The organism is Streptomyces sp. NBC_00663, assembly GCF_036226885.1.
Taxonomy (GTDB): Bacteria; Actinomycetota; Actinomycetes; order Streptomycetales; family Streptomycetaceae; genus Streptomyces.
In genome coordinates, this window is record NZ_CP109027.1 from 8049195 (window position 1) to 8106865 (window position 57671).

The 57671-nt window shown below is 69.2% G+C and carries 37 protein-coding genes, 3 rRNA genes, 2 pseudogenes and 2 riboswitches (2 of these 44 cut by a window edge); of the genes and pseudogenes, 29 read left to right on the forward strand and 13 right to left on the reverse strand.

The genetic code is table 11. The features are described from left to right. Positions 1-867, reverse strand: partial view of an MFS transporter gene (locus OG866_RS36545; RefSeq protein WP_329341468.1) — the 5' portion only. It extends 429 nt beyond the left edge of the window; only the first 867 of its 1296 coding nucleotides appear in the window; its start codon is at positions 865-867; its stop codon lies beyond the left edge, outside the window. 137 nt (positions 868-1004) lie between these two features. Here OG866_RS36545 and OG866_RS36550 point away from each other — a divergent pair, with 137 nt between their 5' ends. The 4 genes from OG866_RS36550 to OG866_RS36565 all read left to right on the forward strand — a co-directional run bounded on the left by OG866_RS36550 (position 1005) and on the right by OG866_RS36565 (position 8891). Next, positions 1005-1700: a GntR family transcriptional regulator gene (locus tag OG866_RS36550; RefSeq protein WP_329341470.1), complete on the forward strand. Its 696-nt coding sequence runs from the start codon at positions 1005-1007 to the stop codon at positions 1698-1700. An 82-nt stretch (positions 1701-1782) separates the two neighbouring features. After that, a complete protein-coding gene (locus OG866_RS36555) occupies positions 1783-3309 on the forward strand; it encodes a hypothetical protein (RefSeq protein ID WP_329341472.1) in 1527 nt (508 codons plus the stop codon). A 31-nt stretch (positions 3310-3340) separates the two neighbouring features. Then, entirely contained in the window at positions 3341-4231 is an 891-nt protein-coding gene (locus OG866_RS36560) for a hypothetical protein (protein ID WP_329341473.1), read from the forward strand. Between the two features lie 37 nt (positions 4232-4268). Next, a complete protein-coding gene (locus tag OG866_RS36565; protein WP_329341474.1) occupies positions 4269-8891 on the forward strand; it encodes a hypothetical protein in 4623 nt (1540 codons plus the stop codon). 85 nt (positions 8892-8976) lie between these two features. Here OG866_RS36565 and OG866_RS36570 read toward each other — a convergent pair whose 3' ends face one another. Beyond that, positions 8977-9519 (reverse strand): hypothetical protein, encoded by a 543-nt coding sequence (locus tag OG866_RS36570; RefSeq protein ID WP_329341476.1) that lies wholly within the window; start codon positions 9517-9519, stop codon positions 8977-8979. A 418-nt stretch (positions 9520-9937) separates the two neighbouring features. Here OG866_RS36570 and OG866_RS36575 point away from each other — a divergent pair, with 418 nt between their 5' ends. The 5 genes from OG866_RS36575 to OG866_RS36595 all read left to right on the forward strand — a co-directional run bounded on the left by OG866_RS36575 (position 9938) and on the right by OG866_RS36595 (position 18433). Beyond that, entirely contained in the window at positions 9938-13225 is a 3288-nt protein-coding gene (locus OG866_RS36575; protein ID WP_329341477.1) for a sensor histidine kinase, read from the forward strand. Beyond that, positions 13222-13659, forward strand: coding sequence for a roadblock/LC7 domain-containing protein (locus OG866_RS36580; protein ID WP_329341479.1), 438 nt, complete (start codon positions 13222-13224; stop codon positions 13657-13659). The genes OG866_RS36575 and OG866_RS36580 overlap by 4 nt, the downstream gene beginning before the upstream one ends. A gap of 9 nt (positions 13660-13668) precedes the next feature. After that, a complete protein-coding gene (locus tag OG866_RS36585) occupies positions 13669-14064 on the forward strand; it encodes a DUF742 domain-containing protein (protein ID WP_329341481.1) in 396 nt (131 codons plus the stop codon). A gap of 138 nt (positions 14065-14202) precedes the next feature. Beyond that, positions 14203-17844, forward strand: coding sequence for a hydantoinase B/oxoprolinase family protein (locus OG866_RS36590; RefSeq protein ID WP_329341483.1), 3642 nt, complete (start codon positions 14203-14205; stop codon positions 17842-17844). Beyond that, the gene (locus OG866_RS36595; protein ID WP_329341484.1) at positions 17825-18433 is read left to right on the forward strand and encodes a GTP-binding protein; all 609 of its coding nucleotides are present in this window, start codon (positions 17825-17827) and stop codon (positions 18431-18433) included. Before OG866_RS36590 ends, OG866_RS36595 begins: the two co-directional genes overlap by 20 nt. A gap of 120 nt (positions 18434-18553) precedes the next feature. On the opposite strand, the gene glpK is transcribed toward OG866_RS36595, so the two are convergent. From glpK to OG866_RS36620, 5 genes are all read right to left on the reverse strand, one after another. Then, positions 18554-20065 (reverse strand): glycerol kinase GlpK, encoded by a 1512-nt coding sequence (gene glpK, locus OG866_RS36600; protein WP_329341485.1) that lies wholly within the window; start codon positions 20063-20065, stop codon positions 18554-18556. A 22-nt stretch (positions 20066-20087) separates the two neighbouring features. Beyond that, positions 20088-20813, reverse strand: coding sequence for an MIP/aquaporin family protein (locus tag OG866_RS36605; RefSeq protein ID WP_329341487.1), 726 nt, complete (start codon positions 20811-20813; stop codon positions 20088-20090). A gap of 645 nt (positions 20814-21458) precedes the next feature. Continuing rightward, entirely contained in the window at positions 21459-23084 is a 1626-nt protein-coding gene (locus OG866_RS36610; protein ID WP_329341488.1) for a GGDEF domain-containing protein, read from the reverse strand. A 121-nt stretch (positions 23085-23205) separates the two neighbouring features. Continuing rightward, complete coding sequence (locus OG866_RS36615; protein ID WP_329341490.1) at positions 23206-24396, reverse strand: lipid-transfer protein; 1191 nt, start codon at positions 24394-24396, stop codon at positions 23206-23208. Beyond that, positions 24393-24821 carry a Zn-ribbon domain-containing OB-fold protein gene (locus tag OG866_RS36620; protein ID WP_329344462.1) on the reverse strand — a complete coding sequence of 143 codons (429 nt, stop codon included), beginning with the start codon at positions 24819-24821 and terminating at the stop codon, positions 24393-24395. The genes OG866_RS36615 and OG866_RS36620 overlap by 4 nt, the downstream gene beginning before the upstream one ends. Before the next feature lie 98 nt (positions 24822-24919). Between OG866_RS36620 and OG866_RS36625 the strand changes: the two genes are divergently transcribed. Together OG866_RS36625 and OG866_RS36630 are read left to right on the forward strand one after the other, a co-directional pair. Then, on the forward strand, positions 24920-25729 hold the full coding sequence (locus tag OG866_RS36625) for a M15 family metallopeptidase (RefSeq protein WP_329341492.1): 810 nt from the start codon (positions 24920-24922) through the stop codon (positions 25727-25729). A 47-nt stretch (positions 25730-25776) separates the two neighbouring features. After that, positions 25777-26313, forward strand: coding sequence for an NUDIX domain-containing protein (locus tag OG866_RS36630; protein ID WP_329341494.1), 537 nt, complete (start codon positions 25777-25779; stop codon positions 26311-26313). A 3-nt stretch (positions 26314-26316) separates the two neighbouring features. Here OG866_RS36630 and OG866_RS36635 read toward each other — a convergent pair whose 3' ends face one another. Beyond that, complete coding sequence (locus tag OG866_RS36635) at positions 26317-28683, reverse strand: glycoside hydrolase family 31 protein (RefSeq protein WP_329341495.1); 2367 nt, start codon at positions 28681-28683, stop codon at positions 26317-26319. A gap of 213 nt (positions 28684-28896) precedes the next feature. Between OG866_RS36635 and OG866_RS36640 the strand changes: the two genes are divergently transcribed. Continuing rightward, positions 28897-30864, forward strand: a complete 1968-nt coding sequence (locus OG866_RS36640; RefSeq protein ID WP_329341496.1) for an acetoacetate--CoA ligase — start codon at positions 28897-28899, stop codon at positions 30862-30864. A gap of 113 nt (positions 30865-30977) precedes the next feature. Beyond that, positions 30978-31871, forward strand: coding sequence for a hypothetical protein (locus tag OG866_RS36645; RefSeq protein WP_329341498.1), 894 nt, complete (start codon positions 30978-30980; stop codon positions 31869-31871). Between the two features lie 93 nt (positions 31872-31964). Here the strand turns inward: OG866_RS36645 and ptsP are convergent, their stop codons facing one another. Both ptsP and OG866_RS36655 read right to left on the reverse strand, forming a co-directional pair. Beyond that, the gene (gene ptsP / locus OG866_RS36650) at positions 31965-33635 is read right to left on the reverse strand and encodes a phosphoenolpyruvate--protein phosphotransferase (RefSeq protein ID WP_329341500.1); all 1671 of its coding nucleotides are present in this window, start codon (positions 33633-33635) and stop codon (positions 31965-31967) included. Positions 33636-33714: 79 nt separating this feature from the next. Further along, positions 33715-34164, reverse strand: coding sequence for a PTS sugar transporter subunit IIA (locus OG866_RS36655; protein ID WP_329341501.1), 450 nt, complete (start codon positions 34162-34164; stop codon positions 33715-33717). A 588-nt stretch (positions 34165-34752) separates the two neighbouring features. On the opposite strand from OG866_RS36655, the gene OG866_RS36660 reads away from it, so the two are divergent. The 13 genes and pseudogenes from OG866_RS36660 to OG866_RS36720 all read left to right on the forward strand — a co-directional run bounded on the left by OG866_RS36660 (position 34753) and on the right by OG866_RS36720 (position 50181). After that, a 16S ribosomal RNA gene (locus OG866_RS36660) occupies positions 34753-36278 on the forward strand. Positions 36279-36578: 300 nt separating this feature from the next. Then, positions 36579-39699: ribosomal RNA gene (locus tag OG866_RS36665) — 23S ribosomal RNA — on the forward strand. A gap of 96 nt (positions 39700-39795) precedes the next feature. Beyond that, positions 39796-39912 (forward strand): 5S ribosomal RNA (gene rrf / locus OG866_RS36670). The 16S, 23S and 5S rRNA genes sit together here, the layout of an rRNA operon. Before the next feature lie 109 nt (positions 39913-40021). Then, the gene (locus OG866_RS36675; protein ID WP_329341502.1) at positions 40022-40630 is read left to right on the forward strand and encodes a CDP-alcohol phosphatidyltransferase family protein; all 609 of its coding nucleotides are present in this window, start codon (positions 40022-40024) and stop codon (positions 40628-40630) included. Positions 40631-40746: 116 nt separating this feature from the next. Then, entirely contained in the window at positions 40747-43242 is a 2496-nt protein-coding gene (locus OG866_RS36680) for a mannose-1-phosphate guanyltransferase (protein ID WP_329341503.1), read from the forward strand. A 167-nt stretch (positions 43243-43409) separates the two neighbouring features. Then, positions 43410-44246: a DUF881 domain-containing protein gene (locus OG866_RS36685; protein WP_329341505.1), complete on the forward strand. Its 837-nt coding sequence runs from the start codon at positions 43410-43412 to the stop codon at positions 44244-44246. Further along, positions 44243-44575 (forward strand): small basic family protein, encoded by a 333-nt coding sequence (locus OG866_RS36690; RefSeq protein WP_003988855.1) that lies wholly within the window; start codon positions 44243-44245, stop codon positions 44573-44575. The genes OG866_RS36685 and OG866_RS36690 overlap by 4 nt, the downstream gene beginning before the upstream one ends. Before the next feature lie 5 nt (positions 44576-44580). Beyond that, complete coding sequence (locus tag OG866_RS36695; RefSeq protein WP_329341507.1) at positions 44581-45414, forward strand: DUF881 domain-containing protein; 834 nt, start codon at positions 44581-44583, stop codon at positions 45412-45414. Between the two features lie 61 nt (positions 45415-45475). After that, positions 45476-46366 carry an FHA domain-containing protein gene (locus tag OG866_RS36700; protein WP_329341509.1) on the forward strand — a complete coding sequence of 297 codons (891 nt, stop codon included), beginning with the start codon at positions 45476-45478 and terminating at the stop codon, positions 46364-46366. Between the two features lie 18 nt (positions 46367-46384). Next, the gene (gene ftsR, locus OG866_RS36705) at positions 46385-47125 is read left to right on the forward strand and encodes a transcriptional regulator FtsR (protein ID WP_329341511.1); all 741 of its coding nucleotides are present in this window, start codon (positions 46385-46387) and stop codon (positions 47123-47125) included. Positions 47126-47202: 77 nt separating this feature from the next. Next, positions 47203-47676, forward strand: coding sequence for a bifunctional nuclease family protein (locus OG866_RS36710; protein WP_004002801.1), 474 nt, complete (start codon positions 47203-47205; stop codon positions 47674-47676). A 273-nt stretch (positions 47677-47949) separates the two neighbouring features. After that, on the forward strand, positions 47950-48600 hold the full coding sequence (locus OG866_RS36715; RefSeq protein WP_329341512.1) for a MerR family transcriptional regulator: 651 nt from the start codon (positions 47950-47952) through the stop codon (positions 48598-48600). 58 nt (positions 48601-48658) lie between these two features. Next, positions 48659-50181, forward strand: a pseudogene (locus OG866_RS36720) (DNA polymerase IV). On the opposite strand, the pseudogene OG866_RS36725 reads toward OG866_RS36720, so the two are convergent. Then, positions 50106-50474 (reverse strand): annotated as a pseudogene (locus OG866_RS36725) (PRC-barrel domain-containing protein); the annotation flags it as partial. The pseudogenes OG866_RS36720 and OG866_RS36725 sit on opposite strands and share 76 nt — an antisense overlap. Positions 50475-50605: 131 nt before the next feature. Beyond that, a riboswitch (glycine riboswitch) is annotated at positions 50606-50702 on the forward strand. Positions 50703-50708: 6 nt separating this feature from the next. After that, positions 50709-50806, forward strand: a riboswitch (glycine riboswitch). Positions 50807-50876: 70 nt separating this feature from the next. Here OG866_RS36725 and gcvP point away from each other — a divergent pair. Further along, on the forward strand, positions 50877-53762 hold the full coding sequence (gene gcvP / locus OG866_RS36730) for an aminomethyl-transferring glycine dehydrogenase (RefSeq protein WP_329341516.1): 2886 nt from the start codon (positions 50877-50879) through the stop codon (positions 53760-53762). 67 nt (positions 53763-53829) lie between these two features. Here the strand turns inward: gcvP and OG866_RS36735 are convergent, their stop codons facing one another. Both OG866_RS36735 and OG866_RS36740 read right to left on the reverse strand, forming a co-directional pair. Beyond that, positions 53830-54249: a TOBE domain-containing protein gene (locus tag OG866_RS36735; RefSeq protein ID WP_329341518.1), complete on the reverse strand. Its 420-nt coding sequence runs from the start codon at positions 54247-54249 to the stop codon at positions 53830-53832. A 78-nt stretch (positions 54250-54327) separates the two neighbouring features. Continuing rightward, the gene (locus OG866_RS36740) at positions 54328-56316 is read right to left on the reverse strand and encodes an APC family permease (protein ID WP_329341520.1); all 1989 of its coding nucleotides are present in this window, start codon (positions 56314-56316) and stop codon (positions 54328-54330) included. Between the two features lie 614 nt (positions 56317-56930). On the opposite strand from OG866_RS36740, the gene kdpF reads away from it, so the two are divergent. Both kdpF and kdpA read left to right on the forward strand, forming a co-directional pair. After that, the gene (kdpF, locus tag OG866_RS36745) at positions 56931-57008 is read left to right on the forward strand and encodes a K(+)-transporting ATPase subunit F (RefSeq protein WP_443063672.1); all 78 of its coding nucleotides are present in this window, start codon (positions 56931-56933) and stop codon (positions 57006-57008) included. Between the two features lie 8 nt (positions 57009-57016). Further along, positions 57017-57671 carry the 5' end (the start) of a potassium-transporting ATPase subunit KdpA gene (gene kdpA, locus OG866_RS36750; protein WP_329341524.1) on the forward strand. It continues 1010 nt past the right edge of the window, so the window shows 655 of its 1665 coding nt (coding positions 1-655); the start codon lies at positions 57017-57019; its stop codon lies off the right edge, out of view.

Genomic DNA, 57671 nt, shown 5'->3' on the forward strand with positions numbered 1-57671 from the left:
GAAGGTGAGATAGCCGCCCGTACCGACGACCGACAGTCCACGGTCGCTCTTCAGGTACGTCGGCACCCAGGTGGCGAGCGTGTAGTAGCCGCCCTGGACACCGGTCGACAGCAGCCCCGCGAAGATCGTCGTACGCAGCAGCCCCGGCTTGAAGATCGCCGTGAAGGAGGTCGTGCCGCGGCTCTTCTCCCGTACCGCGATCGCCTCGGGCGCGTCCTGCACACGGCGGCGCAGCCAGACGACGAGCAGTGCGGGCAGCGCGCCCGTCCAGAACATCACGCGCCAGGCCAGGTCGTCGTCGAGGAACGAGAAGACCAGCGTGTAGACGACGGCGGCCAGCGCCCAGCCCACCGCCCACGAGCTCTGGACGGCGCCGAGGGTGCGACCCCGGTGCTTCGCGCTCGCGTACTCGGCGACCAGGATCGCGCCGACCGCCCACTCGCCGCCGAAGCCGAGCCCCTGGAGGGCGCGGAAGACCAGCAGGGACTCGAAGTTGGGCGCGAAACCGCAGGCCACGGTGAAGACCGCGTAGGTGATCACGGTGATCATCAGGGCCCGGACCCGCCCGGCCCGGTCGGCCAGCACTCCGGCCAGGGCCCCGCCGACCCCGGAGGTCAGCAGCGTGACGGTGGTGAAGAGGCCGGTCTGGCCGCTGTCCAGGCCGAAGTAGGCGGCCAGCGCGACCATGCTCAGCGGCAGCGTGAAGTAGTCGTAGGAGTCCAGGGCATAGCCGCCGAACGCGCCGGCGAAGGCACGCCGGCCGCGCGGACCGAGGGCGCGGAACCAGCCCAACGCCCCGTCTTCAGCGGGGCGTTCGGTCGTCGTGGGGTGAGAGGTCAGGGCCTGCGGTGGAGGAGTCGTGCTCATGTGCACCTCGCAGTGGGAGGACGGAGGGTGCTTGAGGACGGGCCGTGTGGTGCGGTTTCGAAGAAGGTAGAGGATCGTTGAACGATCCTTCAATACCCCTGTTGTTTCGTTCTCGGGTCTGCGGTTGAATTCCGGGCATGGCAGAGCAGCTGAGCGGACTGGCCGACGACCGCGCCCTCCTGGGCCGTACCAGCACGGCGGAGCGGGTCTCGGACATCCTCAGGAGCCGCATCGCCGAGGGCTATTTCCCGCCCGGTACGCGGCTGTCGGAGGACAGCATCGGCGGCGCCCTGGGGGTGTCCCGCAACACGCTGCGCGAGTCGTTCCGACTGCTCACCCATGAACGCCTGCTCGTCCACGAGCTGAACCGGGGGGTGTTCGTCAGGGTCCTGACCGTCGAGGACGTCGAGGACATCTACCGCACCCGCCGGCTCGTGGAGTGCGCGGTGGTGCGGGGGCTTGGCGAGCCGCCGTACGCGCTCGACGGACCCGCCGAAGCCGTCGAGGAGGGCCTGCGTGCGGTACGCGAAGGTGACTGGAAAGAGTTGGGTACCTCCAACATCCACTTTCACCGGGAGCTCGTCGCCCTGGCGGGCAGCGAGCGCACCGACGAACTCATGCGCAGCGTCTTCGCCGAGCTGCGGCTCGCGTTCCATGTCGTGGACGACCCGCGGCGGCTGCACGAGCCCTACCTCGCGCGGAACCAGCAGATCCTTGGAGCGTTGGAGACGGGCGACAAGGACGAGGCGGAGAAACTGCTCGCGGTCTATCTGGAGGACTCGTTGGAGCGGGTGGTGGAGGTCTACCGGCGGCGGGTGGGGGAGGACACCTAGCGTCCGGATCTTGTCGGTGGCGGGCGGGGTCTGTTCTGCGTCGTTTTAGTCGTTGTCAGACCGAGGACCTAGTCTGTGCACCGTGACTTCGCCTGCACCGACGGACCGTGTTCCGCCCCAGCTCAGCGCAGCGTCCCGCCCCGCTCCGGGGCCGGCCGCCGACGAGGGGCTGGCGCGGCGGCTGCGCGCGCTCGCGTGCACCGCGCCGCTGCACGACCTGGACGCCCGCAAGGCGAACCTCGCGGGTGAGTACTCGGTGTACGGCATGGCGGAGGTCGCCCTCGCCGCCATCGACCTGGTCACGCTGAACATGGACTTCGACACGGGCGCCGACCACGACCAGATCGTCGCCCGCCTCATCCCGCGCATCGCCGCCCAGGCCCCCCAGCGGCCCGTCGCCGAGCACGAGCGCGTGGCCCGCTGGGTCCTCGAGAACCTGATCAACGTCGGCAGCGTCGACCGCGGCTTCCGGGCCGTGTACGGCACGTTCGCGCAGGACGGCACCTATGTGCGCCGCGACTACGACTTCAAGCTGATCGAGGAGGTCCCCGGGCCCGGCGGCGCGGTGTACCTCCGTACGACGGACGAAGCGGTCAACGTCCTGGTCGGCGCCCTCGACACCGACGTCACCAGCGCCCAGATCGCCGCCGAGGTCAAGCTGGAGGTGCTGATCAGCCGCGGTCGGCTCGCCGACGCCCAGCTCGCCGCCGAGCAGGCCCGGTACCGGACCGTGCAGTACTCGGAAACTCTGCGCCGGGCCCTGGACGCGACGCGGCGCAACGTCCGCGCGGTGGACTGGCTCAACGCCGTCCCCGACATGATCACCGAGGCGCTGGACCACGTAGCCGACCGCTACCGCCACGAGAACGCGATCCTCACCAACATCCGCAAGGCACGCGACGAGTCCGAGGACCCGGAGCAGAAGCGGCGGGCCGCCGAACTGGTCGACATCGTCAAGGACTGCATCCGGCGCCACACCCAGCTCCAGTCCCGGCTGTTGGAGGCCGGACCGCTGTTCCGCGCGGAGCAGGACCGGCAGGCCTTCGCGACGCCGATGACGACGTCGGGGACAGACCTGTACGGGCAGCTGTTCGCGCCCGTGCTGCCGCTGCCGCTGGAGCAGGCGGTCCGGGTCACCGACGCCTTCTTCGCGCGGGGGACCGGGCTGCGCACGCCGGTGTCGGTGCGGGTCGGCGACCTCGTCGACATACTGCTGACGCCGCCGGTGGAACGGGAGCATCTCGGCGCGGAGATGCCCGAGCCGGACCTCATCGCCACGCCCGACGACAGCCGGTTCAGCGAGGAGCAGCTGGCCTCGGCGATGGAGCTCCTTGATCTGCCGGCTGACGCGCCGCGTCGGTTGTCGGGGCTGCTGACCGAGGCGCGGCGACAGGACCCCGAACTGCCGTACCTCGTCGCCCTGTTGGCCGTGCACGCGGCCAGCCCGGCGGTCGGCACCGCCTACCGGCAGGGCGAGGAGAAGCTGCTGTTCGCCGTGGACGACGGGACCGAGCTGGACGACCCCGAGTTCGGCGGGGCGGATCTCATCGTCGGGACGGCCCTGCTGGACGCGGTGGGCATGCCGGCTGACAGGACAGAAGCAGCATGAGTCGAGGAACAGTGGACCGAGGAGACCGACCGTGACAGAGCACGTCGAGTGGAGTGAGCCGGAAGCCGGGCCCGTCCCCGTCTCCGCCGCCGTCACGCCCGCCGACGCCGCCGACGCGGCTCGGCTCGTCGCCTTCGGCCTTCAGCCCAAGCTACAGCCGGCCCGCGACCAGGAGTACACCGAGCTGCTGCGGCGCTACCGGGAGGACGGGGCGTTCGCGCGGCTCGCCGACGCCGTGGCCGCCGGGCTCGGGCTCGTCGTGCTGGAGGTGTCCCCGCGCGCAGGGATGGCGGTGACCGCCGCCGAGGACTCCGTGTTCGCCGTGCGGATGGGCGACTACGCGCGCCGGACCTCCGCCGACGGCAGCGACCGGTTCCTGCACGGCCTGGCCCATCTCGCCGTCGCCGCCATGGCCTTCCCGCGCCCCGAGGACCTCGCCGACGACGGCTACATCGGGCGCGTCAGCGTCAACGGCGTCGACGCGTTCGTCCGGCAGGCGTGCCGACGCTTGGAGGAGCGCGCCGAGGAGGTGGGCGAGAACACCGACCCCGCCACCGAGGCGCCCGGCCTGGAGGCCGCCTGGCGGATCTGGGCACGACGCAGCGCCACCGGCGCCACCAAGGACGCCCGCCGCCTCGCCGGTTCGACCACCGGCATCGTCGGCAAGGCCGCCGCGTTCCTCACCGACTCCGGCTTCCTCCAGCGCACCGGCGACGACAACGGCGGTACGTACCGCACCACGGCCCGCTATCAGCTCCAGGTGCGGGACATGGCCGGCAGCGCCGCCATGGCCGAGCTGCTGGAGCTGGGCATCGTCCCGGTCACCGACGGCACGCCGACACTGCTGCCCGCGGAGAACACCGAGGACCTGGAGCTGGTGGCCGACGCCGGGCTGCCGTTCCACACGCCTTCCCAGTCCTGAACTCCCCCCACCTGCCGAAGACTTACGAGAGTCCGCCATGTACGAGCTGTCCCGGGTCCGCCTCTACTCCATCGGTCCCGCCGGTGCGCGCTACGCCGACACCGTGCTTGACCTGCGGGGCGTGGGCGACGTCGTGCCCGACCCCGCGCCCGCCCAGGCGGAGTTCTTCGAGGAGGAGCCGGTCGGCCCGCCGCGCCGCCCGGCACCCGCCGGCGTGCTCTTCCTGGAGAACGGCGGCGGCAAGTCCGTACTGCTCAAGCTGATCTTCTCGGTGATGCTGCCCGGTCACCGCAACACGCTCGGCGGCGCCAGCTCCGGCGTGCTGCGCAAGTTCCTGCTCGCCGACGACTGCGGGCACGTCGCGCTGGAATGGCAGCACACGCTGACCGGTGAGTGCGTGGTCGTCGGTAAGGCCAGCGAGTGGCGGGGACGGCAAGTCTCCAACGACCCGCGGAAGTTCGCCGAGGCCTGGTACTCCTTCCGGCCCGGACCAGGGCTCTCGCTGGACAATCTGCCGGTCGCCGAGTCCACCGCCGTACGGCCGCCCGTCGAGGGCGCGTCCGGGGCGCAGGGGCGCCGCCGCACCATGAAGGGCTTCCGGGACGCCCTCACCGAGGCGGGCAAGGCGTATCCGCACCTGGAGGTGCACTGGGAGGAGATCCACGACCGCTGGATCGAGCACCTCGGCGACCTCGGCCTCGACCCCGAACTCTTCCGCTACCAGCGGGAGATGAACGCCGACGAGGGTGAGGCCGCCGGTCTCTTCGCGGTCAAGAAGGACTCCGACTTCACCGACCTGCTGCTGCGGGCCGTGACCGACACCCGGGACACCGACGGACTCGCCGACCTGGTCAGCGGCTTCGGCAACAAGCTGGGCCGACGCGCCGAACTCATCGCCGAACGGGACTTCACGGCCGGATCGGTCGATCTGCTCGGGCGGATCGTCGAGGCGGCCGACGCCCGGGCACGCGCCCGAGACATCCACGCCGGAGCCGAGCGCCGTACGCGCACACTGGCCCGGCGGCTCTCCGCGCGCGGCGCCCAGGAGCGGGTGCGGGCCGCCGACCTCGCCCAGCGGGTCACCGCGGCGGCCTACGCCGTCACACATGCCGAGGGGGCGCGTGAGCGCAGCGCGCTGATCGCCGCCGAACTCGCCTACCGGCACGCCTCCTTGGCACTCGCCGGGGCCGAGAAGTCCGCCGCCGCGCAAAAGCGCGAGCTCGCCGACGCGCGGACGCTGCACTCGGCCTGGCAGGCCGCCGAGGCAGTCCTGCGCCACCGTGCCGCCGCCGACCGGGTCGCGCGCGTGTCCGCCGCCATCCAGGAGGCCGAGCGGGACGCGGCCCCCGCGCTGGCCGCCCGTGCCAAGGCCGCCGTGGACCTCGTCCGGGCCCTGCACGCGGCCGCCGAGAGCGCCGAGACCCTCGCCAACGAGGAGGAGGAGCGCTCCGCCGCCCTTCAGGAGGTCGGCGAGTCCGCGCACCGGGACTCCACCGCCGCCGCCACCGAGGCCCAGCGCGCCCGCAGCGAGATCGGGCATCTGCGGCAGCGCCTCACCGAGGTAGAGCAGGAGACCACCGAGGCCGTGCGGGCCGGCTGGCTCGACGACAGCGCACCCGACGCCGACCCGGCGCGCGCGGCCCTCGCGGCCAGCGACGCCGAGAAGACCGCCGTCGCCGCCTGGGACACCGCCCGGGAGACGGCCCGCCGGGCCACCGAGCACGCGCGCGAGACGGGCGCCGCCGAGTCGCGCGCCGAGCTGACGGCGGCCCGCGCGGCCGACGCCGCCACGGCGGCGGAGCGGTCCTACGACGCGGAGCGGCGGCTCGCCGAGGCACTGGCCGCGGAACCGCGGCTGGCGGAGCTGCTGGGCCTGACGGGCGGCGAGGCGCGCTCGGTCGTCCCGCAGCCCCGGCAGGACGGCGACGACGAGGACCGCACCGGCCTCACCCCCGAGGACCTCGACCGCTTCGCCGACGAGTTGCGTGAGCTGCTCGACGACGCCGTGTCCTCCGCCGAACGCCAGCTCTTCGAGCTGCGCACCGCCGCCGCCGACGACTCCCGGATCCTCGGCGCGCTCGGTGACGGCGGGCTGCTGCCGCCCGGCCCGGATGTGCTGGCCACCGTGGAGTTCCTGGGTGAGCACGGCATCCCGGCGCTGCCCGGCTGGCGCTATCTCGCCCAGGCCGTCGACCCCACCGACCACGCGCGCGTGCTGGCCGCCCGGCCCGAACTGGTCGACGGCGTGATCATCACCGACCCGGACACCCACGCGCGTGCCCGCGAGGCGCTCAGCGAGGCGGCTCTCCTGCCGCGGTCCGCCGTCGCCGTCGGTACGGCCGCCGCCCTGCTCGCCCCGACCCCGGCCGCCGACTCGGCGGGCAGCGAGGCCGTCTTCCTCGTACCGCCGAACCCGGCCATGCACGACGAGCACGCCGCCGACGAGGAGCGGCAGACGCTGCGCGCGCGGGCGACCGAGCGCGACGAGGAGATCCGCTCGCTCGCCGCCCGGCTTGGCAAGGACCGGGAACTCGCGGCGCGACTCGCCTCCTGGCGCACCGGCTGCCCGGCCGGCCGCCTCGTCGAGCTCGCACGGACGGCGCACGAGGCACGCGCCTTCGCCGAGGAGTCCGAGGCCGAGCTGGCCGAGGCTCGGACCGTGCGGGCCGAGGCCGACGAAGCCGCCGCCGAGGCCACGCAGGTGCGCGACGAGCGGCAGGAGGCCGCGCAGAAGGCGCGGCGGGCCGCCGACGCCCTCGCCGGGCTCGCCTTCCGGCTGCGCGAGCGGGCCGGCTGGCAGGTCAAACTCCGTGAACTGGCCGACGAGGCCACCGAGTCGGAGGCCCGCGCCCAGACCTGCCTGGAGCGGGCCCGCGCCGCCGACGAGGACCGGCGCGCCGCCCAGCGGGCCGCCGACGACGCCCGCCGCACCGCACGTGCGCTGCGCGCCGAGCGCTCCGAGATCTCGGGCGCCCCCGACGACGTACCGGACAGCGACTCGGACGCGCCGAAGACGTCCCTGCCCGCGCTCCGCGAGGCCTACCGCGCCGCCTCCCAGCTCTACGAGAAGGTCGGCGTCGGCGCCGACCTGCGCGCCGAGCAGGCGCGGGCGGAGAGCGACGAGAGCGCCGCTCTGGCCGAGTTGAACCGGCTGAGCAACAAGGTCCGCACGCGCGCCGAGCAGCTGCTCCAGTCACCCGACGGCTCCGACGGGCCGTCCCGGCAGGCCGCCGCGGCCCGCGCCGAGGAGCTCGTGCAGCTCCTGGAGACGCGGATGTCCAGCGCGAGCGAGCAGCTCGGCCGGCTGCGCGGCGAGGCCGAGCGGCACGCGCCCGAGGACGGCGAGGCCCACACCGAGCTGGCGGAGGAGCTCCAGCCGCGCGACGCCGACCACGCTCAGGCGCTGCTGCGCACGGCCACCGCCGAACTCGCCTCCCACACCGAGGCGTTGACGCAGGCCCGGGAGGCGCACGCCGAGCTGCTCGACACCCATCGCGCCGCCGAGGACGCCGCCGGCGGCTTCGACGAGATCGCCGCGATGCTCCGCGACCTGCTGCGCGAACACGTCTCGGAGGAGGAGCAGGAGGAGACCGAGGCCTACCCCGGCAGCCCCGAGGAGGCCCGGCAGTCCGCCGCCGAGGCCCGCCGGTCGCTGCGCGGCTGCGCCGCCGACCTGTCCGCCGCCGAGGGCGCCGTGCGCGAGGCGAGCGATGTCCTTGTCCGGCACGCCAACTCCACGCGCTACGAGCAGGTCCGTACCCCCGCCCGTCAGCAGATCCGTGAGCTGCCCGCCGCCGCGCTGCCGGAGCACGCGCAGAAGTGGGCCGATGCCTTCGCTCCCCGACTCCGCGTCCTCACCGACGAGTTGGCGCAGCTGGAGCGGAACCGGGACTCCATCGTCGACCGGCTCAGGGGGCTGGTCGAGTCGGCGCTCGCGACCCTGCGGTCCGCCCAGCGGCTGTCCCGGCTGCCCGAGGGCCTCGGCGAGTGGTCCGGGCAGGAGTTCCTGCGGATCCGCTTCGAGGAACCCGACCAGGCGACGCTGACCGAGCGGCTCGGCGAGGTCATCGACGAGGCGACGCGCGCGGCGGTGAAGAAGAACTCCGACCTGCGGCGCGACGGCATGTCCCTGCTGCTGCGGGGCGTCGGCGCGGCCCTTGAGCCCAAGGGGGTCGCCGTGGAGATCCTCAAGCCGGACGCGGTGCTGCGCGCCGAGCGGGTGCCGGTCGGGCAGATGGGCGACGTGTTCTCGGGCGGTCAGCTGCTCACCGCGGCCATCGCCCTGTACTGCACGATGGCGGCGCTGCGCTCCAACGACCGGGGCCGCGACAAGCACCGGCACGCGGGCACGCTGTTCCTCGACAACCCCATCGGGCGCGCCAACGCCACCTATCTGCTGGAGCTCCAGCGGGCCGTCTCCAACGCCCTCGGTGTCCAACTCCTTTACACCACGGGCCTGTTCGACACGACGGCCCTCGCCGAGTTCCCGCTGGTCATCCGGTTGCGCAACGACGCCGACCTGAGGGCCGGGCTGAAGTACATCAGCGTGGAGGAACACCTCCGTCCGGGGCTTCCGCAGCAGGCGGAGGGCGAGGAGGCGGTGCACAGCGAGATCACGGCGACGCGCATGTTCAAGCGACCGGCGCCGAGCGCGTCGTAGCGGCACGTCGGGCGGCGTGAGAGCCGGCCCGCCGCCCCGACCCGGCTCAGGGGTGGGAGACCTGCCCCGCCGCCCCGACCGGGGCTCAGGGGTGGGAGAGCTGCCCGGCCCCGCCCCGGCGGCGTATCCGCGCCTGCGCCCGCTCGGTCGCCCTGGCCTGTCGCCGTGCCTTGCGGCGCTCACGCCGCAGGGCACGCGCGGTGCTGCTGGGTGCCGACACCACACCGTTGCGCTGGTTCCAGACCTGGCGGGTCACCCAGACGTCGAGGGCACCCCACGTCGCCACCACGGTGCTCGCCACACTGCTGAGGACCATCGGGAACGCCAGCCACGATCCGGCCAGCGTGCACAGGAACGCCACCATCGCCTGGACCAGGGTCACGGCGATGAGCAGCACCGCCCGCACCGCCGCCGTACGCACCGGATCGGGCATCCGGCGCCGCCGCGCCTGCTCCTCGACCCACAACTGCCGGTAATACGGCTGTTCTCGCTCCGCGGTGCGTTCCTCCGGCGCACTCCCGCCGCCGGGCGCCGGAATGTCGCGATCCAGTGCCTCGGGGCTCCGCCGCGCCGTCAGGTGCGCCGCAGTGGCGTCCGTAGGCGCCTCGTGCCGCTCCGCCGTGCCCATCAAGGTGTCACTCCCCACCGCCAGCAGACCGCTCGCCCGTGCTCGAACACACGGCTCCCCAGTGGCTGCCCGGCTTGCGCTGTTTTACGCCGCCCGGTTGCGGGATGCGGCTCGTGTGGCCGATTCCGCCCCCATTTCCCGAAGAGAAGGACGAACAACTCGCCCCGAAGATTCCCAGGAAACGAAAAATTCTGGCCAACTGCCCACCTGCGCCGGTCGGATCCGGACACGGCATCGCCCCGCAAATGCGGGAGGCAATCTCCCGCAATGCCCGGACAACTCCCCATCTCACGCCACCGGTGCGGAAGTTCGGCCTCCGGAAGGGTCTTCGAGTTAACTGTGGGTCGGTAGTAGGCTCGCGGCGTTTGTTGACGCACATGTGTACCCCCGGCCGGCGGGGGTCCAGCTGGGGGAGGCCATGCGCTTTCGCGGGAAGTCGATCCGCCGGAAGATCGTGGCGCTGCTTCTCGTGCCGCTGGTGTCCCTGGCCGCGGTCTGGGGCTTCGCCACGGTACTCACGGGGCGGGCGGTCACCCAGCTCTTCCAGGTGTCGACGGCCGTGGAGGAGATCGGGTACCCCACCGAGGACACCGTCCGCATCCTTCAGCAGGAACGGCGCCAGACACTCGTCTACCTCGCCGACCCGAGGGCGTCGGACGCGCTCTCCGCGCTCCGCGACGCCCGCAGCGCCACCGACGAGGCCATCGCCAAGCTCCGTAAGAGCGCGCAGGACGCCGACGTCCGCGACGGATTGGACGCGGACGACGACGAGCGTCTCACCGGCGTGCTGGACGCCTTCGACAGCGTCGACTCCCTGCGCCGCAGCGTCGAGGAGGGAACGGTCACCCGCTCCCAGGCCCTCGGCCGTTACAACCGCCTCGTGGACCCCTGCTACACCCTCCTGGCCTCCCTCGACGGCGTGGACAACGTGGAGATGGACAAGCAGGCCCGCGCCCTCGTCAACATCACCCGCGCCCGCGAACTCCTCTCCCGCGAGGACGCCCTCCTCGGTTCCTCCCTCGTGGTCGGCAAGCTCACCCGCGACGAGATCCAGGACGTCGCCGACCTCATCGCGCAGCGCAACCTGTTGTACGAGATCAGCCTGCCGGTACTGCCCGCCACCGAACGCGAGCGGTACGACAGGTTCTGGAAGAACGCCTCCACCGCGTCCCTGCGCTCCGTCGAGCAGACCGTCATCACCTCCACACCCGGCACCCCCCGCACCCTCACCGCCAAGAGCTGGGACGCGGCCGCGGGCGGCGTGCTCGAGGGGCTCGCGACCCTCAACGACCAGGCGGGCGACCGCTATCAGGACCGGGTCCAGCCGGTCGCGGTGAGCGTCATCGTCAAGGCGGCCGTCGTCGGCGTCCTCGGCCTGCTCGCCCTGCTCTTCTCGATCTTCCTCTCGGTGCGCGTCGGTCGCGCCCTCATCCGCGACCTGCGCCAGCTGCGCATGGAGGCCCACGAGGCGTCGGGAGTACGGCTCCCCAGCGTCATGCGCCGCCTCTCCGCCGGTGAACAGGTCGACGTGGAGACCGAGGTCCCGCGTCTGGAGTACGACAGGAACGAGATCGGCGACGTCGGCCAGGCCCTCAACACCCTCCAGCGCGCGGCCGTCGAGGCCGCCGTCAAGCAGTCCGAACTGCGCGCCGGTGTCGCCGAGGTCTTCGTGAACCTCGCCCGCCGCAGCCAGGTGCTCCTGCACAAGCAGCTCACGCTGCTCGACACCATGGAGCGCCGGACCGAGGACACCGACGAACTCGCCGACCTGTTCCGCCTCGACCACCTCACCACCCGTATGCGCCGGCACGCCGAGGGCCTGGTGATCCTCTCCGGCGCCGCCCCCTCCCGGCAGTGGCGCAAGCCCGTCCAGCTCATGGACGTCGTACGGGCCGCCGTCGCCGAGGTCGAGGACTACGAGCGCATCGAGGTCCGTCGCCTGCCCAGGGTCGCCGTCACCGGCCCGGCCGTCGCGGACCTCACGCACCTCGTCGCCGAACTCCTGGAGAACGCCACGGTGTTCTCCCCGCCGCACACCGCCGTCCAGGTCCTGGGCGAGCGTGTCGCCAACGGCTTCACCCTGGAGATCCACGACCGCGGTCTCGGCATGGCGGCGGACGCCCTGCTGGACGCCAACCTCCGGCTCGCCGAGACTCCGGAGTTCGAGCTGTCCGACACCGACCGGCTCGGCCTGTTCGTGGTCAGCCGGCTCGCCCAGCGGCAGAACGTCCGTGTCTCCCTCCAGCCTTCGCCGTACGGCGGCACGACGGCCGTCGTGTTCATCCCCAACACCCTGCTCACGGACGACGTCCCGGACACCAACGGGATCGGCTTCCGCCTCGACCGGCCGCGGCCCTCCAAGGAGGCCGAGCTGGAGGAGGCCCGCCGGGCCGAACTCGCCCACGTGCCCGCGCAGTTGCCCGGACTCCCCGCGGCACTTCTGGACGGCCCCGTGGAGCTGGAGGCCCCGGTCGACCTGGACGCCATCGACGACTTCCCGGGCGCCCTCGACGACGAGGACAGCGAACGCGGCGGCCTCTTCCGCCCTCGTCGCGGTCTCGTCCGCGCCGACGACACCTCGCTCTCGGCCGACGAATCCCGCGAGGCTGCCGGTAGCGGTACCGGCACCGCGGGGCGTGGCGTCGACGCCGGCGACGAGCTGAACCCTCCGGTGCCGCTGCCCCAGCGCCGCACGCCCAAGCTGGTCAGCTCGCACGGCCGCCCGGTGACCGAGCAGCCCTCCCGACGCCAGGAGTCGGACGAGGAGCCCGTACGAGGATCGAACCGGTCCTTCTCGGCCACTCCGCCCCCGCTGCCCGCCCGTAGGCGTGCCACGGGCCCGCAGCGCCGCACCACCGGCGTCGCCGACCACCCCGACGCACAACACATCGAGACCCCGGCACCGCTGGGGCACGCCCAGGGCCGCGACCAGGACGCGACAGCCTCGACAGGCCACGGCCGGGACGCGACGACCTCGACAGCCCACGGCCAGGACGCGTCGGCCTCCACGGGCGGCGGCCAGGACCTGACGGCTTTGACGGGCGGCGGCCAGGACCGTACGGCCTCCACGGGCCGCGAGCCCGGCTCCCCGACGCCCCTGGGTCGCGAACCCGACACGTCGTCATCGGCGGGCCGCGCCTTCGAGACGCCGACCTCCACGGGCCGCCTCGACGCGCCCACCTCCATGGGCCGCCTGGACCCCCAGCGCGCCGGCGCCCCCGTATCCAGCCGCCGTGACCTCGACTCGGCGCCCGACGCCCCGGCCCTGCCCCGGCGCACCCGGCGCGCCGAGATCGCGGCCAGCGGCGGCTCGGGCGACGCCACGCGCTCCACCGGCGGCTCCGAGGCCGCCCACCCCACCGCAGACCCCGGAACCCCGCGCCTGGACGGCACCGCCCCCGGGTCCGGGATCACCGGAGGCCCCGACCCGCGGCCCCTCGGCAGCCCCGCGCCCCGGCAGGACGCGCCCGGTACGGCCCCGCTGCCCCGGCGGGTCCGGCAGGCCAACCTGGCTCCGCAGCTCAAGCAGAGTCCCGAGCGCCGTACCGACCGGGAAGCCGACTTCGAGGAGCGGGACGCCGACCAAGTACGCAACCGCATGGCTTCGCTCCAGCGCGGCTGGCAGCGCGGCCGTGAGGAGAACGCCGCGGGCGAGGACGCCGACAGCGGCACAGCACCACGAGGAACTAAGGGGGACGGTCGATGACCGCACCGAAGACGACCGGCCACATCGCGACGCCCAGGTCCGGAGAGCTCAACTGGCTCCTGGACGACCTGGTGGACCGCGTCGCGAGCATCCGCAAGGCCGTCGTACTCTCCGGCGACGGACTGGCGACGGGCGCGTCCAAGGACCTGACCCGGGAGGACAGCGAGCATCTGGCCGCCGTCGCCTCCGGGTTCCACAGCCTCGCCAAGGGCGTGGGCCGCCACTTCGAGGCGGGCAGCGTCCGGCAGACGGTCGTCGAGCTGGACGACGCCTTCCTGTTCGTGACCGCCGCCGGCGACGGCAGCTGCCTCGCCGTCCTCTCCGACGCGGACTCCGATGTCGGCCTCGTCGCCTACGAGATGACGCTCCTGGTCAAGCGCGTGGGTGTACATCTCGCCGCCGCTCCACGCACCGATCTGCCTCAGGGCGGGTAGTGGGATGACATGAGCACTGACGGTCAGGGAAGAAGTCACTGGTTCGACGACGAGGCCGGACCGGTCGTCCGTCCCTACGCCATGACGCGCGGCCGCACCACCAGTGCGGCCCAGCACCGCCTGGACCTCATCGCGGTGGTCGTCACGGAGCCCCAGGCGGACGACGCGGAACGCGACCACTCGCTGTCCCCGGAGCACGTGGACATCGTCGACCTGTGCCGTGAGACCCCGCAGTCGGTGGCCGAGCTGTCCTCCGAACTCGACCTGCCCATCGGCGTGGTGCGGGTGCTCATCGGCGATCTCGTGGACGGCGAGTTCGTTCATGTGAACCGGCCGGTGCCGCCCGCCGAACTGCCGGACGAGAGCATCCTGCGGGACGTGATCAACGGCCTCAGGGCGCTGTGAGACCGCGGCCTGCCCGCACGGAGCGGGCGGGCGCCGACCCGGCCCTCCCGATATGATCCAACTGATCGTCGACGACCTCCGCGGGCGGCCCGCCGGCCCGCGGACACAGTGCAGAACAGCACGATCGGGGAGACGGACGTGACGACAGGCTGGCAGTTCTGGGTCGACCGGGGCGGCACCTTCACCGACATCGTCGCGCGTCGCCCGCACGGCCGACTGCTCACGCACAAGCTGCTCTCCGACAACCCCGACCACTACGCCGACGCGGCCGTCACCGGCGTGACCGAACTCCTGGACGGCTCCGCGGACCCGGTCGAAGCCGTCCGCATGGGCACCACCGTCGCCACCAACGCCCTGCTGGAACGCAAGGGCGAGCGCACCCTCCTCGTCGTCACCCGCGGCTTCCGCGACGCCCTGCGCATCGCCTACCAGAACCGGCCCCACATCTTCGCCCGCCGCATCGAACTCCCCGAACTGCTCCACGAGCGTGTCATCGAGGTCGACGAACGCATCGCCGCCGACGGCACAGTCCTGCGCGCCCCCGACCTGGGCGCCCTCACCGGGCCCCTGCGGCAGGCCTACGACGACGGCATCCGCGCTGTCGCCGTCGTCTGCATGCACAGCCACCTCCACCCCGCCCATGAACAGGCCGTCGGCGAGCTCGCCGCCCGCATCGGCTTCCCGCAGATCTCGCTGTCCAGCGAGGTCAGCCCGCTGATGAAGCTCGTCCCGCGCGGGGACACCGCCGTCGTCGACGCCTACCTCTCGCCCGTGCTGCGCCGCTACGTCGAGCGGGTCGCCGGTGAACTCGAGGGCGTACGGCTGATGTTCATGCAGTCCAACGGCGGCCTCACCGAGGCCGGTCAGTTCCGCGGCAAGGACGCCGTCCTGTCCGGGCCGGCCGGCGGCATCGTCGGCATGGCCCGCATGTCGCAGCTCGCCGGCTTCGACCGGGTCATCGGCTTCGACATGGGCGGCACCTCCACCGACGTCTCGCACTTCGCCGGCGAATACGAACGTGTCTTCACCACACAGCTCGCCGGGGTCCGGCTGCGCGCGCCCATGCTCGACATCCACACCGTCGCCGCCGGCGGCGGTTCGGTCCTGCACTTCGACGGCGCCCGCTACCGCGTGGGGCCGGACTCGGCGGGCGCGGACCCGGGCCCCGCCTGCTACCGCGGCGGCGGCCCGCTGGCCGTCACCGACGCCAACGTCATGCTCGGCCGCATCCAACCCGCCCATTTCCCCAAGGTGTTCGGCCCCGACGGCGATCAGCCCCTCGACGCGGAACTCGTCCGTGAGCGCTTCGCCGCCCTCACCCGCGAGATCCACGAGAAGACCGGCGACGACCGCACTCCCGAGCAGGTCGCCGAGGGCTACCTCCAGATCGCCGTCGCCAACATCGCCAACGCCGTGAAGCGGATCTCCGTCCAGAAGGGCCACGACGTCACCCGCTACGCGCTGACCACCTTCGGCGGCGCCGGTGGCCAGCACGCGTGCATGGTCGCCGACTCGCTGGGCATCCGCACCGTCCTCGTACCCCCCATGGCCGGTGTGCTGTCCGCGCTGGGCATCGGCCTCGCCGACACCACCGCCATGCGCGAGCAGTCCGTCGAGGTGCCCCTGGAGGCCGCCTCGATGCCGGACGTCCGCAAGACCGCCGACGACCTGGAGAGCGCCGCCCGCGCCGAGCTCCTCGCCGAGGACGTCCCCGAGGACCGCGTCCGGGTCACCCGGCGGGCCCAACTGCGCTACGACGGGACCGACACCACCCTCACCGTCGAGCTGACCGAGCCCACCGCGATGCGCGACGCCTTCGAAACCCGTCATCGCGCCACGTACTCCTTCGCCCTCGACCGCCCGATCGTCGTCGAAGCCCTCTCCGTGGAAGCCACCGGCATCACACAACCCCCCGATCTCTCGGCCCTCGCCCCGTACGAAGGCCGACCCGCCGCTCCCGAGTCCGTCCGCCTCCACACGGGCGGCGCCTGGCGCGACGTACCCCTCCACCGCCGCGAGGAACTGCCTCCCGGCGAGACCGTCACCGGACCGGCGATCATCACCGAGGCCAGTGCGACGACCGTCGTCGACGACGGCTGGCAGGCCGTGGCGCGAGACGACGGGCATCTGGTCATGGAACGCGTGGCGGTCACGCAGAGTTCCGATCTCGACACGGAAGTCGACCCGGTCCGTCTCGAGGTCTTCAACAATCTCTTCATGTCCATCGCCGAACAGATGGGCGCCCGCCTCGAATCCACGGCCCAGTCCGTCAACATCAAGGAACGCCTCGACTTCTCCTGCGCGCTCTTCGACCCTGACGGGAACCTGGTGGCCAACGCCCCGCACATCCCCGTCCACCTGGGCTCGATGGGCACCAGCGTCAAGGAGGTCATCCGGCGCCGCGGCACCGGAATGCGGCCGGGGGACACCTACGCCGTCAACGACCCGTACCACGGCGGCACCCACCTGCCGGACGTCACGGTGATCACCCCCGTCTTCGACGCGCCGGGCCCCGAGGGCACGGAGAGTGACCAAAGGATCCTCTTCTACGTCGCCTCCCGCGGCCACCACGCCGAGATCGGCGGCATCGCCCCGGGCTCCATGCCCGCCAACAGCCGCAGCATCGAGGAGGAAGGGATCCTCTTCGACAACTGGCTCCTCGCCGAGAACGGCCGCTTCCGCGAGGAGGAGACCCTCCGCCTGCTCACCGAGGCGCGCTACCCGTCCCGCAACCCGGCGACCAACCTCGCCGACCTGCGGGCCCAGATCGCCGCCAACCAGAGGGGCGTCGACGAAGTCGCCCGCATGATCGACAACTTCGGACTCGACGTCGTACAGGCCTATATGCGGCACGTCCAGGACAACGCCGAGGAAGCGGTGCGCAGAGTCGTCGACTCCCTCGACGACGGCGAGTACGCCTATGAGACCGACTCGGGCGCCGTGATCCGGGTACGCGTGCGCGTGGACCGCGACGACCGCTCCGCGACCGTCGACTTCACCGGTACGTCCGCGCAACTGGACAGCAACTTCAATGCCCCGTTCGCGGTGGTCAACGCGGCCGTCCTGTACGTCTTCCGCACTCTCGTCGCCGACGACATCCCCCTCAACGACGGCTGTCTGCGCCCCCTGAGGATCGTCGTGCCGCCCGGCTCGATGCTCGCGCCCGAGCCGCCCTCCGCCGTCGTCGCGGGCAACGTGGAGACCTCGCAGGCCATCACCGGCGCCCTCTACGCGGCGCTCGGCGTCCAGGCCGAGGGCTCCGGGACCATGAACAACGTGACGTTCGGCAACGCCCGCCACCAGTACTACGAGACGGTCGCCTCCGGTTCCGGAGCGGGCGACGGTTTCCCGGGCGCACCTGTCGTGCAGACTCACATGACCAACTCACGGCTCACCGACCCCGAGGTCCTGGAGTGGCGGCTGCCCGTCCGGCTCGACGAGTTCGCGGTCCGGCAGGGCAGCGGCGGCGCCGGACGCTGGCGCGGAGGCGACGGCGCGGTGCGCCGCATCCGGTTCCTGGAACCCATGACCGTCTCCACGCTTTCCCAGCACCGCCGGCTCCCGCCGTACGGCATGGCGGGCGGCGAACCCGGCGCGCTGGGCGCCAACCGCGTGGAGCGCGCCGACGGGACGGTCACCCGACTCCTCGGCAGCGACACGGCCGACGTCTGTCCCGACGACGTACTTGTCATCGAAACCCCCGGCGGTGGAGGCTACGGCCCACCGCCGCCCCACCCCCATCCAGCAGGAGAAGAGATCAATGATCTTCGGGCGTTCTGAGCGCGGAAAGCCCCCGGTCGAGCCCGTCACGCTCAAGATCCTCGTGGCCGGCGGCTTCGGCGTGGGCAAGACCACGCTCGTGGGCGCGGTCAGCGAGATCCGGCCGCTGCGTACCGAGGAACTGCTCACCGAGGCAGGACGCCCGGTCGACGACACGAGAGGCGTGGAGGGCAAGCGCACCACCACGGTGGCCATGGACTTCGGGCGCATCACGCTCCGCGAGGACCTGGTGCTGTACCTCTTCGGCACGCCGGGCCAGGAGCGGTTCTGGTTCATGTGGGACGAGCTCTCCGAGGGTGCCCTCGGGGCCGTCGTCCTCGCCGACACACGCCGCCTGGAGGACTGCTTCGCCGCGATCGACTACTTCGAGCGGCGCTCCATACCCTTCCTCGTCGGCGTCAACTGCTTCGAGGGATCGGCCCGTTACCCCGTCGAGGATGTCCGCCAGGCTCTCGACCTCGACCAGGACGTGCCGCTGGTGCTGTGCGACGCCCGGGACCGCGAGTCGGTCAAGGAGGTCCTGATCGGCGTGGTCCGGCACGCGATGGCGTACGTGGCGGAGCGCCGCCAGGCCGCCGTCACGAGCTGACACGGGAACGGCCCGTACCCCCGCCGACCGGGGTACGGGCCGCGTTCACGGTCACACGCGCGTGGCCGGCTCCACGACCCCACCCGCGCGGCCGGTTCCGTGCGGCACGCGCGCGTGCGGCTAGTTCGCCCCGTCCTCCTCCCAGCCGAAGCTCTTCTCCACGGCCTTGCGCCAGTTGTGGTACTCCCGGTCACGCACCGACGACTCCATCGACGGCGTCCACTCGACGTCCTTGCGCCAGTGCGACTTCAGCTCGTCCAGGTCGTTCCACACCCCCGTGGCGAGCCCGGCCGCGTAGGCGGCCCCCAGGCAGGTCGTCTCGGACACCCTCGGCCGTACCACCGGCACGTCGAGGACGTCCGCCTGGTGCTGCATGAGCAGGTTGTTCTTGGTCATGCCGCCGTCCACCTTGAGGGTGGTGATGTGCACGCCCGAGTCCTGGAACATGGCGTCCACGACCTCGCGCGTCTGCCAGCTCGTCGCCTCGAGCACCGCGCGCGCGAGATGCGCCTTCGTGACGTACCGGGTGAGCCCGGTGACGACACCGCGTGCGTCGGAGCGCCAGTAGGGCGCGAACAGCCCGGAGAACGCGGGCACGATGTAGGCGCCGCCGTTGTCGTCCACACTCGCCGCCAGCGGCTCGATCTCGTCGGCGGTGCGGATGATGCCGAGCTGGTCCCGGAACCACTGGACGAGCGCGCCCGTTATGGCAATCGACCCCTCCAGGCAGTAGACCGGTGCCTCACTCCCGATCTTGTAGCCCATCGTCGTCAACAGCCCGCTCTTCGAAGGCACCGGCCGGTTGCCGGTGTTGAGCAGCAGGAAGGAGCCCGTCCCGTACGTGTTCTTGGCCGTGCCCACGTCGTAGCAGGCCTGCCCGAACACGGCCGCCTGCTGGTCGCCCAGCGCGGACGCCACCGGCACGCCCGCGAGCTGGCCGACCGCCGTGCCGTACACCTCGGCCGAGGACCTGATCTCCGGGAGGACGGCGTCGGGGATGTTCATCGCGGAGAGGATGGACTGGTCCCACTGGAGGGTTTCCAGGTTCATCAGCATGGTGCGGCCGGCGTTGGTCACGTCGGTGACGTGCCGGCCGCCGTCCGTGCCGCCGGTGAGGTTCCAGATGAGCCAGGAGTCGATGGTGCCGAAGGCGATCTCACCGTTCTCGGCACGTGCGCGCAGCCCCGGCACGTTGTCGAGCAGCCAGGACGCCTTCGGCCCGGAGAAGTAGGTGGCCAACGGCAGGCCGGTCTGCTCACGGAAGCGGTCCTGTCCGTCGGAGCCGCCGAGCTGGTGGGTCAGCGCGGCGGTACGCGTGTCCTGCCACACGATCGCGTTGTGCACGGGCTTGCCCGTGGCCCGGTCCCACAGGACCGTCGTTTCGCGCTGGTTGGTGATGCCGAGCGCGCTCAACTGGTCGGCGCGCAGACCGGCCTTGGCGAGCGCCCCGGCCACCACCGCCTGCACCTTGGACCAGATCTCGGTGGCGTCGTGCTCCACCCAGCCGGGCTTGGGGAAGATCTGCCGGTGCTCGCGCTGGTCGACGGCGACGATGGCGCCGTCCTGGTTGAAGACGATGCAGCGGCTGGAGGTGGTGCCCTGGTCGATTGCGGCGACGAACTTGTCCGTCATGACGTCCCCTTCGTCGGATCCTTCAGAAGGCTGCGTTGAAGATGAGCCCGGACAGCGCTCCGCCGATCAGCGGTCCGACCACCGGGATCCACGCGTAACCCCAGTCCGAGGTGCCCTTGTTGGGGATCGGGAGCAAGGCGTGGGTGATGCGCGGGCCCAGGTCACGGGCCGGGTTGATGGCGTAACCCGTGGGCCCGCCGAGGGACAGGCCGATGCCGGTCACGAGGAACGCGACGATCAGGATCGCGGTGCCGGACTCGCCAAGACCCTTGGTCAGGCCGAACGCCAGGATGGGCAGCACCAGACCCATCGTCGCGATGATCTCGGTGACGAGGTTCGCCACGGGGTTGCGGATCGCGGGCCCCGTGGAGAAGATCCCCAGCGTCGGCTGCGCCTTGTCCTCCTCGGCGTTGGCCTGGAACTGCGCGTAGTACACCAGCCAGCACAGCACCGCGCCGAGAACGGCACCCACCATCTGCCCGGCGATGTAGACGGGCACCTTGTCCCAGTCACCGGTGTCCACGGCGATGCCGATCGTCACGGCCGGGTTGAGATGGCCCCCGGACAGTGGCGCGGCGGTGTAGGCACCGGCCAGCACGCCGAAACCCCAGCCGAACGCGATGACCACCCAGCCCGCGTCCTTGGCCTTGGAGTCGTTCAGTACGACGGCGGCGACCACTCCGGCGCCGAACAGGATCAGGATCGCGGTGCCGATGATCTCACCGACGAATATGTCTCCGTTGCTCATGGCGGCTCCTAGGCCCCGGCCCGGGGTGTTCGACCCCGGCCCTCCGTGCAGGGTGCGTTTCCCATGGCGACTTCAGCCGGGGTCGAGGAGGTCCCGCGCCCCGCCCGGCATCCGTGACGAGCGTGCCGTCGCAGTCGAATCACCCGTGGGGGAACGGGCCTTGGAGCAGCCGTGCCCGCATGGCGCAGTGCGTGGATACGCCGAGAATGTACGGCGATGTCGACTGACATCGGAAGTGTTCACCGGTGTCCAGGGGGCGTCAAGGACGCGGACGGCAACGGTTGAGGGCGGGCGACTGTCGCACACGCGGACCGGGCGGCGGTGGCCGAGGGCGGGCGACCGCCGCTCATGCGGGCCGCATGGTAATGGTTGAGGGCGGACGGCAGCGGCGCAGGCACGCTGGGCGGCAATGGTCGACGGCAGGTGACCCTCGCACAGGTGGGCCGGATGGCCTGATGGTCGAGGGCAGGCTGCCGAGGCGCAGTCGGGCGGGCCCGCGGTGGTGAAGACTGTGGCCGAGGCGCAGTCGGGCGGGCCCGCGGTGGTGAAGGCTGCGGCCGACGCGCAGCCGGGCGAGGCCGCAGTCGTGAAGGCAACGGCCGACGCGCTGGCGGGCCGCCGACCTGGCCCTCGCGTCGGCCGGGGTCACCCCGCCGGGGCGGCGGCAGCCTGCGTACCGCGCCGGACCTCGTGTCCGGGCAGCCCCGCACGCCCGAGGACCCAGCTCGCCCCGCGCAGGGACTTCGCCGCCTTCTTGAGCGGGGCGAGCCAGGCGGCCGCCTGCCGGTGGTCCAGGACGCTGCCCGGCGCGCACACCACGGTGGCCAGGGACAACGACACGGGCCGCCCTCCCGCCGACCAGGGCGCGTCCAGCACCGACGCGGCCACCGGATCCAGGCCCTCCGGATCTGCCAGGACCAGGAAGTCGTCGCCCCCGATGTGCCCCACGCGCGTGCTGTCCGACGCCGAGCGCTGCAACGCCCGCCCCACCGACCGGATCAGCTCGTCGCCCGCGGCGAACCCTGCCCCGTCGTTGACCTGCTTGAAGTGGTCGACGTCCAGCCAACTCAGCGCGAACGCCCGCCCGTCCGCGATCCGCCGGTCCACCTCACCCGTGATCGCGTCCGAACCGGGCAGCCGCGTCAGCGGATTGAGTCCGGCCGCCTCCTCGACCCGGGACTCGGCCAGCGCTCGCACGAGGTCGGCGAGGCGTACGACGCCCACGCATCGGCCGTACCGGTCCACGACGGCCACGTCGTCCGACGTCCGCTCCCGCCCGCCGACGGCCACCACGTCGAGGACCTCCCACGCGGTGGCGTCGACGCCCACCGTGCGGGGCGCGTCACCGAGCTTGGCGGCGGGCCGGTCGGCGTACAGGGCGTGCCCGTAACGCCCCGACATCGACAGCAGGAAGCGGGAGCGGTGCACCGACCGGACCGGCACCCCGTGCGCGTCCACGAGCAGCACCCCGGACACCTCGGGCGATCCCGTCAGGAGCGCCCGCACGTGCCCCGCCGACACGGTGGCGGGCAGCAGCGCGGCGGGCCGTACGAACTGCCGTACCGACGGCCCTGACCGCTGTGGTGCGGCGGTACCGGGGGAGCGGGGCGGAACGTATACGTCCGCAGCGGGCAGCCGGGCCGGCGGCGCGAACAACTCGCCCTGCGCCAGCTGCGCACCGGCCGACACCGCCGCCGCGCACTGGAGTTCCGTCTCCACACCCTCCACCGACAATAGCGCCCCGAGCTGCTCGCACAGCGTGCGCATCGCCCGTACCGCCGCGGGCCGCGAGAGCAGGGACGCATCGAGTTTCACCAGGTCGGGAGCCATGTCGGTGAGCAGCCGCAGGGGCACGTCACCGTCCCCGACCCCGTCCGCACTGATCCGGAAACCCTGGCTCCGCAGCGCCGCCACGGCCTCCAGCAGCGCCTGCTGCGGCACGTGCGTGTACGGCGGCCCGATGTCGATCGTCACTTCCCACGGCAGCCTGCCCGCCTCACGCACCGCGGTGTGCAGTGGGGTGAGCCCGCCGAGGTCGGCGAGGGTCGCCGCGAACACGTTGACGTGCAGCGGCAGCAGCGTCTCCCTGCGGGCTGCTGCGCGGATCGCCGACACCGCCAGCCTGCCGTCGAGTTCCGGATCGCGGCGGGCTTCGGCGAGGACGTCGCCGGTCTCCGGGCGGGCGAGTATCTCCAGCCCCGCGACCCCGCCGGTCGCCAGGTTGACCACCGGTTGGAAGGCGAAGCGGAGAGTGTCCGTCCAGGAGTGCACGGGAGCATGATGGCGCTCCTCGCGCACGCCCGAGCGCAGTTCATGCGACGTTCACGCAGGATTCCCAGGCGATTACACAGCGTACGGGAAAGCCCTTGCGGTCCTGCTGCTCCACCCGGCCTCACCGCACCGCGACCACCGCCGATCCGTGTCCGAACAGCCCCTGGTTCGCCGTGATCCCCACCCGGGCGTCGGCCACCTGCCGGTCGCCCGCAGCGCCCCTCAATTGCCAGGTCAGCTCGCACACTTGGGCGATAGCCTGGGCCGGTACGGCCTCTCCGAAGGACGCCAGCCCTCCGCTCGGATTCACGGGTATGCGCCCGCCGAGGGCCGTCGTGCCCTCCCGCAGCAGCTTCGCCCCCTCACTCTCGCCGCACAGCCCCAGATCCTCGTACCACTGCAACTCCAGGGCGGTGGACAGGTCATAGACCTCGGCGAGGGACAGGTCCTCCGGGCCGATGCCCGCCTCCTCGTAGGCGGCCGTGGCGATCGACGCACGGAACGTCCGCTCGGGCGGCTCCACTGCCACGGCGGAGTCGGTGGCGATGTCCGGCAGGTCCAGCACCGTGTTGGGGAACCGCGGCGTCACCGTCGACACCGCGCGGAGACGCACCGGCTCCGGCACGCCGTGCCGACGCGCGAACTCCGTGCTGGACAGCACCAGGGCGGCCCCGCCGTCCGAGGTCGCGCAGATGTCCAGCAGCCGCAGCGGATCGGCGACCACCGCGGAGGCGGCGACCTCCTCACCGGTGACCCGCTTGCGGTAGCGCGCGTACGGATTCAGCGCGCCCATGGCTGAGTTCTTCACCTTGACCTGCGCGAAGTCCTCCAACGTGTCCCCGTGGACCGCCATCCGCCGACGCGCGTACAGACCGAAGTACGTCGGATTGGTCGCCCCGAGCACGCGGAAGCGCAGCCAGTCGGGGTCGTCGGGCCGGTCCCCGCCCGCGGGCCGGAAGAACCCCTTGGGCGCCGCGTCGGCCCCCACCACGAGCACCACCTCCGCCAGCCCCGAAAGGATCTGCGCCCGCGCGGCGTTGACCGCCTGCGCCCCGGACGCGCACGCCGCGTACACGCTGGTGACCCTGGCTCCCTGCCAGCCGAGCGCCTTGGCGAACGTCGCCCCCGCCACGTATCCGGGATAGCCGCCACGCACCGTGTCCGCGCCGACGATCGAGTCGACCTCCCGCCACTCGACTCCGGCGTCGGCGAGCGCCGCGCGGGCCGCCACAGCCCCGTACTCGACGAAGCCGCGCCCCCACTTGCCCCAGGGATGCATGCCCGCACCCAGCACCGCCACGTCACCGGTCATGCCGTCACCCCCTTCGCCGGCTGCCACTGCCAGGTCGTCCACACCGTCTCCGCGTCCTCGTGGAGCACTCCGGGAACGACCTCCACCTCCATGTCCACCGCCAGCTCGGCGACGGTGAGCCCGGGAACCCCCTGGCCCAGCACCACGATCCGCTCGGCCGGCAGCTCCACAGCGATCAACGCGTACGGTTCCCACGGAAGTTCCGGATCGGTCACATAGGGTGACGGAGGCCGGTACCGGCCGTCCGTGTAGGACCACACGCGCCCGCGCCGCGACAGCGGGATCTCCACCAGCTCGCCGCCGGAGCACCCCGGATTGCGGCAATGGACGTCCTCGCGGGGGAAGAAGACCGAGGCGCAGACGGAGCAGCGGGTGCCCAGCAGGCGAAACGAATCTCCCTCGCCGCCGAACCATCCCTCGACCACAGGAGTGCGTGAACGCGACAAGATTCCTCCCCGACAGCTGATCTGACGGAACGTCAGAAGTGTGTCACGGGAGACCGGAGATGGGCAGAGGCAGAGGCATGACACGACTCTCGCGCGCACTACGCGGACTGGGCACCGCACTCGCCGCCCTGCTGACCGTGACCGCCGTTTCCACGACCGCCCGGGCGACCCCGGAACCCAAGGCGCCCTCGGACTTCGTGGCGCTGAGAACCGTGGACCCCACGATCATCCAGGAGATGCGCTACTTCACCGTCCACAACTTCGTCGGCGAGCGCATCGACGGCTACCGGCAGCCCCTCTGCATCCTCACCCGCCCCGCCGCCGAAGCACTCCACAAGGCCCAGGCGAAGCTGCTGAAGCAGGGCTACAGCCTCAAGGTGTACGACTGCTATCGCCCCCAACGCGCGGTCGACCACTTCGTCCGCTGGGCCGAGGACCTCGACGACCAGACCATGAAGGGCGAGTTCTACCCGAACGTCGACAAGACCCGCCTGTTCGACGACGGGTACATCGCTGAGAAGTCCGGCCACAGTCGCGGCTCGACGATGGACCTCACGATCGTGCGGCTCCCCGCCCTGCCGACCCGGCCGTACCACCCCGGCCAGCCCCTGGTGCCCTGCTACGCGCCCCAGGACCAGCGGTTCCCCGACAACTCCGTCGACATGGGCACCGGATACGACTGCTTCGACACCCTCGCCCACACCCTCGACCCGCGCATCCAGGGCGCACAGCGCGCCAACCGACTGCTGCTCAAGTCCACCCTGGAAGACCTCGGCTTCGTGAACCTGGCCGAGGAATGGTGGCACTACACGTACAAGCCCGAGCCCTACCCGGACACCTACTTCGACTTCCCGGTGTCCTGGAAGTCCCTTTCAGACAAACGCTGAGCCGCCCCCCGAAGACGCCCCTCCGATGATCGGATACAGTCCGCCGCGTGTCCGAAACTCAACACCCCACCCCCAACTCCGCGCCCGACTCCCACTGTTCGAGCTGCGGAGCGCCCTTCGGAGAGGGCGTCTCCGGTTGGCCCCGCACCTGTCCCGTGTGCGCCACCGTCGCCTACCGCAACCCGCTCCCGGTCGCGGTGGCCCTCCAGCCCGTGTACGACGCCAAGGGCGCCAGCCTCGTCGTCATCACCCGTACCGTCGCCCCCGCGCGCGGGGGCATCGCACTGCCCGGCGGCTACATCGACGACCGCGAGGACTGGCGCCAGGCCGTCGTCCGCGAGCTCAAGGAGGAGACCGGCATCGACGCGGCGAGCCACGACGTACGCCTGGTCGACGCCATGAGCTCGCCCGACGGCCACCTCCTGCTGTTCGGGTCCCTGCCCGAGCGCCCGGCCGAGAGCCTGCCCGCGTCCGCCGCGACGGACGAGACAGAAGGCTGGCATCTCCTGCGCAGGCCGGAGGAGCTCGCCTTCCCCCTGCACACTCGGGCCGTACGGTCCTGGTTCGAGGGCCGGTACGTCTGAGCCTCAGCGCTCCTCGACACCCCGCACCCGCACCGGGTGAGGCGGCGCGCTCACGCCGTCCTCACCCTCCCGCTCGACGACCACCCGCCGGCCCTGCCACCGGACGACGTACCGCTCGATCTCCGGCTCCTCCCACCCGTCACCCGCGTCCGGCACCACCAGCCCGCCGCCGGTGCGTCCCCGCGCCGGCGCCCACACCTCCAGCTCAAGGCCGCCGTCCTCCCCACGCACGGGCAGGACGGCACCCGCACGCGCGAGCACCGGAATCCGCGACAAGGGGGCGTCCACCAGAATCTGCCCCGGCCCGTCGTACGCCCGGCCCGTGGCCGTGTCGTACCAGCGGCCCCGCGGCAACTGCACCGCCCGCCGGTCCGCACCCGGATCGAGCACCGGCGCCACCAGCAGACAGTCACCCAGCAAGAAGGCGTCCTCACAGTCGCGCAGCGCCCGGTCCTCCGGTATGCCCCACCACAACGGCCGCACATAAGGCGTCCCGGTGCGCCGCGCCAGATGCGCCAGCGTCATGAAGTACGGCAGCAGCCGCCGACGCTCCAGAAGCGCCACGCGCGCGTGCTCCAACACCTCGGGACCGAACTCCCACGGCTCCCTGCGCCCCGCCCGCAGACTCGCGTGCGTGCGGAACAGCGGCAGATACGCGCCCAGTTGGAACCAGCGCAGATACAGCTCCGGCGACGGACTCCCGTCGAAGCCGCCCACGTCCGGACCCGAGTACGGCACCCCGCACAGCCCCAGGCCCATGACCAGGGACAGCGACGCCCGCAACCCCGGCCAGCCCGTGGCCACATCACCGGACCACGTGCCCCCGTAGCGCTGGAGGCCGGCCCACCCGGACCGCGAGAAGACGAACGGCCGCTCCTGGGGAGCCAGTTCCCGCACGCCCTCGTACGCGGCCCGCGCCATGCACAGGGCGTAGACGTTGTGCGCCTCACGATGGTCACCGCCCCGCCCCTCCAGCGCGTGCCGGGCCGAACGCGGCAACGTCGACTCCCCGAACGCCGTGAACGAGGTGGGCTCGTTCATGTCATGCCAGAACCCCGCGAAGCCCTGCGCGAGCCGCTCCCCGTAGAGGCCGCCCCACCACTCACGCACGCGCGCGTGAGTGAAGTCAGGGAAGACCGACTCCCCGGGCCACGCCTCGCCCCGCACCACCTGCCCCGCGGCGTCCCGGACGAACGCGTCCACGGCCGTACCCGCCTCGTACACGCCATTGCCCTGTTCGGCCCGGACCGCCGGATCAACGATCGAGACCAGCCGCACCCCGTCCCGACGCAGATCCTCGGCCAGCTGGGGCAGCTTCGGGAAACGCTCCTGGTCGACCGTGAACACCTGATGCTCGTCGTAGTGGTCGATGTCGAGATGAACGGCGTCCAGCGGTAGGTCGCGTTCCTGATACCCCGCGACGATCCGCCGCACCTCCTGCTCACTCCCGAACCCCCACCGCGCGTGCTGATGGCCCAGCGCCCAGGCCGGCGGCAGCGCCGGCGCACCCGTCAGTGAAGCCCAGGCGAGCAGCACGCGCGCGGGAGTACCGACCATCACCCAGCAGCGCAACGGACCGCCGCTCATCCGCAGTTCGCTCGTCCCGGGCCGGTCATGTCCCGAACCGGCCCCCTCCTCGCCCTCCCGCAACGTCACCGTGCCGTCCCACGACGTGTCGTGGAACATCAGATGCGTCGCCGCGTCGGCCACCACCAGCTGAACCGGCATCGTGAGGTACAGCGGGTCGTCGCCGGGACCGAAGGCCCGACCGGGATCGGTGTTCCAGAGCCGGTACGTGCCACCGCGCAACCGCGGCCCCGCGGCCCGCCCGCCCAGCCCGAAGAAACGGGCGTCCGCGGACACCTCCGACCGCTGCATCCAACGACCCGCACCCCCACCGACCGGCTCCCACCAGCGCGGCGGCAGATCCCGGCGCAGGGTCACACCACCGGGCGTCTGCACCTCCACGGCCCCGTGCCGGGAGACGACGACCGTCACCCGCTCGGCGACCACCCGCCAGCCACCGTCCTTGTCGGGCTCCAGCAGCGCCCGAGGATCCGGCTCCGGACACCGGCCCGCCAGCGCGTACGACGGCTCGGGACCGGCCCCGTCCCACCCCCAGAACACGGCCCCGTTCACGGCCACCGTGATCCGCAGCTCGGAACGGCTGAACCGCAGCACACCACCCCCGGGCCCCGGCTCCGCCGCCAGCATCGGACCCGGCACCCGCGCACGCTCCGCACCCCGCGTCGGCAACCCGGCGGCATCGGCACGCCGGGTACGCCAAGCCGCCCGCACGGTACGCAACCTCTGGGCCGCCCCCGCCGAACCGACCGCCTTCATCGAACGCACCAGGTCACGACCGTTCATGCTGTTCACCCTGCCACTGAGCGCCCCACGCGCGTGTGTCGTTCAACTTCCGTTCACCCGTGCCGGGACCACATCTTCACGACGCGGACTATGTGGGGCGCACCCTGGTGCAGAAGTCGATCACATGGCATCGTCCGTGTCATCCGCGTCACGCGCACACCCCCGCCCGTGCGCGGACGACGCACACGACGCGCACAGTCCGGGAGCCGCCCCATGTCGACCGTGAACCCTCAGCCGCTCTGGCAGCCCGATCCGGAACGTATCGCACGGGCACAGGTCACCAGGTTCCAGGCCTGGGCCGCCGAACACCACGGCGCCCCCTCCGAGGGCGGCTATCCCGCGCTGCACCGCTGGTCCGTCGACGAGCTGGACACCTTCTGGAAAGCCCTCACGGAATGGTTCGACGTACGGTTCTCCACCCCCTACGCGCGCGTACTCGGCGACCGGTCGATGCCCGGCGCCCAGTGGTTCCCCGGCGCGACCCTCAACTACGCCGAGCACGCCCTGCGCGCGGCCACCACCCGCGCGGACGAACCGGCCCTCCTGTATGTCGACGAAACCCACGAACCACGTCCCGTCACCTGGTCCGCACTACGCCGTCAGGTCGGCTCCCTCGCCGCCGAACTCCGCGCCCTCGGCGTACGCCCCGGCGACCGCGTCAGCGGCTACCTCCCCAACATCCCGCAGGCCGTCGTCGCCCTCCTCGCCACGGCCGCGGTGGGCGGCGTCTGGACGTCCTGCGCCCCCGACTTCGGCGCCCGCAGCGTCCTCGACCGCTTCCAGCAGGTCGAACCCGTCGTCCTGTTCACCGTCGACGGCTACCGCTACGGCGGCAAGGAACACGACCGCCGCGACATCGTGGCCGAACTCCGCCGCGAACTGCCCACCCTGCGAGCGGTCGTCCACATCCCCCTCCTCGGCACCGAAGCCCCCGAAGGCGCCCTCGACTGGACCGCCCTGACCAGCGCCGACGTCGAACCCGCCTTCGAACAGGTGCCCTTCGACCACCCCCTGTGGGTGCTCTACTCCTCCGGCACGACCGGCCTGCCCAAGGCCATCGTCCAGTCCCAGGGCGGCATCCTCGTCGAACACCTGAAGCAACTCGGCCTGCACTGCGACCTCGGCCCCGAGGACCGTTTCTTCTGGTACACCTCGACCGGCTGGATGATGTGGAACTTCCTCGTCTCCGGCCTGCTCACCGGAACGACGATCGTCCTGTACGACGGCAGCCCCGGCTACCCGGACACCGGCGCACAATGGCGGATCGCCGAACGCACAGGGGCCACGCTCTACGGCACCTCGGCCGCGTACGTCATGGCCTGCCGCAAGGCAGGCGTGCACCCCGGCCGCGACTTCGACCTCTCCCAGGTCCAGTGCGTCGCCACCACCGGCTCACCCCTTCCCCCCGACGGATTCCGCTGGCTGCACGACGAGGTCCACGACGACCTCTGGATCGCCTCCGTCAGCGGCGGCACCGACGTCTGCTCCTGCTTCGCCGGAGCCGTACCCACCCTCCCCGTCCACATCGGCGAACTCCAGGCAGCCGGCCTCGGCACCGACCTCCAGTCCTGGGACCCCAACGGCGCTCCCCTCACCGACGAGGTCGGCGAACTCGTGGTCACCAACCCCATGCCGTCCATGCCGATCCACTTCTGGAACGACCCCGACGGCAGCCGCTATCACGACAGCTACTTCGACACCTACCCCGGCGTATGGCGCCACGGCGACTGGATCACCATCACCTCCCGCGGCTCCGTCGTGATCCACGGCCGCTCCGACTCGACGCTCAACCGCCAAGGCGTACGCATGGGATCGGCCGACATCTACGAAGCCGTCGAACGCCTCCCCGAGATCAAGGAATCCCTCGTCATCGGCATCGAACAGCCCGACGGCGGCTACTGGATGCCCCTCTTCGTCCACCTGACCCCCGGCACCGCCCTCGACGAGGCCCTGCTCGGCCGCATCAAACAGACCATCCGCGAACAGCTCTCACCACGCCACGTTCCCGACGAGATCATCGAAGTGCCCGGCATCCCGCACACCCTCACCGGCAAGCGCATCGAGGTCCCCGTCAAGCGCCTCCTCCAGGGCACCCCCCTCGACAAGGCCGTCAACCCGGGCTCCATCGACAACCTCGACCTGCTCCACTTCTACGAGGACCTGGCCCGCAAGCGCGCCTGACCCGATGCCGCCGCCGGCCCACCATACCGACGGCGGCATCCCCAGCCCACCCCCGTTGTCAGTGCCGCCGGTTACTGTGAGTGAGCATTGATCGACTGTGCACAGGGGGAAACATGGCGCACACAGACCACCAGACCATGCGACGCGTACTGCGCCGTGAAATCGCCGGCACCATCGGCCTGCTCACCGACGAGCACGACTTCCGGGCCATGCGGCGCTACCGAAGCTTCACCTTCGACGACCACACCCGCTATCTCCAACAGGTGGAAGCGCTCCTACGCACCCGCGCCTCCCAGGGAAGCCACACCACGGTAGCCCTCTTCGACCCCGAGGAGTACGCCGACTTCTGCGCGGACACGGGCCTCGACCCGGACATCGCGTCCAGTCGAACCCGCTTCACCGCCGAACTCGCCGCCACGGGCCCGACCGTTCCGTACGACGGCCGCCCCTTGGCCGACCTCCTCCCGGCCCTGATCGACGAGGCGGTCCGCCAGGCCACCTGGGAGTACGCGTCGACACTCCTGGCCCGTCTCGGCGCCTGCGCCTCCTGCGGCGAGGACATCGGCCGAGCAGCCTTCACCTGGGCCTCCGGCCTCCTCGCCCGCATCCTCGACACCGCCCCTCGGGGCAACCACCATCTCGTGTGCAGCGTGTCAGGAGCACCGGAAACACTCGTCTCCGTCCTCCACGCGGACATGGACTCCGACGGAGCCACCAGGCTGGACGAGGCCGAAGCGCTCGAATTCACCACGGTCCTGGCCCTCGGCCTCGCGACCCAGAGCCCCGGCGGCCTCGTCATGCGCACCAGCGCGCCCGGCACCACCGACCGGATCTACGGCTGGCGGTTGCGCGGCGAAGGCGTCGAGCCCCTCACCGCGGGCGAGGTGTTCGACGCCTACTGCACCGACATCGAATCCGGCGACCTCATCTCACCGGAATCCGACGTCGACTACTGCGCACCGCCCGACCTCGGACCCGCGGGCCCGACGCCAGGACACCGTCACTGAACGCGAGAGGGGCGCCCCACCCGAAGGTGGAGCGCCCCTCCAAGAACACCGACGCGAGACCGGCCGCCCGACTACCCGCCGGACAGCACCGCACTATTCGCCGGACAGCACCGCCTGAGCGGCGGTGCGCGCCTCCTCGGCACTGTCCGCCGCCCGCGCGGCAGCAGCGGCACGCTCGCACTGCGCCAGCGTGTACTTCGCCAGCGTCGCCCGTACATAAGGAATCGACGCCGCACCCATGGAAAGAGAGGTGACACCCATACCGGTCAGCACACACGCGAGCAGCGGGTCGGACGCGGCCTCACCACAGACACCACAGCTCTTGCCCTCGGCCTTCGCCGCCTCAGCGGACAGCGCCATGAGGTCGAGCAGCGCGGGCTGCCACGGATCCTGCAACCGGGACACCGCACCCACCTGACGGTCCGCGGCGAAGGTGTACTGCGCGAGGTCGTTCGTCCCCAGCGACAGGAACTCGACCTCCTGAAGAATCGAGCGCGCCCGCAGCGCGGCCGACGGGATCTCCACCATCGCACCGAACTTCGCCCGCAGCCCCGCCTCACGGCAGGCGTCGGCGAACGCCTTGGCATCCGTACGGTCCGCCACCATCGGGGCCATGACCTCAAGGTAGACGGGCAGCCCCTCAGCGGCCTTCGCCAAGGCCGTCAGTTGGGTGCGCAGCACCTCGGGATGGTCGAGGAGCGTCCGCAGACCACGCACACCAAGCGCCGGGTTCGGCTCGTCGCCCGGCGTAAGGAAGTCCAGCGGCTTGTCCGCACCCGCGTCGAGCACGCGGACGACGACACGACCCTCGGGGAAGGCCTCCAGCACCTGCCGGTAGGCCTCGACCTGCTTCTCCTCCGACGGTGCCTTCTTGCTGTCGTCCAGGAAAAGGAACTCGGTACGGAACAGACCGACGCCCTCGGCACCGGCCTCGACGGCGGCCGGTACGTCCGCGGGACCGCCGACATTGGCCAGCAGCGGCACCTTGTGACCGTCCGCCGTGGCCCCCGGACCGGTCGACGCCGCGAGAGCCGCCTTGCGCTCGGCAGCGGCGGCCTCCAGCTGCGCCTTCTTCTCCTCGCTCGGCTCCACGAAGATGTCGCCGGTGCTGCCGTCGACAGCGATCACGGTGCCTTCGGCCAGCTCACCGGCGCCCGGCAGAGCGACAACAGCCGGGACACCGAGCGCCCGCGCCAGAATCGCGCTGTGACTGGTCGGCCCACCCTCCTCGGTCACAAAGCCAAGAACGAGAGTCGGGTCCAGCAGTGCCGTGTCGGCGGGCGCGAGATCACGCGCCACCAGGACATAGGGCTCATCACTGTCCGGGACACCAGGCATGGGCACCCCGAGCAGACGAGCGACGATACGATTCCGCACGTCGTCGAGGTCGGCGACCCGGCCGGCGAGGTACTCACCGGCGCCCGCCAGCAGCTCGCGGTACGCGGCGAAGGCGTCGTACACCGCACGCTCGGCCGTGCTGCCGACGGCGATACGTCGGTCGACGTCCGCCATCAGCTCGGGGTCCTGGGCCATCATGGCCTGCGCCTCGAGCACGGCCTGGGCCTCACCACCCGCCAGGTTGCCGCGCGCCATCAGGTCGGCGGCCACAGCTTCCACGGCCTGGCGGGCGCGCCCCTGTTCACGCTCCGCGTCCTCCGCCGGAATCTGCTTGGCCGGCGGTTCGAGGACCGCCGTTCCCATGTGCCGAACCTCGCCGATCGCCACACCGTGGCTCACGCCGACGCCTCGCAGCGTTGCTTCCATCTCACCCGTCTCCGATAGTGCGGCGGGTCCCGCCGCCGCGGTGGTTGCCACTACTTGCCGTCATACGACGGAGCTGACGTCACTTCCAGACGAAGAGACTGTCGCCGGCCTTCACATCGCCGTCGTCACGCAGATCGGAGAGAGCCTCAGCTGTGGCCTCGAGGGCCACGATCGGGCAGACCGGCGACTTGCCGGCGGCTTCCACGGCAGCCGGGTTCCAACGCACGATGCTCTGACCGCGCGTCACGGTGTCGCCCTTGTTCACGAGCAGCTCGAAGCCTTCGCCGTTGAGCTGCACGGTGTCGATACCGAGGTGGGTGAGCACGCCATGGCCCTGCTCGTCGACGACGACGAAGGCGTGCGGGTGGAGCGAGACGATGACTCCGTCGACGGGGGCGACAGCCTCGGAAGGCTCACGCACGGGGTCGATCGCCGTGCCCGGGCCGACCATGGCTCCGGAGAAGACCGGATCGGGCACGGAAGCCAGTCCGATGGCGCGTCCAGCAAGAGGGGACGTCACGGTGGTCATGGGAAGCCTCCCAGGGGTGGAGATCTGTATGGGCCGTCACTGCCTGTACCGGACGACGCACTGTTCAGCAGGGTATGTCATATGAAGTACGGGTTCCGCGTGAGAGCCCGTTACCCGCTGCACCGTCGACGACTGGTGGTCTAGACCATAGCCCAAATCGATTTGCACGCGCTCTGAAGCCCCGTGTACAGTCGTACTCCTGCCCGGGGTTGAGCGACGCCACCAAGCGTCCTCGCCTGGCAGCACCCAACTTGTCAGATCCTATCTTCGGATCTCCTTCCGCATGCCTGCGGGAGGGTGGTCAGAAGGCCGGAAAAACACTGATAGAGTTTGGAACACCGGAGGGAAGCGCCCGGAGGAAAGCCTGAGAGAGTCTCTCGGGTGAGTACAAAGGAAGCGTCCGTTCCTTGAGAACTCAACAGCGTGCCAAAAATCAACGCCAGATTTAGTTGATACCCCGTCTCCGACCGGTTTCGGTTGGGGCGAGGTTCCTTTGAAGAAACATACAGCGAGGACGCTGTGAACGGTCGGGCTTATTCCGCCTGACTGTTCCGCTCTCGTGTATGCGCACCGGATTACCGGTAAACATTCACGGAGAGTTTGATCCTGGCTCAGGACGAACGCTGGCGGCGTGCTTAACACATGCAAGTCGAACGATGAACCACTTCGGTGGGGATTAGTGGCGAACGGGTGAGTAACACGTGGGCAATCTGCCCTTCACTCTGGGACAAGCCCTGGAAACGGGGTCTAATACCGGATACCACTACCGCAGGCATCTGTGGTGGTTGAAAGCTCCGGCGGTGAAGGATGAGCCCGCGGCCTATCAGCTTGTTGGTGAGGTAATGGCTCACCAAGGCGACGACGGGTAGCCGGCCTGAGAGGGCGACCGGCCACACTGGGACTGAGACACGGCCCAGACTCCTACGGGAGGCAGCAGTGGGGAATATTGCACAATGGGCGAAAGCCTGATGCAGCGACGCCGCGTGAGGGATGACGGCCTTCGGGTTGTAAACCTCTTTCAGCAGGGAAGAAGCGAAAGTGACGGTACCTGCAGAAGAAGCGCCGGCTAACTACGTGCCAGCAGCCGCGGTAATACGTAGGGCGCAAGCGTTGTCCGGAATTATTGGGCGTAAAGAGCTCGTAGGCGGCTTGTCACGTCGGGTGTGAAAGCCCGGGGCTTAACCCCGGGTCTGCATTCGATACGGGCTAGCTAGAGTGTGGTAGGGGAGATCGGAATTCCTGGTGTAGCGGTGAAATGCGCAGATATCAGGAGGAACACCGGTGGCGAAGGCGGATCTCTGGGCCATTACTGACGCTGAGGAGCGAAAGCGTGGGGAGCGAACAGGATTAGATACCCTGGTAGTCCACGCCGTAAACGGTGGGAACTAGGTGTTGGCGACATTCCACGTCGTCGGTGCCGCAGCTAACGCATTAAGTTCCCCGCCTGGGGAGTACGGCCGCAAGGCTAAAACTCAAAGGAATTGACGGGGGCCCGCACAAGCAGCGGAGCATGTGGCTTAATTCGACGCAACGCGAAGAACCTTACCAAGGCTTGACATACACCGGAAAGCATTAGAGATAGTGCCCCCCTTGTGGTCGGTGTACAGGTGGTGCATGGCTGTCGTCAGCTCGTGTCGTGAGATGTTGGGTTAAGTCCCGCAACGAGCGCAACCCTTGTCCTGTGTTGCCAGCATGCCCTTCGGGGTGATGGGGACTCACAGGAGACCGCCGGGGTCAACTCGGAGGAAGGTGGGGACGACGTCAAGTCATCATGCCCCTTATGTCTTGGGCTGCACACGTGCTACAATGGCAGGTACAATGAGCTGCGAAACCGTGAGGTGGAGCGAATCTCAAAAAGCCTGTCTCAGTTCGGATTGGGGTCTGCAACTCGACCCCATGAAGTCGGAGTTGCTAGTAATCGCAGATCAGCATTGCTGCGGTGAATACGTTCCCGGGCCTTGTACACACCGCCCGTCACGTCACGAAAGTCGGTAACACCCGAAGCCGGTGGCCCAACCCCTTGTGGGAGGGAGCTGTCGAAGGTGGGACCAGCGATTGGGACGAAGTCGTAACAAGGTAGCCGTACCGGAAGGTGCGGCTGGATCACCTCCTTTCTAAGGAGCACTTCTTACCGGGCTTGCCCGGTCAGAGGCCAGTACATCGGCGAATGTCCGATGCTGGTTGCTCATGGGTGGAACGTTGATTATTCGGCACTTTCAGTCATCTCGGGCTGCCAGTACTGCTCTTCGGAGCGTGGAAAGCTGATCATGAGTGGCGAGGGTGTCGGGCACGCTGTTGGGTGTCTGAGGGAATGAACCCCCTCGATGCCGGCCCCAGTGAACTCCAGCCTTTGGTTGGGGGTGATGGGTGGCTGGTCGTTGTTTGAGAACTGCACAGTGGACGCGAGCATCTGTGGCCAAGTTTTTAAGGGCGCACGGTGGATGCCTTGGCACCAGGAACCGATGAAGGACGTGGGAGGCCACGATAGTCCCCGGGGAGTCGTCAACCAGGCTTTGATCCGGGGGTTTCCGAATGGGGAAACCCGGCAGTCGTCATGGGCTGTCACCCATACCTGAACACATAGGGTATGTGGAGGGAACGCGGGGAAGTGAAACATCTCAGTACCCGCAGGAAGAGAAAACAACCGTGATTCCGGGAGTAGTGGCGAGCGAAACCGGATGAGGCCAAACCGTATGCGTGTGAGACCCGGCAGGGGTTGCGTATACGGGGTTGTGGGATCTCTCTTTCACAGTCTGCCGGCTGTGAGACGAGTCAGAAACCGTTGATGTAGGCGAAGGACATGCGAAAGGTCCGGCGTAGAGGGTAAGACCCCCGTAGTCGAAACATCAGCGGCTCGTTTGAGAGACACCCAAGTAGCACGGGGCCCGAGAAATCCCGTGTGAATCTGGCGGGACCACCCGCTAAGCCTAAATATTCCCTGGTGACCGATAGCGGATAGTACCGTGAGGGAATGGTGAAAAGTACCGCGGGAGCGGAGTGAAATAGTACCTGAAACCGTGTGCCTACAAGCCGTGGGAGCGTCGGAACAAGGCTTGCCTTGTTCTCGTGACTGCGTGCCTTTTGAAGAATGAGCCTGCGAGTTTGCGGTGTGTTGCGAGGTTAACCCGTGTGGGGAAGCCGTAGCGAAAGCGAGTCCGAATAGGGCGATAGAGTAGCGCGCTCAAGACCCGAAGCGGAGTGATCTAGCCATGGGCAGGTTGAAGCGGAGGTAAGACTTCGTGGAGGACCGAACCCACCAGGGTTGAAAACCTGGGGGATGACCTGTGGTTAGGGGTGAAAGGCCAATCAAACTCCGTGATAGCTGGTTCTCCCCGAAATGCATTTAGGTGCAGCGTCGTGTGTTTCTTGCCGGAGGTAGAGCACTGGATAGGCGATGGGCCCTACCGGGTTACTGACCTTAGCCAAACTCCGAATGCCGGTAAGTGAGAGCGCGGCAGTGAGACTGTGGGGGATAAGCTCCATGGTCGAGAGGGAAACAGCCCAGAGCATCGACTAAGGCCCCTAAGCGTACGCTAAGTGGGAAAGGATGTGGAGTCGCACAGACAACCAGGAGGTTGGCTTAGAAGCAGCCACCCTTGAAAGAGTGCGTAATAGCTCACTGGTCTAGTGATTCCGCGCCGACAATGTAGCGGGGCTCAAGCGTACCGCCGAAGTCGTGTCATTCATACAATAGGGCCAACGCCTGTATGGATGGGTAGGGGAGCGTCGTGTGCCGGGTGAAGCCGCAGCGGAAGCTAGTGGTGGACGGTTCACGAGTGAGAATGCAGGCATGAGTAGCGATACACACGTGAGAAACGTGTGCGCCGATTGACTAAGGGTTCCTGGGTCAAGCTGATCTGCCCAGGGTAAGTCGGGACCTAAGGCGAGGCCGACAGGCGTAGTCGATGGATAACCGGTTGATATTCCGGTACCCGCTGTGAAGCGTCAAACATCGAACCCATTAATGCTAAGGCCGTGAAGCCGTTCCGGACCCTTCGGGGAAAGGAAAGTGGTGGAGCCGCCGAACCAAGGTGGTAGTAGGTGAGTGATGGGGTGACGCAGGAAGGTAGTCCATCCCGGGCGGTGGTTGTCCCGGGGTAAGGGTGTAGGCCGAGTGGTAGGCAAATCCGCCGCTCATTAAGGCTGAGACCTGATGCCGAGCCGATTGTGGTGAAGTGGATGATCCTATGCTGTCGAGAAAAGCCTCTAGCGAGTTTCATGGCGGCCCGTACCCTAAACCGACTCAGGTGGTCAGGTAGAGAATACCGAGGCGTTCGGGTGAACTATGGTTAAGGAACTCGGCAAAATGCCCCCGTAACTTCGGGAGAAGGGGGGCCATCACTGGTGAGGAGACTTGCTCTCCGAGCTGGGGGTGGCCGCAGAGACCAGCGAGAAGCGACTGTTTACTAAAAACACAGGTCCGTGCGAAGCCGTAAGGCGATGTATACGGACTGACGCCTGCCCGGTGCTGGAACGTTAAGGGGACCGGTTAGTGCGCTTTCGGGCGTGCGAAGCTGAGAACTTAAGCGCCAGTAAACGGCGGTGGTAACTATAACCATCCTAAGGTAGCGAAATTCCTTGTCGGGTAAGTTCCGACCTGCACGAATGGCGTAACGACTTCTCGACTGTCTCAACCATAGGCCCGGTGAAATTGCACTACGAGTAAAGATGCTCGTTTCGCGCAGCAGGACGGAAAGACCCCGGGACCTTTACTACAGTTTGATATTGGTGTTCGGTTCGGCTTGTGTAGGATAGCTGGGAGACTTTGAAGCGGCCACGCCAGTGGTTGTGGAGTCGTCGTTGAAATACCAGTCTGGTCGTGCTGGATGTCTAACCTGGGTCCGTGATCCGGATCAGGGACAGTGTCTGATGGGTAGTTTAACTGGGGCGGTTGCCTCCTAAAGAGTAACGGAGGCGCCCAAAGGTTCCCTCAGCCTGGTTGGCAATCAGGTGTTGAGTGTAAGTGCACAAGGGAGCTTGACTGTGAGACCGACGGGTCGAGCAGGGACGAAAGTCGGGACTAGTGATCCGGCGGTGGCTTGTGGAAGCGCCGTCGCTCAACGGATAAAAGGTACCCCGGGGATAACAGGCTGATCTTCCCCAAGAGTCCATATCGACGGGATGGTTTGGCACCTCGATGTCGGCTCGTCGCATCCTGGGGCTGGAGTCGGTCCCAAGGGTTGGGCTGTTCGCCCATTAAAGCGGTACGCGAGCTGGGTTTAGAACGTCGTGAGACAGTTCGGTCCCTATCCGCTGCGCGCGCAGGAATATTGAGAAGGGCTGTCCCTAGTACGAGAGGACCGGGACGGACGAACCTCTGGTGTGCCAGTTGTTCTGCCAAGGGCATGGCTGGTTGGCTACGTTCGGGAGGGATAACCGCTGAAAGCATCTAAGCGGGAAGCCTGCTTCGAGATGAGTATTCCCACCCACTTGATGGGGTAAGGCTCCCAGTAGACGACTGGGTTGATAGGCCGGATCTGGAAGCCCAGTAATGGGTGGAGGTGACCGGTACTAATAGGCCGAGGGCTTGTCCTCAGTTGCTCGCGTCCACTGTGTTGGTTCTGAAACCACGAACGGCCCCATGCCCATGGTCACGGGTGTGGTGCGGCATGTTTGACAGTTTCATAGTGTTTCGGTGGTCATAGCGTGAGGGAAACGCCCGGTTACATTCCGAACCCGGAAGCTAAGCCTTACAGCGCCGATGGTACTGCAGGGGGGACCCTGTGGGAGAGTAGGACGCCGCCGAACTCCTTTTATAGCTCCGGCTCTTGGGCATACCGCCCGAGAGCCGGAGCTTTTTTGTGTTGAGGTAGGGTCAGGGGGCATCGTTGGTACGTTTCCCACAGGAGGCCCCCGGGTGGAGGTCCAGGAGACTCGCGTCCAAACGGATCGGGTCCTCACCATCCCCAACATCCTCAGCATGGCGCGGCTCGTTGGTGTGCCCCTCTTCCTGTGGTTGATCCTCAGGCCTGAGTTCGGAGGGCCCCAGAGTGACGGTTGGGCGCTTCTGGTGCTGGCCTTCAGTGGAGTCAGTGACTATCTGGACGGCAAGCTCGCCCGGCGCTGGAACCAGATCAGCAGCCTCGGCCGGCTCCTGGATCCCGCGGCAGACCGGCTCTACATTCTCTCGACTTTGGTCGGACTGACCTGGCGCGAGATTCTGCCCATCTGGTTGACCGCTGCACTGCTGGCGCGAGAGCTGGTCCTGCTGGTGATGGTGGGTATCCTCCGGCGCCATGGCTATCCGCCGCCGCAGGTGAACTTCCTTGGCAAGGCCGCCACGTTCAACTTGATGTATGCCTTCCCCTTGCTACTGCTCAGTGACGGAACTGGCTGGTTGCCGTCACTCGCTGCTATTTTCGGATGGGCGTTCGCAGGTTGGGGTACAACGCTGTACTGGTGGGCAGGAGTCCTCTACGTGGTACAAGTCCGCCGACTGATCCGTGCGGACGCCATGGCCGATTGAACTCGTCGATTGGCGCAGCCTTAGTGGCGCGATGGCCCGCGGTGGAAAAGTGCGGGACAATCTGGACGGGTGAAGTCGGCTAGACCGTCGTCTCTTGTGAGGAGGACGCTTCCGACATGAAGGCCGTCGTGATGGCCGGAGGTGAAGGCACACGCCTTCGCCCCATGACCTCGAGCATGCCCAAGCCGCTCCTGCCCGTGGCCAACCGCCCGATCATGGAGCACGTTCTGAGGCTGCTCAAAAGGCATGGGCTCAACGAGACCGTCGTTACTGTTCAGTTCCTGGCCTCACTGGTCAAGAACTACTTCGGTGACGGCGAAGAGCTCGGAATGGAGCTCTCCTATGCCAACGAGGAGAAGCCACTCGGTACCGCCGGAAGCGTCAAGAACGCCGAAGAGGCGTTGAAGGACGATGCCTTCCTCGTCATCTCCGGCGATGCCCTGACTGACTTCGACCTCACCGAGCTGATCAATTTCCACAAGGAGAAGGGCGCGCTGGTCACTGTCTGTCTGACGCGCGTACCCAATCCGCTGGAATTCGGTATCACCATCGTCGACGAAGAAGGAAAGGTCGAGCGCTTCCTCGAGAAGCCGACCTGGGGGCAGGTCTTCTCCGACACGGTGAACACCGGCATCTATGTGATGGAGCCCGAGGTCTTCGACTATGTCGAGGCCGATGTGCCCGTCGACTGGTCCGGTGATGTCTTCCCTCAGCTGATGAAGGAAGGCAAGCCGATCTACGGCTTTGTCGCCGAGGGGTACTGGGAGGACGTCGGTACCCACGAGAGCTATGTGAAGGCCCAGGCGGACGTCCTGGAGGGCAAGGTCGACGTCGAGATCGACGGCTTCGAGCTCTCGCCGGGTGTGTGGGTGGCCGAGGGTGCGGAAGTGCATCCCGACGCCGTTCTTCGGGGCCCGCTCTACATCGGGGACTACGCCAAGGTCGAGGCCGGCGCCGAGATCCGTGAGCACACGGTCGTGGGGTCCAACGTCGTCGTGAAGAGCGGGGCGTTTCTGCACAAGGCCGTGGTGCACGACAACGTCTACGTCGGGCAGCACAGCAATCTGCGTGGCTGTGTCGTCGGTAAGAACACCGACATCATGCGTGCGGCACGGATCGAGGACGGCGCGGTCATCGGCGACGAGTGCCTCATCGGTGAAGAATCGATCGTTCAGGGCAATGTGCGGGTCTACCCGTTCAAGACCATCGAGGCCGGTGCCTTCGTCAACACCTCGGTGATCTGGGAATCGCGGGGGCAGGCGCATCTCTTCGGTGCCCGTGGGGTGTCGGGGATTCTGAACGTGGAGATCACTCCCGAGCTGGCCGTGCGTCTCGCCGGCGCTTATGCGACGACGCTGAAGAAGGGGTCGACCGTCACCACGGCCCGCGACCACTCGCGTGGCGCGCGTGCGCTGAAGAGAGCGGTCATCTCCGCGTTGCAGGCCAGCGCCATCGACGTACGGGATCTGGAGAACGTACCGCTGCCCGTGGCCCGGCAGCAGACCGCGCGGGGCAGTGCGGGCGGCATCATGATTCGGACGACGCCCGGGGTGCCGGACTCCGTCGACATCATGTTCTTCGACGGGCGCGGCGCCGACCTGTCGCAGGGCAGTCAGCGGAAGCTGGACCGGGTGTTCGCGCGGCAGGAGTACCGCCGTGCGTTCCCGGGGGAGATCGGGGATCTGCACTTCCCCGCGAGTGTGTTCGACTCGTACACCGGGTCGCTGCTGCGGAACGTCGATACGACGGGTATCGCCGAGTCGGGGCTGAAGGTCGTCGTCGACGCGTCGAACGGTAGCGCCGGGCTTGTGTTGCCCAGTCTGCTCGGCAAGCTCGGGGTGGACTCGCTGACCGTCAACCCGGGTCTCGATGAGTCGCGTCCTACGGAGACCGCGGATGTGCGGCGGTCGGGTCTTGTGCGGCTCGGGGAGATCGTGGCGTCGTCGCGGGCGGCGTTCGGGGTGCGGTTCGACCCGGTCGGTGAGCGGCTGTCGCTGGTCGACGAGAAGGGACGGATCGTCGAGGACGACCGGGCGCTGCTCGTCATGCTCGACCTGGTGGCCGCGGAGCGGCGCAGCGGGCGGGTGGCACTGCCGGTGACCACCACGCGGATCGCCGAGCAGGTCGCCGCGTACCACGGGACGCAGGTGGAGTGGACGACGACGTCGCCCGACGACCTGACACGGGTCGGGCGGGATGACTCGACCATCTTCGGCGGTGACGGCAAGGGCGCCTTCATCGTGCCCGAGTTCAGCAGTGTGTTCGACGGTACGGCGGCCTTTGTGCGGCTGATCGGGCTGGTGGCGCGGACGCAGCTCACGCTCAGCCAGATCGACGCGCGGATTCCGCGGGCGCATGTCCTCAAACGGGATCTGGCTACTCCCTGGGCGGTCAAGGGACTTGTGATGCGCCGGGTCGTGGAGGCAGCCGGGGATCGCTTTGTCGACACGACCGACGGAGTGCGGGTCGTGGAGACCGACGGGCGATGGGTCATGGTGCTGCCCGACCCCGCCGAGGCGGTCACCCATCTGTGGGCCGAAGGGCCCGATGACGCCTCCGCCCAGGCGCTGCTCGACGAGTGGTCGGCGGTCGTGGACAGCGCCGGACGCTGAGAAGCACTGCACGCGCGCGTGCCGGACAAGTGTCCCCAAGGGGGCCTGTCCGGCACGCCGGTGGGGCCATTCGGAGGTAGTGGTCGCGACGTGCGACGATGTGCGGCATGCCGCAGCAGCCCCCCGTTCGGAGCACTCCTACGCGCCCCTCGCGCCCGGACGCATCCATGTCGCTGCTCACCAACGTCATGGACCACAGCCTCGACGACGGGTATGCGGAGGCGGCCGCTCGGAAGAAGGCCGCGGGCGAGGGGGGCCTGCCGAAGACACTGCGGGCGAAGCTCGGTCTCGCCGCCGGCCTGGTGCTGGCGGCTCTGGTCGTGACCGTCGGTGCGGCGCAGGCACGCGTCGCGGCTCCCGTCGTAGCCAAGGAGCGCGAGGAGCTGATCGACCGTATCGACCGTGAGACGGACACGGCCGACAAGCTCGAGGGCACGGTCGACGACCTTCGGGACGATGTGAGCGCCATGCAACGTGAGGCGCTCCGGGACAGCGGCGGCAGTGGGCAGGCGGACCTGGTCGGCATTCTGTCGGGTGCCACGGCCGTCCACGGACCCGGTGTGAAGCTGGTCGTGGACGATGCCAAGGAGGCCACCACCGGTGGCGACGGCGATCCGCGGGAGACCTCCGGGTTCTCCGACACCGGTCGGGTCCGGGACCGGGACATGCAGCGCGTGGTCAACGGGCTGTGGGAATCGGGCGCGGAGGCCATCTCCATCAACGGACAGCGGCTGACGGCGCTGTCCGCGATCAGGGCCGCGGGCGACGCGATACTGGTCGACAACAGGCCGCTGGTGCCGCCGTACACGGTGCTCGCGGTGGGGGACGGGCAGCGGCTGAGCACCAGGTTCCAGAACAGCGCCGACGGGCTCTATCTCAACGCCCTGCAAGAGAACTACGGCATCCGGACGGGCATCTCCGTAGAGGGGGATCTCCGGTTGCCCGCAGCAACGAGTGTGATCGTACGTACAGCACAGCCGAGAACTGAGAAGGGCACATCGTGATCGCCGTACTGGGCCTCGTCGTGGGAGTCGTGGCCGGGCTCTTGGTCCGGCCTGAGGTTCCGGCGGTCGTCGAGCCTTATCTGCCGATCGCCGTCGTGGCGGCGCTCGACGCCGTCTTCGGCGGTCTGCGGGCCATGCTCGACGGCATCTTCGACGACAAGGTCTTCGTGGTGTCGTTCCTGTCCAACGTGGTCGTCGCCGCGCTGATCGTGTTCCTGGGCGACAAGTTGGGCGTGGGGGCCCAGCTGTCCACCGGTGTGGTCGTCGTCCTCGGTATCCGGATCTTCTCGAACGCCGCGGCGATCCGTCGCCACGTCTTCCGGGCGTGAGGCCGATGAGCGACCAGGACGGCACGCCGGAGAACAGGCTGCGCAAGGAACTGCCCGAGGAGCGGCCCGCGACGGCCCCGGAGGCGGCGGCGTCGCGGAAGGACGAGAAGCCCGGGCTGACCGGCCGGCAGCGGCTGGTTCAGGGGCTGTGGCCGCCGAGGGTCACCCGTGCCCAACTGATCGTCGCCGTGCTGTTGTTCGGCCTCGGCTTCGGGCTGGCCGTGCAGGTGGCGTCGAACAGCGACGGCGACAGCGCGCTGCGCGGTGCCCGGCAGGAAGATCTTGTTCGCATCCTCGATGAACTCGATGACCGTACACAGCGTCTTGAGGACGAGAAGCAGGGTCTCGAGAACCAGCGGGACGAGTTGGAGAACAGCTCGGACCAGGCGGAGGAGGCCCGCAAGCAGACGTTGGAGAAGGAGCGGCAACTCGGCATCCTGGCGGGCACGGTGGCCGCGCAGGGGCCGGGCATCACGATGACGATCGAGGACACGAAGGGGACGGTCGAGGCGGACATGCTGCTCGACACGATCCAGGAGCTGCGCGCGGCCGGTGCCGAGGCGATCCAGGTGAACGGTGTGCGTGTGGTGGCCGGCACCTATCTGACCGACTCGGGCAACAGCGTGAGCGTCGACGGGAACAAGATCAACGCTCCCTATCGTTTCAAGGTCATCGGCAAACCGCAGGACCTGGAACCGGCGCTCAACATTCCTGGAGGCGTGGTGCAGACTCTGGAGAAGGAGCAGGCCACGGTCACCGTCGAGCGGTCGACCAAGATCGTCGTGGACGCCTTGCGAGCCGCGAAGCAGCCTGACTACGCTCGGTCGTCCTCCCGGTGAACCGCGGGTGCATGAGGGACGTCCGGCCAGGGCATGAGGTTGCGGGGGGTCGGCGCACCGATTGGGTGGTGCGTGGTGGAAACTGTCTGGTGGATACGGACGTTGTCAGGATGTCCGGGTCGGCCGGTGTATGCAATCAGGGTTCGTCCTGCCCCACGGGCGGGTCTGTTTCGGTCAAGGGGAATCGCCCGTGAAGTTGTTTGCGAAGTTGTTCGGCAAGAGCGCGCGAGAGGGTAGCGGCAATGCGAACGCGACCGCTCGTCATCGCGCACAGCCAGACGCGGAGGGCCAGCGCCCCCTGTTCCGGGACCAGGTGGGCGGTGACGCTCCCGGAGCGCAGGGCGCGCCGGTTGACCCTGCGCAGTCCGGCGGCATAGGTTTCGGGCAACCGTCAACCTCGAGTACGGGTGGAGAGTTTTCCATGTCGGCCCTGGTGTGTACGAGGTGCGGTAACCGCAACGCGGAGAACAGCCGCTTCTGCTCCAACTGCGGTGCGCCGTTGCGCGGTGCGCCCGAGCGCCCGTCCGAGACGACCTCCACCATCTCCATCTCCGGTCTTGAGGCCTACGACGCCGAGGTCACCGGTCAGACACAGGTGCCCATGCTCTCCCCGGAGGCGCAGGCGGCCGTCGACGCGCTGCCGCTGGGTTCCGCGCTCCTGGTCGTGCGCCGCGGCCCGAACTCGGGCAGCCGCTTCCTGCTGGACGGCGATCTGACCACGGCCGGTCGTCATCCGCAGAGCGACATCTTCCTGGACGACGTGACGGTGTCGCGCCGCCACGTGGAGTTCCGTCGCCAGCAGGACGGTTCGTTCACCGTGGGCGACGTCGGCAGCCTCAACGGCACGTATGTGAACCGGGAGCGGATCGACACGGTGCCGCTGCACAACGGGGACGAGGTACAGATCGGCAAGTACCGGCTGGTCTTCTACGCGAGCCAGCGGGGCTACTGACCCCGTCAGGGAAGGTCCATGCTTCAAACACCGAGCGGCGGTGCCGGTCACGGTGCCGCCGCCGCGGACAGTGGGCTGATGAGCATCGGCACGGTGCTCAACGTGCTGCGCGACGAGTTTCCCGAAGTCACCATCTCCAAGATCCGCTTCCTGGAGTCCGAGGGGCTCATCGAGCCGCAACGGACCCCTTCGGGGTACCGCAAGTTCAGTGCGGAGGACGTCGAGCGCCTCGGCCATGTGCTGCGGATGCAGCGGGACCACTATCTGCCGCTCAAGGTGATCCGGGAGTACCTGGACGCCATGGAGCGCGGTGAGGCCGTGGCACTGCCGGTGGTGGGGCGCCAGCGGGACGGAGGGGAAGCCCTTCCGGACCCCTGGGAGGCCCCTACGGCGGCGCGGATCGGCCGGGCCGAGCTGATGGCGGCCGCCGAGATCGGTGAGCAGGAGCTCAAGGAGTGGGAGTCGTACGGGCTCATCGCTCCGTTGCCGGACGGGGCGTACGACGCCGAGGCGGTCACCGTGGCGGCGCTCGTCGTCGAGCTGGGGCGGTTCGGGATCGAGCCGCGGCATCTGCGGGCGATGAAGGCCGCCGCCGACCGTGAGGCGGGCCTTGTGGACCAGGTGGTGGCCCCGCTGAAGCGTCACCGCAATCCGCAGACCCGGGCGCACGCGGAGGCGCGTACGAAGGAACTGGCGGGGCTCACGGTGAAGCTGCACGCGGCGCTGGTGCAGACGGCCCTCGGTGTACGGCTGCCCTGAAGGGCGTGGGTGTCGGATCCGCCCCCCGTTTCCGGCCCGACTACCCAAACGTCCCGGGCACGGCCTAGGGTTGCTGTGTGAACGAGCTCGATGTCGTAGGTGTCCGGGTCGAAATGCCCTCCAACCAACCGATCGTGCTTCTGCGTGAAGTGGGAGGCGACCGTTACCTCCCCATCTGGATCGGGCCGGGGGAGGCGACGGCGATCGCCTTCGCCCAGCAGGGCATGGCCCCCGCACGACCGCTGACCCACGACCTGTTCAAGGACGTGCTGGAGGCCGTCGGCCAGGAGCTCACCGAAGTGCGCATCACGGACCTGCGTGAGGGCGTCTTCTACGCGGAGCTGGTCTTCGCCAGCGGGGTCGAGGTGAGTGCCCGGCCCTCCGACGCCATAGCGCTGGCGCTGCGCACCGGAACGCCGATCTACGGCAGCGACGGTGTGCTCGACGACGCCGGGATCGCGATCCCGGACGAGCAGGAGGACGAGGTGGAGAAGTTCCGCGAGTTCCTCGACCAGATCTCGCCGGAGGACTTCGGCACCAGCAGTCAGTGAGCGGGGCCGGCCCGGCGGACGCGCGGTCCGTGACGGGGCGGGTGTGTCCGGAGCGGGTGTGTCCGGTCATCACGGAAATGCTGGCATTTGCCACCGGCGTGTGAGAGCGTCCTACGGCCCGCCTCAAGCGCATTCGGCTAGCCTTTCCCCGCGGTGGGGTACGGGAAACCACTCCTAGGGTGATTATCACTCGGCGTGCCGAGTGTGGCGATCGTTGACGTGCCCCAGGTGACTGCCTACCGTCGAGAAGGCAGGTCAAGGACGGAGGTCGGCGTGAGAAGCAGCGGCGACGGTACGGCTGGGGGTGCCCCCGGACGCAGTCTCGGGGCGAGCGGTCCGTACCCGCTTTACGGCAGCGCGGCCGATCACGTTCCGCAGCGACCGGCGGCCGTGCCGAGCAGTGGCGGAGGGGCGACGTCCATGGCGTCCGAGGAGATCGGCTACCGCGGTCCGACGGCCTGCGCGGCCGCCGGCATCACCTATCGCCAACTCGACTACTGGGCGCGTACCGGGCTCGTCGAGCCGAGTGTGCGGCCCGCCTACGGGTCGGGGACGCAGCGGCTGTACAGCTTCCGGGACGTTGTCGTCCTGAAGATCGTCAAGCGGTTCCTCGACACCGGTGTGTCGCTCCAGAACATCCGTACCGCCGTGCAGCATCTCAGGGAGCGCGGTTTCCGGGACCTGGAACGCATGACGCTGATGAGCGACGGCGCCACGGTCTACGAGTGCACCTCGCCCGACGAGGTCCACGCGCTGCTCCAGGGCGGCCAGGGCATCTTCGGGATCGCCGTGGGTGTGGTGTGGCGGGACGTCGAGAGCGCCTTGTCGCAGTTGCACGGGGAGCGGATCGACACCGGCGAGACGCTGGTGGGGAACAACCCCGCCGACGAGCTGGCGCGGCGGCGGGGCAATCGGGCCGTCTGAGGCTCTGCCCGGGGCATTACCGAGGGCATTGTCAGTGGCGTAGGGCAGCATCGGACATGTGAGAAACGCGCCCACGATCCTGCATCTCGACATGGATGCCTTCTTCGCCTCGGCGGAGCAGGCGTCCAAGCCGAGTCTGCGCGGGAAGGCCGTCGTCGTGGGCGGGCTGGGACCGCGTGGTGTGGTGGCCACCGCGTCGTACGAGGCCCGGGTCTTCGGAGTCCATTCGGCGATGCCGATGGCGCAGGCGCGGCGGCTGGCGCCGAATGCCGCGTATCTCGTGCCGCGCTTCGGGTTCTACCGGTCGATCAGTGAGCAGGTGATGGCGCTGCTGCGGGCGCTGTCGCCGCTTGTGGAGCCGCTGAGCCTCGATGAGGCGTTCGTGGATCTGGAGGCCGGGGGCGTGGCCTGGGACGAGGGCTCGGCGCGGCTGGTGGGGGAGAAGCTGCGTGCCGACATACGGGCGGTCACCGGGCTCACGGGCTCGGTGGGACTCGCGGCGTCCAAGATGCTCGCGAAGATCGCGTCCGAGCAGGCCAAGCCCGACGGTCTGGTGGTGATCGATCCGGGGACCGAGCGAGGGCTGCTCGGGCCGATGTCCGTGCGGATCCTGCCGGGAGTGGGGCCGGCCACCGGGGACCATCTGCGGCGGGCCGGGATCCACACGGTCGAGGAGATCGTCGAGGCCGGGGAGGACGAGCTCGTACGGCTGCTGGGGAAGGCGCACGGGCACGGGCTGTACGCCATGGCGTTGGCGCATGACGAGCGGCCGGTGGTGGCGGAGCGGGAGACCAAGTCGGTGTCGGTGGAGGACACGTACGACGTCGACATCCACGATCGGCTGCGGGTGGGCATGGAGGTGCAGCGGCTGGCCGACCGGTGTGTGCGGAGGCTGCGGGGGGCCGGGTTGTCGGGGCGGACGATCGTGCTCAAGGTGCGGCGGTACGACTTCTCCACGCTGACCCGGTCCGAGACGCTGCGGGGGCCCACCGATGATCCGGCGGTCGTGCGGGAGGCCGCGGCTCGGTTGTTGGAGTCCGTGGACACGACGGGGGGTGTGCGGTTGCTGGGGGTGGGGGTTTCCGGGCTGGCCGACTACACGCAGGAGGATCTGTTCGCGCAGGCCGCGGGGGATCTGGGGGAACTGGCCGAGGAGGAGCCGGGGGATGTGGTGGCTGCGGAGGCGGTGGAGGTGGCTGTCGAGCGGCGGTTTGTTGCGGGGCACGACGTGGTGCATGCCGAGTTCGGGCACGGGTGGGTTCAGGGGAGTGGGCTGGGGCGGGTGACGGTGCGGTTCGAGACGCCGGATTCCGGACCGGGGAGGGTGCGGACGTTTCGGGTTGATGATGCGTTGTTGGCTGTGGCTGAGCCATTGCCGTTGGTGGCGGAGGGGGGTGGGGTCGCATCCGGCCTTCGGCCGGATTTGTGTTCCCACCCGCACCACCCGTGACAGTCTCGTTGTCGGGTGCGGGTGGCCCCTGTGGAGGGCTTCGGGGTTAGGCGTCCGCGTCCTCTGTGCCTGCCAGTTTGCCGAAGTCTCGGTCCGGGAGTGGGGGTGCGGGGGCCACGTCCAGGCCGTAGTGGTGGTAGAGCTGGAGTTCCTGGTCGGGGGAGAGGTGGCGGCCCACGCCGAAGTCGGGGGCGTCCTTGATCAAGGAGCGGTCGAAGGGGACTCGCAAGGAGCCCTCGATCAGTTCGCTCGGCTCCAGGGGGACGAAGGCGTCCCTGGAGAACAGGCCGGTGCGTATGGCCGCCCACTCGGGCACGCCGGTCGCGTCGTCGAGGTAGACCTCGTCGATCGTGCCGATCTTGATGCCGTTGCGGTCCATCGCCTTGCGGCCGATCAGGTTGCGCGGATCGATATCGGTCTGCACGGGCCCTCCACTACGTCGCGACTCGCAACTCATCCGTAAGCACTACAAAAGAGCAGATTGAGACCGGTGGCCACTCGAGGGCTCCTCCAGGGATCCGCATTTTGCGCGCTGGTAGGCTGGCAAGCGGCTGTTGACCCTGTGCGGGAGAGTCCTCCGGAGATCGTCCGGAGGCGCCGAAGGAGCAAATCCTCCCCGGAATCTCTCAGGCCCACGTACCGCACTGACGAGGCCACTCTGGAAAGCAGAGCGGGTGTCGACGGCTTCCGCTCTCACCGACGGTGAAAGCCGGGCACCTTCGGGTGTCCGGTGAAGCTCTCAGGTTGAGATGACAGAGGGGGAGGCCGCCGGGACCCGCAGCCGTGGTGTCCCTCAAAGGTCGCGTCAGACCAGGAGGCCTCCGCAATGACCGCCCACCGCACTCCGCTCACCGAACTCGAGCAGGGGATCCCCTTCGAGCAGCGTCACATCGGCCCCGACCACGAGGCCCGGGCCAAGATGCTCGCGCAGGTCGGCTACGGCTCGCTGGACGAGCTCACCGCCGCCGCGGTGCCGGATGTGATCAAGAACGCCGACTCCCTTGATCTGCCGGGGGCGCGTACCGAGGCCGAGGTGCTGGCCGAGCTTCGGTCGCTCGCCGACCGGAACCAGGTTCTCGGGTCCATGATCGGGCTCGGGTACTACGGGACCTTCACCCCGCCCGTCATCCTGCGCAACGTCATGGAGAACCCCGCCTGGTACACGGCCTACACGCCCTACCAGCCCGAGATCTCCCAGGGTCGGCTCGAGGCCCTCCTCAACTTCCAGACCATGGTCGCCGAGCTCACCGGGCTGCCGACCTCCGGTGCCTCGCTGCTCGACGAGGGCACGGCCGCCGCCGAGGCGCTGGCGCTGTCCCGGCGCATGGGCAAGAACAAGAAGGGGCTGTTCCTGGTCGACGCGGACGCGTTGCCGCAGACCGTCGCCGTCATCGAGACCCGCGCCGAGCCGACCGGTGTCGAGGTCGTCGTCGCCGACCTCAGCGACGGGATTCCCGCCGACATCGCCGCGCGGGAGATCAACGGCGTGCTCCTCCAGTACCCGGGCGCCTCCGGTGCCGTACGCGACATCAAGGCCGTCATCGACCAGGCGCACGAGCTGGGAGCCCTGGTGACCGTCGCCGCCGATCTGCTGGCGCTGACGTTGCTGAAGTCGCCCGGCGAGCTCGGAGCCGACATCGCCGTCGGGACCACGCAGCGGTTCGGGGTGCCGATGGGCTTCGGCGGGCCGCACGCCGGTTACATGGCGGTGCACGAGAAGTTCGCGCGCAGCCTGCCCGGGCGGCTCGTGGGTGTGTCCGTGGACGCGGACGGGAACAAGGCGTACCGGCTCGCCCTCCAGACTCGTGAGCAGCACATCCGGCGGGAGAAGGCCACCAGCAACATCTGCACCGCCCAGGTGCTGCTCGCGGTGATGGCGGGGATGTACGCCGTCTACCACGGGCCGGAGGGGCTCAAGGGCATCGCCCGGCGGACCCACCGGTACGCCCGTGTCCTCGCCGCGGGGCTCACCGCCGGTGGGGTCGAGGTCGTGCACGGCGCCTACTTCGACACCGTGACCGTACGGGTGCCCGGCAAGGCCGGCGAGGTCGTCGCCGCCGCCGAGGAGAACGGGGTCAACCTGCGGCTCGTCGACGCCGATCACATCTCCGTCGCCTGCGACGAGACCACCACGCGGGCCCAGCTGGGCGCCGTATGGACCGCGTTCGGGGTCGAAGGGGACGTCGAGGCGCTGGACGCGGCGGCCGAGGACGCGCTGCCGGACGCCATGGTGCGGACGGACGAGTTCCTGGCCCACCCCGTCTTCCACCAGTACCGGTCCGAGACCGCGATGCTGCGCTATCTGCGTCGGCTCGCCGACCGGGACTACGCGCTCGACCGCGGCATGATCCCGCTGGGCTCCTGCACCATGAAGCTCAACGCCACCACCGAGATGGAGCCGGTCACCTGGCCGGAGTTCGGGCAGCTGCACCCCTTCGCGCCCGCCGGGCAGGCGCAGGGCTATCTGACGCTCATCCGTGAGCTGGAGGAGCGGCTCGCGGAGGTCACCGGGTACGACAAGGTGTCGTTGCAGCCCAACGCCGGGTCGCAGGGGGAGCTGGCCGGACTGCTCGCCGTACGGGGATACCACCGGGCCAACGGTGATGAGCAGCGGACTGTGTGTCTGATTCCGTCCTCCGCGCATGGGACCAATGCCGCGAGCGCTGTGATGGCCGGCATGAAGGTCGTCGTCGTGAAGACCGCCGAGGACGGTGAGATCGACGTCGAGGATCTGCGGGCGAAGATCGAGCAGCACCGGGACGAGCTCTCGGTGCTGATGATCACGTACCCCTCGACGCACGGTGTCTTCGAGGAGCATGTCGCCGACATCTGCGCGCAGGTGCACGAGGCCGGTGGGCAGGTGTATGTCGACGGCGCCAACCTCAACGCGCTGGTCGGGCTCGCCAAGCCGGGGCACTTCGGTGGGGACGTCTCGCATCTGAATCTGCACAAGACGTTCTGCATCCCGCATGGTGGCGGCGGTCCGGGCGTGGGGCCGGTGGGTGTGCGGGCGCATCTGGCGCCGTATCTGCCGAACCACCCGTTGCAGCCCGCGGCCGGTCCGGAGACGGGTGTGGGGCCGATCTCCGCCGCGCCCTGGGGGTCCGCGGGGATCCTGCCGATCTCCTGGGCCTATGTGCGGCTGATGGGCGGCGAAGGGCTGAAGCGGGCCACGCAGGTGGCGGTGCTGAGCGCCAACTACATCGCCAAGCGGCTGGAGCCGCACTACCCGGTGCTCTACACCGGGCCCGGTGGGCTGGTCGCGCACGAATGCATCATCGATCTGCGGCCGCTGACCAAGGCGACGGGTGTGAGTGTGGACGACGTGGCCAAGCGGCTCATCGACTACGGGTTCCACGCGCCGACGATGTCGTTCCCGGTGGCCGGGACGCTGATGATCGAGCCGACCGAGTCCGAGGACATCATCGAGCTGGATCGGTTCTGCGACGCGATGATCGCCATTCGCGCGGAGATCGAGAAGGTCGGTTCCGGGGAGTGGCCCGCGGAGGACAACCCGCTGCGGAACGCCCCGCACACCGCCGGGGCGCTCGGGGGTGACTGGGAGCACGCGTACAGCCGTGAGGAGGCCGTGTTCCCGAGCGGGGTCGTGGTCGCCGACAAGTACTGGCCGCCGGTGCGGCGGATCGACCAGGCCTTCGGAGACCGGAACCTGGTGTGCTCGTGCCCGCCGCTGGACGCGTACGACCACTGAGCTCGGATGTGAACAAGGGCCCCGCTTCGGCGGGGCCCTTTTCGTTTGGGGGGCGTACGGCGTCCTGTTACGCCGTTGTCACGGAGATCTCGGTCGACTTGATCAGGGCCACTACCGAGGCGCCGGCCGCGAGGGAGAGGTCGGCCGCGGCGTCCTTGGTGATGGCGGCAGTCAGTTCGGTGCCATCGAACGCGATCTTCACGGAGGCCATCGCGGCGCCCGTGGCGACGGCGGTGACCGTGCCGGGGAGTTGGTTGCGGATGGACAGGCCCGTCACCGGGGCGGTGGCGAGAGCTACCTCCGTCGACTTGATGAGGGCGCGGACGGCGGAGCCCTCGGTGAGGCCGAGGTCGGTCACGGATTCCTTGGTGATCGCCGCGGTGAGGTTCTGGCCGCCGGTGAGGCGGATGCCGATGGTGGCCATGACTTCGCCGGTGGTGATGGTGGTGACTGTGCCGGGGAGCTGGTTGCGGATGCTCAGGGTCATGAGCATCAACCGTAGGGGTTTGGGGGGCTTTGGGCGTGTTGTTGATGGTGTCGCGGTGGACGCGGGTGGGTGGGGGCCTCAGCCCGTGTGGACCCTTGGGCGGCGGGCCCGGTCTGGTTCTGCCTCGCGGAGGACCTCTCGGGTCACCGGGGCCACCTCGCCCTGGCCGAAGAGGAAGAAGCGGAGGAAGTTGGCGAACGGGCTGCCCTCGGTCCACTCGAAGTAGATGTGGGGAGTGCAGGCAGTGGTGTCGCGGACGTGGAGGAGCAGGGCGGCCAAGGCGTTGGGGATGGAGGACGACTCCAGGGTCAGGACTCGGTAGCGGTTGTGCAGGACCTCGCCGCGGACCGTGAGGCCGGCCTCGAACTCCGAGGGGTCGGTGACCGTGACCTCGACGAAGACGAAGTCCTCCTGGCCGGGGATGTCGTTGTCCTCGCGGATCTGCTCGATCTTGTCGCGGTACTCGGCCTTGTCCCGCTTGTCGGGCTCGTTGGCGATGAAGCGGATCTTGCGGCTGGCCATGTCCCTGATGAATCGTTCCGCCATGGGGTCCAGGGACACGCTCGTCACGCGGAGTTCGAAGGCGCGGGCCAGTCGGGACAGGAGGGAGACCAGGATGATGCCCGCGATGAAGCAGGCGCCGATCTTCACGCCGTCCGGGCGCTCGATGACGTTGACGACCGTCGTGTAGAGGAAGACCGCGGAGATCACCGCGAAGGCGATCGTCCAGCCACGCTGACCCGCCTTCCGCGCGGCGATCGTCACCGCGATCGCCGCCGAGCTGATCAGGACGAGGACGCCGGTGGCGTACGCACCGCCCTGGGCGTCGACGTCGGCGTCGAAGATCCAGGTGACCAGGAAGGCGATCAGGGTGAAGACGATGACCATGGGGCGGACGGCGCGGGCCCAGTGCGGGGCCATGCCGTAGCGGGGGAGATAGCGGGGCATCAGGTTCAGCAGGCCTGCCATCGCGGAGGCTCCGGCGAACCACAGGATGGCGATGGTCGACACGTCGTACACCGTGCCGAAGGCGCCGCCCAGGTACTCGTGGGCGAGGAAGGCGAGGGCGCGGCCGTTGGCCTGGCCGCCCGACTCGAACTCCTTCTCCGGGATGAGGAGGGTGGTGATGAAACTGGTCGCGATGAGGAAGCAGCTCATGATGAGCGCGGCCGTGGTGAGGAGCTTCTTCGTGTCCCGGATGCGGCCCGCCGGGTTCTCCTCCGTCTCACCGGGGTCGCCCTTGACGTGCGGCATGACCGCGACGCCGGTCTCGAAACCGGAGAGGCCGAGGGCGAGCTTGGGGAAGACGACCAGGGCCACGCCGATCATCACGAAGACGTTGCCGTGCTCGGCGGTCAGGGCGCTGGACCAGTTGGTGACCACGTGGCCGGCGGTGGCGACGTGCCACAGGCCGACGATCACCACGACGACGTTGAGGGCCAGGTAGAGGCCCACCAGGAAGACCGCTACGCCGATGGCCTCCAGGAAGCCCTTGAGGAACACCGCGCCGAGCAGGGCCACGAGGACGAGGGTGATCAGCATCTGGTGGTCGTGCAGGGCACTGTTGAGGTGCGGGTTCTCGACGAGGTGGGTCGAGGCGTCCGCTGCCGACAGGGTGATGGTGATCAGGAAGTCGGTGGCGGCGAAGCCGAGCAGGGTGAGGACGAAGAGCTTGCCCTTCCAGAAGGTGAGCAGGCGTTCCAGCATCGCGATGGAGCCCTGGCCGTGGGGGCTCTCCTCGGCGACGCGCCGGTACACGGGCAGCGCGCCCGCGAGGGTGACGATCACCAGCACGATCGTCGCGATCGGGGACAGGAGGCCGGCCGCCAGGGCCGCGATGCCCGGCTGGTAGCCGAGGGTCGAGAAGTAGTCGACGCCGGTCAGGCACATGACGCGGTACCAGCGCTGGCCCTGGTGTTCCGGCTCGGACCCGGTCTGCCCGGTGCGCTCGGTCCGCCCGGTCGGTTCAGCCGGCTCGCCGTGGCCCTGGCCCTTGCCCATGTCGGACAGGCCCTCCAGCATCCAGGCGCGCAGGCGACTGGGTGGGGGGTGTTCGGTGGTGGCCATCGGGGGCTCCTGGTGTGCGGCTCGGGATGCGGTTCCGTGTGATCCGTGCGGTTCCGGCCATCACACGGACGGCGGGATCAGCGTAAGCGGAGAGTGACGCATGGGCCCATGGATCAGGGGGGTCGCGGGCGTCAAAAGTCCGTTAAGACTGGCCCTGTGCGCGTCGGCCGCAGGTCAGGAGGCGAGGTTGCGGGGTGGGGCCGGGCGGTGCGTCGCACGGGGAGGCGGCGGTGGACCGGGTGGGGTGAACACCCAGTGTTATCAGGGTCGTGGTCGGGGTCGTGGTTTCGGTCGGGGTCGTGGTTGCGGTTGCAGTCGTGAGCCCGAGCGGCCGTGGCAGCGGCTACGACGCCGGCGTAAGAGATCCGTCAAAGGCGCGCGGAGGGCCGTATGGGAGCCGTCAACGGCGGGTGATTCCGGTCGTGCAGGGGGTTTGCTCGGATCGTTCCTCGATTCGTTCCGCGAATCGTCCCTGTCCAACGAACCTCACCCCAGGAGCTCACGATGGCCGATCTGGCCTTCGTCGTCACCACGATCGCGTGCTTCGCGCTGGTGGCTCTCGTCGCCAAGGGGGTGACGAAGCTGTGACCGCCGAAGCTGCATCCAATTGTGAGATGGGCATCGGCCTCGTCGTGGCCGTCGCCCTGCTGGGCTATCTCGTCCTCGCCCTGCTCTTCCCGGAGAGGTTCTGAGAACTGACATGGGTCCCGTCCTCGCAGGCGTTCTCCAACTGCTCGCCCTGATCGGCGCGCTGGCTCTCGCCTACGTTCCCCTCGGCAACCACATGGCCAAGGTCTACTCCTCCGACAAGCACTGGCGTGTCGAGAGATGGATCTACCGGGGCATCGGTGCCGATCCCGACACCGAGATGCGCTGGACCGCGTATCTGCGGGGCGTCCTCGCCTTCTCCACGGCCGGGGTTCTGTTCCTGTACGGGCTGCTGCGGATGCAGGGCGTCCTGCCCGGTTCGCTCGGCTTCTCCTCGATCGATCCCGACCAGGCGTTCAACACCGCCGTGTCCTTCGTGACCAACACCAACTGGCAGTCGTACTCCGGCGAACAGGCCATGGGGCATGTCGTGCAGACCGCCGGGCTGGCGGTCCAGAACTTTGTCTCGGCGGCCGTCGGCATGGCGGTGGCGGTGGCTCTGGTGCGCGGGTTCGCGCGGTCCCGGACCGGTGAACTCGGCAACTTCTGGGCCGACTTGGTGCGGGGGGTCGTACGGATTCTGGTGCCCGGGGCTTTTGCCGCCGCGGTTGTGCTGGTCGCGTGCGGTGTCATCCAGAACTTCTCCGGCATCCACGAGGTCGGGCAGTTCATGGGGAGTTCGCAGCAGTGGAACGGTGGCGCCGTCG

Coding starts and splice junctions, on each gene's coding strand:
- OG866_RS36625 (WP_329341492.1), top strand. CDS start 24,920: ATGACACGACTCTCGCGCGCACTACGCGGACTGGGCACCGCACTCGCC.
- OG866_RS36615 (WP_329341490.1), bottom strand. CDS start 24,396: ATGACCGGTGACGTGGCGGTGCTGGGTGCGGGCATGCATCCCTGGGGC.
- OG866_RS36685 (WP_329341505.1), top strand. CDS start 43,410: ATGTCGCTGCTCACCAACGTCATGGACCACAGCCTCGACGACGGGTAT.
- kdpF (WP_443063672.1), top strand. CDS start 56,931: ATGGGCATCGGCCTCGTCGTGGCCGTCGCCCTGCTGGGCTATCTCGTC.
- OG866_RS36735 (WP_329341518.1), bottom strand. CDS start 54,249: ATGACCCTGAGCATCCGCAACCAGCTCCCCGGCACAGTCACCACCATC.
- OG866_RS36570 (WP_329341476.1), bottom strand. CDS start 9,519: ATGGGCACGGCGGAGCGGCACGAGGCGCCTACGGACGCCACTGCGGCG.
- OG866_RS36635 (WP_329341495.1), bottom strand. CDS start 28,683: ATGAACGGTCGTGACCTGGTGCGTTCGATGAAGGCGGTCGGTTCGGCG.
- OG866_RS36575 (WP_329341477.1), top strand. CDS start 9,938: ATGCGCTTTCGCGGGAAGTCGATCCGCCGGAAGATCGTGGCGCTGCTT.
- OG866_RS36680 (WP_329341503.1), top strand. CDS start 40,747: ATGAAGGCCGTCGTGATGGCCGGAGGTGAAGGCACACGCCTTCGCCCC.
- OG866_RS36565 (WP_329341474.1), top strand. CDS start 4,269: ATGTACGAGCTGTCCCGGGTCCGCCTCTACTCCATCGGTCCCGCCGGT.
- OG866_RS36655 (WP_329341501.1), bottom strand. CDS start 34,164: ATGACCACCGTGACGTCCCCTCTTGCTGGACGCGCCATCGGACTGGCT.
- OG866_RS36640 (WP_329341496.1), top strand. CDS start 28,897: ATGTCGACCGTGAACCCTCAGCCGCTCTGGCAGCCCGATCCGGAACGT.
- OG866_RS36595 (WP_329341484.1), top strand. CDS start 17,825: ATGATCTTCGGGCGTTCTGAGCGCGGAAAGCCCCCGGTCGAGCCCGTC.
- OG866_RS36645 (WP_329341498.1), top strand. CDS start 30,978: ATGGCGCACACAGACCACCAGACCATGCGACGCGTACTGCGCCGTGAA.
- OG866_RS36740 (WP_329341520.1), bottom strand. CDS start 56,316: ATGGCCACCACCGAACACCCCCCACCCAGTCGCCTGCGCGCCTGGATG.
- OG866_RS36550 (WP_329341470.1), top strand. CDS start 1,005: ATGGCAGAGCAGCTGAGCGGACTGGCCGACGACCGCGCCCTCCTGGGC.
- OG866_RS36580 (WP_329341479.1), top strand. CDS start 13,222: ATGACCGCACCGAAGACGACCGGCCACATCGCGACGCCCAGGTCCGGA.
- OG866_RS36605 (WP_329341487.1), bottom strand. CDS start 20,813: ATGAGCAACGGAGACATATTCGTCGGTGAGATCATCGGCACCGCGATC.
- ptsP (WP_329341500.1), bottom strand. CDS start 33,635: ATGGAAGCAACGCTGCGAGGCGTCGGCGTGAGCCACGGTGTGGCGATC.
- glpK (WP_329341485.1), bottom strand. CDS start 20,065: ATGACGGACAAGTTCGTCGCCGCAATCGACCAGGGCACCACCTCCAGC.
- OG866_RS36585 (WP_329341481.1), top strand. CDS start 13,669: ATGAGCACTGACGGTCAGGGAAGAAGTCACTGGTTCGACGACGAGGCC.
- ftsR (WP_329341511.1), top strand. CDS start 46,385: ATGCTTCAAACACCGAGCGGCGGTGCCGGTCACGGTGCCGCCGCCGCG.
- OG866_RS36695 (WP_329341507.1), top strand. CDS start 44,581: ATGAGCGACCAGGACGGCACGCCGGAGAACAGGCTGCGCAAGGAACTG.
- gcvP (WP_329341516.1), top strand. CDS start 50,877: ATGACCGCCCACCGCACTCCGCTCACCGAACTCGAGCAGGGGATCCCC.